This is a genomic window from Kitasatospora sp. NPDC087861, from assembly GCF_044742585.1.
Lineage (GTDB): Bacteria > Actinomycetota > Actinomycetes > Streptomycetales > Streptomycetaceae > Kitasatospora.
In genome coordinates this window covers 110,231-167,901 of sequence record NZ_JBIUUS010000021.1, presented here as the reverse complement: position 1 = coordinate 167,901, position 57,671 = coordinate 110,231, and the positions used below count along the sequence as shown (strand labels likewise).

Below are 57,671 nucleotides of genomic sequence, written 5' to 3'. Positions count from 1 at the left end.
GTGGGGGTCGGCGGTGCTGCTCGGGGCCGGGGAGGGCGTAGGCGGGCAGGCCGTAGGTGATGGTGTGGTCGACGTGGGCCAGGGCGCGGGTGAGGGCGGGCGTGGGGGTGCGGTGGCATATGACGGTCAGGTGGGCACCGGTGTGCTGTTGGAAGGTGAGCAGGTGGTGCCAGCGGGCTGGGGTGAGGAGGTGGCCGCGCAGGAGGATCAGGTGGTTCAGGCCCGTGGTGTGGGCCCAGGCCGCGGCGGCTGCCCAGGTGAGTGCGGGCTGGGTATTCCAGCGTCCGGGTGGTGTGTAGGGCTTGCCTAGGGCGGCGAGGACATCGTGGGCGAGGCCGGCCGGGTGATCGGTGCCGGGGGTGGGATGGACCGTGACCTGTCCGGCGGCCGGATCGTGGGCGGCCAGGGCGGCGTGGCTGCAGGCAGGGGTGTCGCCCGGGTCGAGCGCGAGGGTGAGGGTAGGCAGCGGGCGGGCGCTCACGCGCTGGTGCCCAGACGCTGGTAGACCTGGCGCAGCAGCTGTTCGTCGATGTGGGTACGGCCCTGGGCCGTGAGGCCGTCGGCGGCGTGTTTAGTGATACGGGCCCAGGCGCGGAAGTTGCCGTGGGCGGCCTGCTTGTCGACCAGGGCGATCAGGTCGCCGTCAACGCCGTCCCACATCGGGTGGAAGGCGGGGATGGTGGCCAGGACCTCCGGAAGGGTGAGCGGCAGAGCCTGCTGCCAGATGAAGACGCGGGAAGCGAGCATCGGTCACCTGGCAGCGCGCCTACGCGACCGCCCGGCTGTGGTGGCTGGACACCGACGGCCTGGTCGACTGGACCCGGCTGCCTGCGGACACGGTGTTCGAGGGCGAGCAGCTCGGCCGCTGGGTGCAGGCGCAGCGGGCCGGCTGGCCCGGCCTGGAGGAGGACCAGCGGGACCTGCTGACGGCGATCGGCATCGAGGCCGACCCCGAGCTGGTGGCCGCGAAGGCCGCCGCCGAGGCGAAGCCCAAGGTGTCCCGCGGCGACCGGTTCACCCAGGGCCTCGTCGCGCTCGCCCAGTTCGTCGAGCGGGAGCGTCATCCCCGGGTCCCCCGCCCGCACAAGGAACCGGTGGAGACCGTGGAAGCCGGCCCGGGTGGCGAGGAGCAGGTGGTCGTGTCGCACTTCGCGCTGGGCACCTGGCTCAACAACCAGAAAGCCCGCCGGGCCAAACTCACCACGGAGCAGCTCGCGCAGCTCGCCGAACACGGAGTCGAGTGGGCGTAGGGGCAGTACGAGAATCGAACGAGAGCGCTTCAATTGAAGCGTTCTCGTTCGATTTTCAGCCGGTCGAGCCAAGGCGGCTGAAGGCCCATCGGAGCACCTCCTGGTCGACGCGGGTGCGGCCGGTGCGTTGGAGGGCTGTGCGGGTGTGGGCGGTCAGGCGGGCCCAGTTGCGGAAGTTGCCGTGGGCCGCGTGGTGGTCGGCGAAGGCGATGTCGTCGGGGTCGGCTTCGGCCCAGATGGGGTGGTAGAGCGGGATGACGTCCAGGACCTCGTCGGGGGTGAGGCGGGTGAGGCGCTGCCAGATGAAGATCCTGGAGGAGAGCATCGGCTCTTTGCGCAGGGTCTGGTAACAGCCTTCGCCGCCCACGAAGACGACGGCGAGCTGGGTGTAGGGGTCGTCCCAGAGGTAGCGGATGTATTCCAGCTGGTCGCTGGAGAGCCATTGGGCCTCGTCCAGGACGAGGGTGCGGGGGTGGGCGGCGAGTGCGGTCTTGAGGAGGTGGTCGAACTCGCTGGCGTAGCGCGGGGGCTGGCCCGGAAGTCCGAGGCTGGTGAACAGCTCGTGGCGCACGGCGCGGGTGGTGGGGCGGGCGTGGAAGGTGATGCGGTGGATCTCTTCTCCGGGTTCGAGTTCGCGCAGGCAGCTGGTCACCGCGACGGTCTTGCCGAAGCCGGCGCCGCCGTGGATGCACATCATGGCGCGGGCGGCGATGGTGTCGGCGAGGTTCTCGCGCACGGTGAGCAGCGCGCGGGTGGCCACGAGGCGGGCCTGGGGCAGGGTGACGTACTGGTCGGTGGGTGCGGGCGGCAGGCGGCGGTTCACGGGGTGTCCTGGCGGTCGGTCGGCGGGGTGGGGCGGGGGGCGGTTCTCACGGTGGCGGGGGTGGGCCAGTCGGCGGGTGGCGGGGCGGGCGGGATGAGGTCCGGCAGGGCCAGCGCGGCGAGGTCGTTCTCGTGGTGGCGGGACAGTTCCCGGGTTGCCTCGGTGGCGGTGGCGGCCTCCAGGCGGCGTGGTGGGGTCGGGGTGGTGGCGGGGGCGAAGCGCTGGTGGCGCAGGTGCTCGGCGGCCTTGGCTTCGGCCCGCAGGCGTTGCGCGCGCCGGGTGCGGGCCCGGCGCAGTGCGGTGAGTTGCTCGGGGGTGGCTTGGTCGGCCAGGTGGGCGGTGCCCAGGCGGCGGCCGGTGGGGTCGCAGATTTCGATCTCGTGGGTGTGGTGGGGCATGGACCGGATCCTGACTTCGCGGCCGGCTTGTCCGGTCATCCAGTCCGCGAGGTAGTCGCGGTTCTTGAAGCGGATGCCGTGGCTGGTGATGACGTGGGTGCGGCCGTCGTCTTCGAGGGTGAACGACCACAGGTCGTCGGGCGGGATGTCGGTGAGCGGGGTGGGGTCTTGTTGCCATGCCTCGAGTGGGGTGCGGCCCTGCAGGCCGTCCGGGTGGTGTTCGGTGTTCCACCAGGTGACGAAGGCCAGGACTTCGGCGGTGAAGTCCTCGAAGGACAGGGCAGGGGCGGTGGGGAGGCGGTCCGGGCGGCGGCGGGGCTGCTTGGTGCGGTGGCCGGGCAGGGCGGCGAACAGCATCCGCGTGGCGTTGCGGTTCAGGTTCTCGATGCTGCCCTTGAGGTGTGGGCTGTAGGCGGGGAGGTCGTCGACGGTGGTGCCGAACGCGTCGAATGCCGCGGTGACGGTACGGGAGAGGAAGTCGTTGCCGCGGTCGATCCGCACGGTCTCCGGCCGGCCCCCGACGGGTCCGTACAGGCCGCTGCGCAGCACCGCCGAGCGCAGCGCTGCCAGGATCGAGGCCCGCGAGGGGACGCCCGGTGTCACGGCCAGGCCGGTGATCGTCTTCGTGGCGCAGTCGATGAACCAGGTGATGTAGGGGCGTACCAGCTGGCCGTCGGCGAGGACGCGTAGCGGGGCCTGGACGTGGTCGCCCTCCCAGGTGTGGTTGCGCCAGGTGCGGGGGCGTTTGCCGAACACGTCCAGCGCCCGGGCCGCCTCTGGGCCCTTGCGGTACCCGGCCCGCTCCCCCGCCGTCAGATCCCGGCGCACCGCCCGCAGGAACGTCGCCAGGGATGGCACCCGCTCCAGCACGGGAACGGCCGCGGGTGGCGCGCCGCCCGGAACCGCCGGGCCGGCCGGCTCTGGCAGGGGTGTCGGTGAGGGATCACCGAGGGTGGTGTCGGGTCTTGCGGCTGCGTGGGCGCGGGCGAGGAGTTCGCGGTGGACCGCCGAGGCGTTGCCGCGCCAGTACGCGAGCAGCACCCGGATCTGCGGGGTGATCTCGAAGCGGTCGGTACGGCGCGCTCCCGGCTGTTCGGCGGTGTCGGGTGTGGTGGTGGCCTCGGCCAGCCACCGCCACACCGTCCGGTCCGAGACCGCCAGGCACTGCGCCGTGGTGTGGACGTGCGCACGGGTGAGCCGGCCCTCGGCACGCAGGGCAAGCAGACGGCGCACCGCGGGAGCACGCAAGACCTTCAACGAGACCGCGTCCAGGACGGGTCCGGCCTCAACCTGCGTGGGGATGGCGGCGGTGCCGCCGGAGATGGTCGTACCGCCAGGGGCGGAGATGCCGTCGAGGGCGGGGACGTTCACCGGTGTCCTTTCACAAGCGGTAGCGGCCGGCACGGCAGCGCGGTAGCGGTAGGCGCAGCCGCCGGGTGGCGGGGTCAGGGATTGGGGCCGAGACGGGAACACGCCCTGTCCAGCAACGCGCGATCGACACTGGTGCCAGGACGCTGGTCCAGGGCCGCGTAGGCGTGGGAGGTGATCTTTGCCCAGGTCCGGAAGTTCCCCCGCGCCAAGGTCTCGTCCGCGTGCAGCAGGTCCGCGTCGGCCGCGGTGTGCCACAGCGGGTGGAAGAGACGCAGCACCGCGGAAACTCGGGAGGCCTCCAGACGGGGGACGTGCTGCCAGGTCAGCACCCGCGAAGCCAGCGCCGGGGCCCGGGCCAGCGTGCGCTCGGCGCCGGCCCCGCAGAGCACCAGCGAGGTCTGCGTGGTGGGGGCGTCGGCCAGCAGGCGCAGGTAGTCGAGCTCGGGGGCGGCGATGCGCTGGACGTCGTCGATCAGCAGCACGCCGGGGGGTTTGAAGGCGTCGATGAGCGCGCGGTCGGCCGCGTCCGTGCGGTTCGTCAGCGCGCCGGTCGGCAGGCCGAACGCGGTCAGCAGCGCGGCGCGCAGTTGCGGCAGGGCCGGCCTCACCGCCACCTGCGCTTGGCGGACGGGCAGGCGGCGCGGCAGCAGGCCCAGGGCCTGGTGGACTGCGACCGTCTTGCCCTGCCCCGCGTCCCCGTACACGCAGGCGATCCCTCGCGCGGCAACCGTGTGCGCGAGGGCCTGCGTCACCTCGCCCAGCTGGCTTGTCGCGACCACGTGAGCACCGGGCACGTACAACCGCACCCCCAACGGCACGACCCCCGCGGGGCCGTCGGGCACGGCCACCACAACGGGCTCGACGACCAGGGCGAGGTCGGCGGTGGGCGGGGCCTGGCTGGCCTCATCGACCGTGCCCGGCAGCGCCAGCTCCGCCAGCGCCCTGTCGTACACGGCAGGATCCACCCGGCCCTGCCCAGGCCGCACTCCCTGCAGAACACGACCGGCCTGCCGTTCGCGCTGGACCGCCCGGTGGAGGGTCCCGAGCGACGGCACCGGCCCGGCAGGCTCCCGGCCCGGGCCGTGTCCGGCCTGGCCGGACAGCTCCCGGTGCAGCGCCGCCACGTTCCCACCCAACGCGGACAACCGGTCCCACAACTCGTCCGTGACCGAGAACCCACGGCGTCTCGGAGCCGCCTCCACGCGGCCCGACTCGCGGGCTTCGGCGAGCCAGCGCCACACCGTGCGTACCGACACTCCCGCCGTCTGCGCGGCGATCCGCGCGTGCACTGACGACAAGGCGCCGGTTTCGTCCACCGCGAGCAATCGCCGCACCACCACCTGCCGTACGAGCGCCCGCTCCCCCGACCGGGACACCAGCGGTTCCCCATCGGCCACGGAATCCGGAGAAGTCTCTTGCGGACGACGGGACGGCATGGACACAGGATCGGCGGTCATGCCCACCAGGCCACACCCTCACCAGGGCGATGCGCACAGGAATGAGCGATCCCATGTCAGCTGGCTACCAGCCGTGATAGACGCGATCCGCAGGCCATGACAGCAGCCTGATCACCGTGTGACAGCCCTGGACCGTGACACCATCACACAGAAGACCCGACCAGCGGCCCCCTGTCTCCTGTCAGCCTGCTGCCACCCAGCCCGCTGGCACCACCCCACCCACTCACAGCCACCGCCTGCCTGATCGGCTGGGTGTGCCTGATCATGAGCGAGACTTACGGCGGGTTCCCGGACGAGCTGCTGGAGTACAACGGCCCCGACTCCGCCGCGTTCAACCGCATGGCGACGGTCTACCAGCAGGTGTTCGGCCACCCGACCGACGTCGTCTACGGAACCTGCGAGCAACTGACCGTGGAAGAGCGCGGCACGGCATGCATCTGGGCACTCGGCCTGCTGCTCGCCCCCGCCCCGTACGAGGCCGGCCTGCCCGCGCCGGAGGACTGCTGCCCAGACTGCGCCGGCGACGAAGACGACGAGATCCTTGTCATCACCGACGACGGGATCACTCGATTCTCGAAGACCAGCGTCTGATCACGCGGGGCTCTCTGCTCTTCGTCCGTGGTGCGGGCTACATTCGGCGGATGGCCTCCACAGACGACATCCTCGCCCTTGTCCGCAAGGCGCTCGACGAGTTCGACGACCGTCCCCTTCAGGTCTCCGTCCGCCGCGCGCTCCGAATAGCCGGGCTCGTCGGGGACTCCCGGGCTGCTGCCCGCCTCGGGCACGAGCTGCGGCCGACCGGGGGAGATCCTGCGGCCAACGGCGCCACCCTGCGCCGGCTGATGCCCGATCCGTCATCGTGGGGGGTGGCCGAGGGTGAGTCGGAGGCCGCGTTCGACGAGTACATCCGCGACCGGCTTCAGTCGGGCGACCCAAAGGGTCCGCTCGACCCCAACAAGTCGCTGTTCCTCGCCCACTCACTGGACGCGATCGAGTTCTGGAGGGAACGGTCGCCTCTCCTCGCGAACGAACTGGACCCGAAGGAGTTCGCAACCTCCCTGAAGATGCGGGAGGTCGAAGATCGGACCCGCCACCGCACCTTCGCCTATCTATGCGAGTGGGAACGGCGCTTCGGCTACTCCTCGATCAACGAGTCCATCTTCGGCGACTACAAGGCGAAGGTCGACAAGCTGCTGTCCGAGGGCGTGCCCGCGCTGGTCGAGCAGTTCACCGCGGTCTACCGGCGCCTGAACGAGGCCGCCGCCGGTGACCCGAAGAGGCCAGGTGGCGAGGAACTGGCACAGGCGGTCACCACCTGCCGGCGCATCCTGGAGGCTGTGGTCGACCACGTGCTGCCCGCGCAGAAGGAGCCCAGCGCCGGCGGACACAAACTCGACCAACCCGCCTACCGCAACAGGCTCTTCGAATTCATCAAGCGGACGAACCAGAGCGGGAGCGTGGCGGAGATGACAGTCGCTCTCGCGGCTGGCCTGCACGACCGCTACACCGCCGTCAGCACGCTGACGAACAAGGGCGTTCACGCCTCCATGGCCCTGCGCGCCGCGAACCTGTGCGCGCTGAACACCTACATCGTGTGCGGCGAGATCCTCCTTCTGAAAGAGCAAGGCACGGAAAACCGGGACGCCTGACGCGGGACCGGTGCTCCTCCTCGGCCCGGCACTCGTCCTGACGCCGCTCGTGGTGGGAACAGTCCTCGAGGGTGTCAAGGGCATCGAACGGTGGGTGGAGGGCGTCGCGGCCGTAACGCCACCAGATGGAGCCCGTCGGGCCGTCCTTCGCCAGCCGCTCCAGCTCAAGGTGCGACCGGGATCAGCAGCGAGGCCAGGACGCGCCGAAACTGCACGGTCTGGCGGTCGGCCGAGCCGGGGTCCAGGTCGGTCAGGGTCCCGGCGAGCAGGGCGCTGACGCGCTCTGCTGCGTCATGGGAGTCGCACAGGCGGTCGGCCCCGACGGCGTCGGCGTGTTCAGCGGGGACGGGGCGGATGTCCTGCGGGACGACGAAGGAGCTGTGTACGCCTTCGCCGGCGTGGGTGCGGACCTTCCAGCCGAGCTCGCCGGCTGCGCTGCGCAGGCGGTCCGGATGTACGGGGTTCCGCTCAGCGCCTGGCCTTCCCGGCTGGTGAGGTGGACCTGGACGGAGCCCAGGACGCCGTAGCCTCCGGCGTCCTGGGGGCAGCTGGCCTGCAGGACGGGAAGGAGCGCCTCGGTCACCGCGGCGGGCGGGATAGCCGGGGGCGGTCCGTCGGGGTCGGGAAGCCGGTACCGCAACGTCGGGCCTTCCGAGATGGTGGTGCAGGGTGCGGAGGGCCTCCCAGGCAGTCCTGCAGCGCCATGCGCCGTACCGCACACCAGCCATCCGGCACTGCTGACAGCCTCTGACAACCGGCCCTGACCTGCGCAGACGCAGACGCAATCCATAAGGACTCTTGCGATAGCCCCGAGATTCCCACTCAATCCATGGGAGCGCAGGTGGGAGGCCACAGCGATCGCCGACACGCTTCGATCAAGGCGAATGCGCGCAACTCAAGTGGGGCGGCAGATGAGCGCCCTGATTCTCACTCAATCAGCGGGGCAGCACGCCATAGCCTGCCGCACATACAAGGTCAGATCGAGAACTCACACCGCAGGCGTACCAGCGGTGGCACCCGGACGGCCAACGGGCTGACGGATGGATCAAGACCTTGGTAGCGTCGCGCTGCATTTCGGGGGAGACCACGCCGGCCAACTATCCGGAGACCCAGTGAGACTGTTCCGTCGCCGCAAGGAACCTCAGCAGCCGCGCGACATCGCAGAGGATGCCGTCGCACCCTTTGACCGTCGCTTCGAGAACGTGGTGGCAGCCGCTGGCAAGGAGAGGAACCTGCTGATAGCCGAATCCGCTCTCTGGCAGCTTGCGGAGCACGTGCTGGACGAAGGGGAGACTCGCTGGGTGACCTGCGGGGGCGTATGGGTTCCGCCGGACACCCCGCCGCTGCCAGTGCGGTATTTCCTGACCGACCGCCGGATGTTCGTGATCCTCGACGGCCCCAACGCCCCTACCGGGCATGTGGATTTCCCATTCGATGACATCGCCGTCTTCGAGCCGGGGGACTTCGTCGATGGCCGCCCCCAGCGCATCCAGTACCTCGTGATCACCTCCGAGAGCGGCCGGCCCGAAGATGGCATCCGTAGCGTCATCGAGTTCAACCTCGATGAACCGGGGCTGTCTTTCATAGGAACGGCAACAGTGGCACTACGTGATCACGGAGGCTTACACGCTCGGCTGAGACGTCGCAACGCAGGTGACAATCCGCCGGCTTAAGGCCCTCCGCCCCTGACGACTGCCGCCGCCCGCGCCCGCTACGGCCACATCCGCCTGATCTGGCCCCCACCCCCGGAAGGGGACTGACACCACGCCACCCGAAACACGACAGCCCTACCGCCACACAGCGCCACCTTGATGGCCATCCGGGGCCGCCATCAAGGTCTCCCGCAGAGACCTTGATAGTCCCGACAACCGGATCGCCCATCCCAGGCCCGGACAGGTCGCGCAACGACCGGCAACCCACCCTGACCTGCGCCATCAAGGCACGCGCACACCTTGATGCCCCCGAGGTTGCCGGGGGCATCAAGGTACGCGGACCCGCCGCAACCCCCAACCCGACGACCCGGGAGAATCGGGGCCGGCGGTGCGCGCCGCATCCCATTGCCCGCGGCACGCACCGCCCTCTTCCCACGAGCATGGAAGAGGTGTCGGCGGCCCCGCACGGCTTGCCCACGCGCTCCGGCCTGCGAGAACCGGGACCCGGTACCCGGGGCGCCACCTCCTCCCGGTGCGCCCGCCGGTGCAACCCCGGGCCCAACGCCGCAGCCCACTCTCCATCCGCCTGTACGGGCAACTGGCTGGGCCCGGGGCGGGCGCCTACCGGCCGCCGAGGTCCGCCAGGCGTCGGCGGCCGGGCGCGGCGGGCGGCCCCTGGTCTCACCGGGCGGGGCCGGGGGCGGACACGCGGTGGGGTCGGCGAGTTCGACGACCAGGAGGCGCAGCCCCACCGGGGCCGGGACGGAAGGCTGGGCGTGGTCGGAGCCCGAACACCGGTACAGCGGGCGTCGGGCGGGAGGGACCGCGGGCGCCCCCAGCGGTCGACTGGCTGTCCCCTACCGATCCGAACCCGGCCGCGCCCCGGACGCCCCGGCGGCGAGGGGACACCATCTGGTAGTTCGTAGGTCGTCCGGGCCGAGCCGCGCGTCATCAACGCACCAGTCGGAGCCATGCATAGACCACGGTCAGAGCACCCGGCGCAGCCGGGTCGGCGAGCAGCGGCTGGCGCAGCTGCGCGTGGGCGAAACCGTCCGGCACCTCCGCCCAAACGGCTGCCCGGCCCCGCTCAGCTCTTCCGCTCACCCAGGACACAGAATTCGTTGCCCTCCGGGTCGAGAAGGGTCACCCAGTGCTGCTCGTCCTGCACGGTATCGGCGCGCCGGGCACCGAGGGAGAGCAGCCGGGCGACCTCGGCCTCCTGGTCGTCGGGTCGGAAGTCGGGGTGGAGCCGGTTCTTCGACGCCTTGCCTTCGGGGACAGGCACGAAGAGCAGCCCCGGCATCCGGTCCGGCTCAGGGCGGATCTCGATGATCTCCTCGGATTCGTCGACCACAACCCAGCCGAGAGCCTCGGCCCACCAGCGCCCGAGGGAGATGGGGTCGGAGGAGTCGACGATGATCTGTTCCCATTCCAGTGCCATGGGCGTGAGCATAAACAGGTCGGCTGGCTGCCAGGGCTGGGGGTGACTGCCGTCGACCGCCGGTCCAGTGTGCGGATCGTCTCCCCCAGAGCGGTGTAGCAGCGCGATGTGGTAGCAGCAAGTCGCGAGAAGTGATCGCTGCTACACCACTCCAGGGGACACCATCGCTCCTCACACCGCATCAAGCCCGCACCTGCCGCAGCCCCACCGGCGGGGGCGGCGAGCATCGGTCGGACCGGAAGCGGCTTCGCCCGACTCGCGTACGCGCCGCTGCTACTCGGCCGGCGAAGGAGCCGGGATGTAGGTCGTGAGCAGCACAGCCTCACCCAGAGCCCGACAAGCCACCTGGTTTCCCCAACCCCAGCAGCCCCCCGCCGGCATTTGACATGAACAAGATGGGAACGAGGTCGCCCCCTCGCCTAAGGATTCTCAATCAATCTGCTAAACGTCTCAATCAACTTGCAACATCACCAACGCACTTCAATGACCTGCATCGATACACACCCACTCGGCAGCCACACCGTGATCGACCCCCGAATCTGCGTCTCAGTCAATCTGCAAAACCACAGCTCACAGCTGTGAGCGGACACGCCGAAATGGCAGCGGCATCCGGGCTTCTACGTGGATCAGGCGCTCGGTGCCGTGTGCGACCTGCTGCTGCCCCCGCCGCCGTTCGGGCCGGTCCGGGCCCAGGCCGTGCTGCGGCACATGCGCGACGTGCCCAGGGTGCTGGGCTGGGCCGAGGAGAACACCCGGGAGTGCGCCGAGGCGGAGTTCACCGCCCTCACCGTCCGGGGGCTGGAGGACATCGAAACGCGCCTCGCCCGGGCCGTCCGCGAGCTGGCCCCGCACGTCCCGGAGGTGTCCCGGGAGCTGGCGGAGGCAGCCGGCTCGGCCGCGCGGGCGCTCGGCGCCTTCCGGGAGCGCTGGCGGGCGCGGGTGCCCGGCCTGCCGCCGTACCGGCCGGTGGGCGAGGGCTCGTTCCAGCGGTACCTGGCCGAGGTCGCCCTGCTGCCGTGGACCGTGGCCGAGTTGCGCGCGCTGGGCCGGCGCGAGGACGACCGTGCGGCCATGGCGGATCTGGTCGGCACGCGGCACGGCTGCCCGGCCGGTGAGCCCGCGCTGCCCGTGGACGCCGCGGCGCAGTGCGCCCGGCACGCCGCCGCAGAGGAGAGCGTACGGGCCTTCTACCGTGACCGGGCGCTGCTCGACCTGCCCGCCGACCTGCCCCGCTACCGCACCGCTTTGTTGCCGGGCTATCTGGCGGAGCTGAGCTGGCTCGGCATCACCGACGACTTGACCGGACCGGACCGGCTCGCCGAGGACGCGGTCAGCTATGTGCCCCCGCCCCGTCCCGACCTGCCCTACTTCGACCGGGCGAACGCGCACGACCCCCGGTTGGGCATCATCCACGAGGGCGTGCACCACCAGCAGCTCGCGATGTCCTGGCGGCATCCCGATCCGGTCCGCCGCCACTTCTACGACTCGGCCGTCAACGAGGGCATCGCCTTCTACCACGAGGAGCTGGTTCTGCTGGCCGGGCTCTCCGACGACGACCCCGCCTCCCGCCGTACCGTGCGCAACTTCATGCGCCTGCGCGGCGCGCGGGTGGGCGTCGACATCGCCCTGGCGGTGGGCGGCGTGACCGTGCCCGAGGCGGCGGAACTGCTGGTCCGCGAGGTCCCGCTGGACGCCGCGACCGCGCACCACGAGGCCGCGTTCTTCGCCCTGCCCCCGGTCAGGGCCTGTCCTACCAGGCCGGCAAGACGCAGGTGCTGGCGCTGCTGGCGGATGCGCGCCGCCTGTTCGGGGAACGCTTCGAGCTGCGGCGCTTTCACAACCACCTGTGGCGCAACGGCAATGTCCCGCTGTCGCTGCTGCGCTGGGAGTACCTCGGTGACCGGGAGGAGGTGGACCGCGCGGACGCCCTTGTCACGGCGTCGGCCTGAGTACCCGCACCAGCAGCGCCGTGCAGAGCAGGGAGGCCGCCGCCGCCACGGCGATGCCCGCCGACGGCCGGGCCAGCTCGGCGACGGCGCCGGTCAGGCCGGCGGCGATGCCCTGGCAGGACATCAGGCCGGAGGCCGCCAGCCCGAAAGCCTGACCGCGTGACTCGACGGGGACGACGTCGACGAACGATTCCTGGAGGCACAGGCTGTAGCCGAAGCCGATACTGGCCAGCGCCGCCAGCCCGGCGGCCGCGGCGATGCCCGGCTGGGCGGCGAAGAGCAGGTACGGGGCGCCCAGCAGCACGGACAGCGGCAGTGCCCAGCGGCTGCGCCGGCGTCGGGTGGCGAAACGGCCGACGAGGGTGTCGCCGATCAGCATGCCCAGCGCCGCGGCGGTGAGCAGCGCGCCGACGGCCCGGGGGCTGCCGATCTCGTCCGCGTACGAGATCATGGTCGCTTCCGCGCCGACGATCCAGCACGCGGGCAGGCACAGCGCCAGCAGCAGGCGGCGCACCCGGACGTCCGCCCACAGCGCCCGGTTGACCGCCCAGGTCGTGGAGAGGGCCCGTGCCGGGGTGACGGCGGATCCGCCCGCCCCTCGCGGCGGGCGGATCCGCGGGCCCAGGCGGAGCACCGCGGCGGACAGCAGGGCGCCGCCGCAGACCACCCAGAGTGTGCCGACCGGCCCGAGCAGTGCGAGCAGGGCGCCGCCCACCGCGAAGCCGCAGATCTGCGCGGCGCCGACCGTGACGTTCATCAGGGACTGGGCCAGCACGAACCGGCGCTCGCCCATGAGTTCTGGGAGCAGGGCTGTCTTCATGGCGGCGGGCACGGGGTCGAACAGGCCGTACAGCATGCTCAGGGCCAGGACTCCGGGTACCGGCAGCACGTCGAGGGCCAGCACGGCCGCTCCGGCTGCTCGGGCCGCGTCCCAGGCGGCCATGGTCAGCCGGGGCGGGAGCCGGTCTGCCAGGGAGAGCAGGGCGGCGCTGCCGAACACCTGCGGCAGCAGTCCCGCCACGTAGGCGATGCCGGACAGCAGGGGGGAGCCGCTGCGGCTGTAGACGAGCGCGGACAGGGCGAGGGCCTTCATGACCTCGCCCAGGTTGAGCAGCGCGTGGGCCACCCACAGCACGCGGAAGTCCCGTTCCCGGAACACCTCCCGGTATCCCGGGGGCCGAGTGTCGTCGCTGACGAGCATGGTGTTTCTCCTGGGGCGGGGGGACGGTTCGGCGGCGGTTCTCCGCTGGCCGGGAGACAGCAGGATGGCCACGCGCGGACGGCGCCCACTAGGGTTTCGTCCACAGGCGAAAGGTCATGTCGTGACGCTGCGCATCGAGATGGGGGCCGGAGACCTCGGGGCCAGTCGTTTCGCGATATCCCCGATCACCCAGGTCGTGGCGGCCCTGCTGGTCCTGTCCGGCCGGATCTCCTCGTGGACGGCGCGGCCGTGGGTGGAGCGCAATCGGGGGCGTCTGCGGGCGATGTGCGATGCCGAGCCGGACCTGGGGACCTTGGTGTCCGTCCTGCGTGTCCGCGGCTACAACCCGGACTTCATCGCACCGCCTCCCCGGGGCAGCTCTTCGACGTTCATTCAGGACCTGGCCGCGGTCCGGGAGACGCCGGCGGCGCGGGCCCATCAGGAGGTGATGCGGGTCCTCGAAGGGCGCGAGCTGCCCGACGGGGTGGCCCGCATCTTCGACTCGCCCGATCCCGTGGGCCGCTTCACGCGTGTCCTGGGCCTGGCCTGGGAGGAGTTCGTGGCCCCGGACTGGGACCGGATGCGCGCCATCTTGCAGCGTGATCTCGCCCACCGCGCCGACCGGCTGATCGCCGAGGGCTGGAACGGCGTGCTCGGCGACCTGGCCCCCACGGTCCGGTGGCGCACCCATGCCCGCGGTGCCGTCATCGAGGTCTCCGGCATGCCGGACGAGGAACGGGTCCTGCGCCGGGGCGGCGTCCTGTACCTGCCCAACCTGTTCGACGCCCTGTGGGTCTGCCTGGACGAACCGTGGCGCAACGCCGTGGTCTACCCGGCCGGTGGCGCCGCCGCCCTGTGGCCGGCCGCCGCCCCGTGCCGTCCGGCCGCGGATCACCTGGTCCCGCTGATCGGCCGGTCCAGGGCTCTGATCCTCGCCACCCTGGACGGACCGGTCACCACCACGCAGCTCACCCGCGCCCTGCGCATGAGCCTCGGCGCGGTCGGCGGCCATCTGGCCGTCCTGCGCAGGTCCGGTCTGGTCGAGGGCACCCGGACGGGCCGCGCCGTGGTCTACCGGCGCACCGGGCTGGGCGACGCGTTGGTCGCGAGGCCCTCCACGGGCTGAGATAGCCAGGGGATTGGCCGCCGATACGCCGAAGATATGCGTGCGTCGACCATGGGCCCGAGCACGTCCTTCACCTGCGAGGAGGCCCGCCCGTGACGTCCGCTGTCCCCACCGGTCCCGCTCCCGGCAGCACCGGGACAGCGCAGGTGTGTGCCACGGGCCCGTGATGCCCAGTTCGCCCTCGTCCTCGGCCGGCTGTCCGGTGGTCGCGTCGGCCGAGGGAAATCACCACCCCGCTGGAGACGGCGCATGGTTGACCGGCCGGACTGCTTGGAGGACTCCCCGATGAGCAGTAACCCCATGACGTACACAGGCGCCGCCGCGGCGCCGCCGGCCACCGGCACGCTCGATGTGTCGGTGGCCGTCCCCCTGCCCCCCGCCACGGCCCGCGGCCTGCAGCTGCTGGCGGAGCACGCCGGCCACGCCCCGGCCGCGGTGCCGCTGGCGGGCTTCTGGGCCCTGCTGCTGCGGTGGAGCGGCCACGAGGAGGTGCAGGTCGACACGTCGTCCGGACCGCTGCGCTGCCGCACGGACGAGGAGACCACGTTCCGGCAGCTCATCGAGCAGGCCGCCCGGGCGACGCGTGCCGCGGGGGCTTCCTCGGCCTCCTACCGGGCCGTCGTCCCCCATCCGCTGGTGGCCGCAGGCAGCGCGCACGAGCTCCGGCTCAGCTGCTCCTGGGGCGCGCAGGGGATCCACTGCGCGCTGGAGTGTGCACCGGGAACGTTCAGCGCGGCCGAACTCGGCCGCTTTGCCGGGCAGTTGTCGGTGCTGCTGACCAACGGCACGATTCGCCCGGATCAGTACGTCCAGGAGCTGGGCCTGATCACCGCCGAGGAGCGGCGCGCCTCCGTCGGCCCGTTCAACGACACAGCGCGTTTCTTCGACGATTCCCTGCTGCTGCATCAGCTGGTGGAGGCCCAGGTCGCGCGTACCCCCGACGCCGTCGCCGTGCGCTGCGGCGCCGAGAGGAGGGCTTCGTCATCTCTGCGGGCGTCCCGGGCACGGTGCTGATGCACCCTGAGGACGCCCCCGACCTTCAACCGCTGCCCAACTGGGAGAACAGCACCGGCTGCTGCGGGCCGGCGGGTGACGAAGGACTCAACCGAGCCTGTCCCTGCGGCGCCCCGGTCGCGACGCTAGCGGCAGACTGCTTCGGGCCCTACGAACTGCACCTCGACCCTGTCCGAACCTACGCGTTCTCCCAGTAGACACGCTGACGGCCGCCCCGGAGCGCGACACGCCCGGGACGGCCTCTTGTCCGGCGACTTCACGACTACTTTCCGTTGCGAAGGCACTTCGATGACGAGCTGAACGTCGAGCTGGACTGGTTCGGATAAGCCTGCATCCGCTGCCCCGTCCTCCAACTCGACCCCCACCAGAAGGTCCGCCTCATCGAGATCATCCAGAACCTGCGCGAGCGCATCCGCGAAGCCCGCGCCAACGGCTGGCTCGGCGAAGTCGAAGGTCTCCAGGTCAGCTTCGACGCTGCCACCGCCAAGCTCGCCAGCCTCAACCGGACCCGCGCCGACGGTCGGCCCCAACTGGTCAACCTCGGCATGCCCCTCTTCACCGACACCCCGCCCACGACAGGAGAGCCCGGCCGTGCACCCGATACGCCTGATCTCGTTCGGCTACCTGCACCTCAAGGGAGGCCCGCCGCCGACCGCTGACCGTGTCGAGGACGTCCGCGACCGGCTCCGTGACCCGGCCGCCGCCCGCGACATCCTCGACCTCGACGGCCTCAACCCCCGAGTCCAGCAGGTCGTCCTCAACACCCCCGGCGCCCGCGAACTGATCGCCAACCTGGCCGACTACGCGGAACTCCCCGCGGGCCCCCGGCGCATCGCCATCGGATGCGCCGGGGGCCGGCACAGGGCATCCGGTCTCACCGAAATCCTCGCCCGCGAACTCCGCGACCGTGGGCACCAGGTCGAGGTCGAGCACCTCCACGTCCACCTGCCCCGCGTGCTGAAGAGCAACGGGCGGTGACTCGCTCAGTCCGCCCAGCCTTCCGTGTTGGAGTACGACTCATAGCTGTAGCGGGTGCCGCGGTCCCATTCACGGCCAGTCAGGCTCTGGTAGGCGGTGTCCGGGACGTACAGCAGCGGCTCGGCCCAGATGAAGTCGTCTGCGTACGGCAAGAACAGGGCCGGGTCGTTCAGCACCGCTTCGTACTCGTCTCGACCGGCGGCCACGACGGCGGCGCGAGTGTAGAGAAACGCGTCACCCGACACCCTGGTGCCGTACTCCTTGCGATCGAGTCGGTACAGGGCCCAGGAGAGCTGCTCGGCGAATCCCACGACTGCTGGCAGCGGACCGTTCATCAGCCTGGCCTCCAGAGCAGCGGCGAGCTGTTCCGAGTCCGGATCGGCCCCGGTGGGCCTGCACTCGTCGATGAGCTGCCAAAAGGAGTCCTCGTTCATGGCGGACAGCATGGACGTCGGCTGTGACAGTCCAGCTACCGGCACGACCTCTCCGTCCCCCCGACACCTGGACGCCACCGCACCAGAGGCAAGTCAAATCACGCCGGGATCATGCTTTACCCGGCCGACACCCGTAGTCCGGAAAAGCAGCGCGGTGGCGGTCGGCGTAGCCGCCGGGGTGGCGGGGTCAGGGGTTGGGGCCGAGGCGGGAGCACGCCCTGTCCAGCAGCGCGCGATCGGCGCCGGTGCCGGGGCGCTGGTCCAGGGCCGCGTAGGCGTGGGAAGTGATCTTCGCCCAGGTCCGGAAGTTCCCCCGCGCCAAGGTCTCGTCCGCGTGCAGCAGGTCCGCGTCGGCCGCGGTATGCCACAGCGGATGGAACAGGCGCAGCACAGCAGGGACCTGGGAGGCCTCCAGGCGGGGGACGTGCTGCCAGGTCAGCACCCGCGAGGCGAGGGCCGGGGCTCGGGCCAGGGTGCGCTCGGCGCCGGCGCCGCACAGCACCAGCGAGGTCTGCGTGGTCGGGGCGTCGGCCAGCAGGCGCAGGTAGTCGAGTTCGGGGGCGGCGATGCGCTGGACATCGTCGATCAGCAGTACACCTGGGGCCTTGAAGGCGTCGATGAGCGCGCGGTCGGCCGCATCCGTGCGGTTCGTCAGCGCGGTGGCCGGCAGGCCGAACGCGGTCAGCAGCGCGGCGCGCAGCTGCGGCAGGGCCGGCTTCACCGCCACCTGCGCCAGGCGGACGGGCACGCGGCTCGGCAGCAGGCCAAGGGCCCGGTGGACCGCGACCGTCTTGCCCTGCCCCGCATCCCCGTAGACGCACGCGATCCCCCGCGCGGCGACCGTGTGCCCGATGGCCTCCGCTACCTCGCCCAGCTGGCGTGTCGCAACCACTCGAGCGCCCGGCACGTACAACCGCACCCCCAACGGCACCGCCGGGGCAGAGCCATCGGACACGGCCACCGGAACGGGCACCGCCGACGCGACAGGGTCGGTGTGAGGAGCGGGCGGGGCCTGGCCGGCCTCATCAACCGTGCCCGGCAGCGCCAGCTCCGCCAGCGCCCGGTCATACACCGCCGACTCCACCCGGCCACGCCCAGGCCGAACTCCCTGCAGAACACGGCCGGCCCGCCGCTCGCGCTGGACCGCCCGGTGCAGCGTCCCGAGCGACGGCACCAGCCCCGCCGACCCCCGCCCCGAGTCGCTCCCTGCCCGTGCGGTCAGCTCCCGGTGCAGTGCCGCCACGTTCCCACCCAACCCGGAAAGCCGGACCCACAACTCCTCCGTGACCACGAACCCACCGCGCCGCGGGACCGTTTCCAGACGGCCGGACTCCCGGGCCTCTGCCAGCCAACGCCACACCGTGCGCACCGACACCCCGGCCGACTCGGCAGCGATCCGCGCGTGCACCGACGACAACTGCCCCGTCGCGTCCACGTCGAGCAGCCGGCGGACCACCACCCGCCGCATCAACGCCCGCTCCCCCGACCGGGACACCAGCGCTCCCTTGCCGGTCCCGGGCGCTGGAGCAGTCCTCAGGACGGGATCGGACGGCATAGGCAGGGGATCGGCGGTCATGCAGGTCAGCCCACACCCCTACCGGGGCGATGTGCACAGGAATGAGCGTCCTCGTGTCAGCCACGGTCCTGGTGTGATAGGCGCAATCCGCAGACTGTGACAGCGGCTTGGTCACCCCGTGACAGCCAAGACCCACGACACCGTCAGGCAGAAACCGAGGTCACCGATCCCCAACCCCCAGCCAGCTCACTGCCGCCCACCCCGCTGACACCACCCCACCCACTCACAGAGGCCCTCGCGGTCCCGCAGAAGTCCGGCAAGCGCACCAAGGGGCGCAGCGCCGAGGCGGTGTCAGGCCCTGGTGAGAGCTGGTCTGGCGAGGCCGGGGCGGGCGGGGCGGGGGCGTTCACGCTGCCGGTGCGGTTCCAGACGCCGGTGGACGAGAACGTGCTCGCCCTGTTCATCGCCTCGCGGGTGCTGACCGGTGAGAACCAGTTCTGGCGGGAGGGCATCAACCACGCCCGACGCTGGCACGAGGAAACCGGCGGACTCGATGTCCCGTATTCCGCAATGGTCGGCGAAGAGGGAAATTTCCCGCTCGGTAAATGGCTCTCCGACCGGCGCAGCGAGCACGCGACTGGTGAATTGGCGCGCCACCGGGTCGACATGCTCGATGCGCTCGGGATGATCTGGTCCGTGTCGGACGCGCGTTTCGAGGCCGGCCTCGACTGGGCGCGAGTCTGGGCCAAGAGCCACGGCGGCTCACTGGCCGCGCCGGCCCGGGCCTCGATCGGCGGCTACGCCATCGGCACCTGGCTCTCCGAACTGCGCGCCGCCGCGCAGGTGCCGACCGGCCAGCCGGGGGCGCTCGCGCCGGAACGGCGAGCCGCGCTGGAGGAGATCGACCCCTGGTGGTGCCCAACCTGGCCCATCACCTGGCAGCGCACCTACGCCACCGCCCGGCAGTGGTGGCTGGACTCCGACGGCCAGGTCGACTGGACCGTGCTGCCCGAGGACACCGTGTACGAGGGCGAGCAGCTCGGGCGCTGGGTGAAGGCGCAGCGGGCCGGGTGGGCCGGGCTCGACCCGGAGCAGCAGGACCTGCTGACGGCGGTCGGCATCGCCGAGGACCAGGAGCTGGCCGCCGCGAAGGCCGCCGCGGGGGCGAAGCCGAAGGTGTCACGCACGGACCGGTTCCAGCAGGGTCTGGCGGCCTTGGCGCAGTTCGTGGAGCGGGAGCGCCACGCCAACGTCAAGCGCCCGCACAAGGAGCCGCTGAAGGCCGTGGAGACCGGGCCCGGGGGTGAGGAGCAGGTGATCGTGTCGCACTTCGCCCTGGGCACATGGCTCAACAATCAGAAGGCCCGCCGGGCGAAGCTGACGCCGGGCCAGCTCGCGCAGCTCGCCGAGTTCGGGGTCGAGTGGGCCTGAGCGCTGGCTGCGCTGAGCGTTGTACTGCCGGTGGCCGTCACCCTGACTGGGGTGACGGCCGTTGGCGCTTCGGTAGCGTGGTCAGCTGGTCTCGTCGAGGTAGAATGGCCCGTACCTGGTGGTCAGCTTGCCGGCGCTCCAGATCTGGTCAGCCTGCTGGGTGATGAGGGAGTCCACCATCTTCTGGGCTGTGGTGACCCGGTCGAGGTCCCCGCCGAGGAAGCTGGCGCGCAGCAGCGGGTGCTGGTTGCCCTGGGCGAGTTCGCGGTCGAGCCAGTTCGAGGCCAGTGGGCGGTAGTTGCCGCGCATCCCGGAGACCAGCAGGTGCGGCATCTCGCCGTACTGGTCGCTGTCCTGCTGGACGAGCAGACGCAGGTATTCGAACCGCTCCCACGCCTCGGTGAAGGCGCTCTCGTTGGCCACCACGTGCCCGGCGAAGAGGGGCTTGAGGTACTGGTGCAGCCGCGCCGCCGACGTGGGGAAACCCAGTACGGTCTGGGGACCGAGGAGGGCAGCGGCCGGCCTGTCGGCCTGGCGCGGGATGTCCCGGGCTTGGGGTCCGGTGAGCAGGCGTGCGACCAGCGGCCAGCGCTCGGCAGCGACGGCGGCGACCCCGGCGCTGTGCAGGAGCAGAGTGGCCGGCGCGCGGCGCAGCTGGTTGAGCATGTCCTTGCCGGTGACCCACGTGGTGGTGGCGAGGCGCTCGACGTCGGCGAACCAGTACCGGTCGGTGGTGTCGCTGCCCCAGTAGGCGGTGACCGCGGCGAGGGCGGCCAGGAGCTCAGTCTCGGATTCCCACTCTGTGAGCCGCCGCCCGTGCTCGGCCAGCAGATCGGGCTCGGGGACGTTGGAGTTGGCCGTGCGCAGCGGGTGGTCGGCGAGGCGGGCGGTTTCGCGGCGCAGCGTGTCGTGGAGGTTGATGGCGGGGCCGTCGCCGCGGAGCTCGCGCTTGGCGGTGGCGATGGCGGCGGCGATGTTCTGGGGGTTGGCGCGGCTGCTCTCGGAGAGGGCGATGACGGCGTCGGCGGTCCGGCAGAGGAACCGGTCGGCGTCGGCCGGCACGTAGGTGCCCTGGCGGTACTCCAGCAGCTCGGTGGTGGCAGCGGAGAGCGGGAAGGGGTCGGCCCAGTAGGTGTCGAAACGGCGGGTGGGGCAACGCTTGAGGGCAGTCACCAGGGCCGGGTCGTACTTGGCGGACCACCCTGCGATGATCAGGCCGTATTCGTCGAAGACCTGGTCGAGGAGCTTTCCGACTTCCTCCTCGTACCCGGCCAGCTCCTCGGGGGTGTTGCGCATGCTGCCCGGGTCGAGGTAGTCGCCGTGGAGGTGGATTACCACGCCCTGACGCTGGGCATGCAGGGGGATCATCCCGGCCAGGTCGGACGGGCGCCTGATGACGGTCGGACGGAGCCCGGCCTCGCGCAGGGCATCCTCGATGAGGTGGTCGAAGTTCAAGGTAATGATCACCCTGATGTACCCGGCGGCGACCAGCCGGGCCAGGGCGCGGTGTGCGTCCGCAGGCTGCTTGAGGCCCTGCTCGCGCTCGGTCTCGTCGGGCTCGAAGTAGGAGCGGAGCAAAGCCTGACGCTCAGCAGCGGTCTTGGCCAGTTCGGCCAGGAGGGTGTCGTAGGCGGGCTCGCGGCCGAAGCGCTCCACATACCAGTCGTAGGGCCCGTCGTCAGTGTCGGGGATCTCGTCGCGCTCGATGGTGGCGATCTTGCGTATCAGGTCACCTTGGACGCCCCAGGCCGAGAGCATTCCGGCCGAGACGGAGGCACCGGCGCCGAGCAGCACCGCATACCCTCCGGGTACGGATCGCAGACCGAGCGCGAGTTTCACATGGGGTTCCGTCGACTGGTCGACCACGGCACGCCTCCTTGGGCACGCGAGAACAGAGTGGCTAGAGTTGACCACCCATCACCAGTTTACGTCATACTGACGAAAAGGGAGGTGTTCTCTCCCACCGTCGGGGGCGTGGGTGTCTCCGGGGCGGCGGCGGGCGCTGGAGGAGATCGACCCCTGGTGGTGCCCCGCGTGGCCGATCACCTGGCAGCGCGCCTACGCGGTAGCCCGGCAGTGGTGGCTGGAGTCCGACGGCCCGGTCGACTGGACCACAGGATCTGGCCGCGCTCGCCCAGTTCGTGGAGCGCGAGCGGCATCCCCGGGTGCCCCGCCCGCACAAGGAGCCGCTGGAGACCGTGGAGGCCGGCCCCGGCGGCGAGGAGCAGGTGGTCGTCTCGCACTTCGCTCTGGGCACCTGGCTCAACAACCAGAAGGCCCGCCGGGCGAAACTCACCCCCGGGCAGCTCGCGCAGCTCGCCGAGCACCGGGTGGAGTGGGCGTAGCGGGGCGTCCCGGCCGGGCTGGCGTCATTGGCCGACGGTAGGCTGCCGGGGCCCTGAGAAAGCACTGGGAGGCCGTCACCTGCGGGTGGCGGCCTTCGGGCTTCCCCTACCCTGCCGCGCGCGCCGTGGCGGTGAATTCCGCAGCTTTGGACACGCGGTGCGGTGCCGTCCTAGAGACTCCCCGGTATGGACAAGGCCGTGGGCCAGGACCCGAAGACCGTAGAGAAGAGCCTGGAGGGCATGTTGCCGTGGCTGGTCCCGGCTGGCCTGGCCACTGGGGATCTGCAGGCGTTGCCGGGTGTAGCTCAGATACGGCGGCAGGGGCGCTTCAGGGGTCACCAGGGCAGCAGCGCGCGCAAGGCGTGGCCAAGCCGGGTGAGGTGGTTGAGGAGGGTGGTCATGGTGGTTCGGGCGGCGGAGCGCCGGTAGGCGTGGCGGGACCAGATAGACGGAAGGATGACGCCGACGTACAGGAGAACGAAGACGAAGAGAGTGAGGGTGCCGACCGGGCCGAGGGTCTGGACGGTCCGGGCAACAGCCTGGTGAAGGATGTGGGTGAGCGTCATGTCGTGGCCCTTCGAGGAGGTGCCCCGGCCAGCTGTCGGGGCGAGCGATCTCGACGGTTCCTGTCCAAGGGGGTGTCCAGCAGCCTTCTGCTGGAGATTGGTTGATTCCAGACCATCTGCCCCGCTCAAGGCCTAGGTTTCTGTGGGTGTCCAAGGTCGGTTCCCAGGGTGAGCTTGGATGGTTGAGTGCCAGGAGGCGATATGGCGGGTAAGCACGGGCTGGAACCGGAGTTTCAGGCGGATCTAGCCCGCTTGGGCTCGCTCTACCAAGAGTTCCTGCACGATGCCGGGCCGTCCAAGAACTCAATTGGTAAGACGATCGGTGTTTCACCAACCACGCTCGCCAACTGGTTCAACCGGAAGACCGTCCCCCAGCAGGCCGACGAACTGGTCAGGTTGGTCACCTTGTTGAAAGGCGCTTTCGACCACGCTGGGATCGTCCTGGCGGAGTCCGACCAGGTCCTGCTGGACCCTGCTCGCTGGCTCCCCCGGCACAAGGCCGTCATGCACCACCGGTCCGAACGGAGTGGGGCGGGCGTGCGGGCAGCGTCGGCAAGAGAGATCCTGCGTGAGGCCGACTTACGGGAACGACTTGCCTCTCTGCCCGACAAGCCGAAGCCTGTCGCCTCCTGGGAAGCAAAGTACCTGGAGGTGCACCCGGCAATCCGTGGAGGCTCTGCCGCGGCGTCGGGTGAGGACTTCGTGCTGCCCGCCTACGTCAAGCGTGGTCACGACCGCGAGCTGCGCCTGCGGCTGAATGCGGCTACGGACGGCGAGTTGGCGGCGATGATCGTGGTGCGAGGGTTGTCCTGCACGGGCAAGACCCGAACAGCGTTCGAAGGTGTCCGCACGTGCCTGGGCGACTGGCAGTTGGTCTTCCCCAAGGACACTGCCAGCCTGCTCGCGCTGCTGGCGGCGGACGCTTTGACGGAGCGGACCGTGTTGTGGTTGAACGAGGCTCAGAACTACCTCACAGGCCCGTCCGGTGAGGCTGCGGCCGCAGCCTTGCGGCGCAGGCTGGAGGAGCCCGGCCCGGTGGTGATCCTTGCGACCCTCTGGCCCGACCACCACGCCAGGCTGACCTCTGCTGGCGGCGGCCCGCAGGCGCGGGCTCTTCTCGACCCGCTCATCCCGATCGACGTTCCCGCGGCGTTTGACGGACAAGACCTGAAGCGGCTGCGGCGAATCGGCCACCCGTCGCTAGACGCGGCCGACCGGGGCAGTTCGAACGGCGCGATCACCCAGACGCTCGCCGCTGGGCCTCAGTTGGTCGACCATTATGAGCAAGCTAGTGGACCTGAAGGCCCCTTGGGAAAGGCGGTCATCACGGCGGCCATGGACGCCTGCCGTCTCGGGCATGGCTCCCCTCTGCCTGCGGAACTGTTGAAGGCAGCGGCACCGGGCTACCTGGACCCGGAGCAGCGTGCCGCCGCGGATCCGGATCTCTGGTTCGACCTGGCCCTCGCCTTCGCCCAGAAGAAGATCAAGGGAGTGGTGGCGGCACTTGGGCGGGTCGCCCACCCCACCGGGATGGGGCCTGTGCCGGATGTCTTCCGCCTGGCTGACTACCTCGACCATCATTCCTACGGCAGCCGCCGCGACGACTTCCCGCCGGCGCTTTTCTGGTCCGCGGTCGAACAGCATGCCGCCTCACCAGCCGACCTTCGGGCCCTGGCCGGGGCCGCCTGGGAGCGCGGCCGGTACCGGATCGCCCACGACCTCCTGCGGCGGGCCGTGGCCCAAGGCGACACCGACGCATTCGGCGACCTCGTGACGCTGCGGATGAAGGCCGGTGACGGTGTGGGCGTAGAAGCCGTGGCTCGCGAAGCCGCCGACCTGACAGGGGTGGATGGCCTCTTGCAACTGGCCATGCAGCGGGACGAGATCTGCGACGACGAGGCGGCAGAGGCTCTGTACCGTGCGGCTGCCCAGAAGGGAGACACCCGCGCGCTCATGATCCTGGCGGGGATCCAGGAGGAGGCGTGCGACTGGGCGGGGGCGGAGGAAAGCTACCGCGAGGCAGCCCGCCGAGGCCACAAGGGTGCGGCGCTCGGCCTGGGGGGGCTCTGCGAGCGGGTCGGGGACTGGATGGCCGCAGAGGCTCTCTATCGGGAAACTGTCGAACAGGGCGACCCCTACTACTCGCTCCACGCACTGCGGCTTCTGGGACGGCTCCGGGAGCAAGCCGACGACTGGACTGGTGCGGAAGCCGCGTACCGCGAAGCTGCCGACAAGGGAAACGCCAGCGGCTTTATCGATCTTGCCGGACTCCGGGAGCGGGCCGGGGACCGGATAGGTGCAGAGGCCCTATACCGTGAAGCCGCCGCCCGGGGAGAGACCAGTGCCTTCAGTGACCTGGCAGCGCTCCGAGAGCGGGCCGGGGACCGACTTGGGGCGGACGACGTGTGCCGTGAGGCCGCCGTCCAGGGGCATGTCGACGTGTTCAGTGATCTGGCAGAGCTCCGGGAGCAAAACGGCGACCATGCTGGTGCAGAGGCCCTCTACCGCGAGGCCGCACAAAGGGACACCAGCGCGCTGATCGGTCTCGCGAGGCTTCGGGAGCGGGCGGGCGATCGGCCGGGTGCAGAGGCTGTATACCGCGAGGCTGCCGACCGGGGCGACCTCGGCGCACTGATCCGTCTGGCAATGCGTGAGGAGTTGGACCGCACCTGGGTCGGCACCCAGGAGCTCGTGCGTCGGGGAAGGATCACCGATGACTGGACAGCTGCGGAAGCCGAATGTCTGAAGCTCGTCAACAGCGGGGGCGGCTTGGGCCCCTTGGTCCTGCTCCGTAGAAACGCTGGCGCCTCGGAGGAGGCGTTGCGGCTCAGCCGGTACGGGTTGGAAGCGGACGGCTCGGCCGCGGAGCCGTGGTAGCCGAAGCGGGCGTCAGCGTTTCGGCTCAGACCTGGTGAGTGCCTGCGCCGTGAAGCGGGCTGAACTCAGGGGGCGGCCCAGGTGCTGGCCGGTGGGGTGTGTTTCTCATCGGAGGGCAGCGGATTGCAGCTCCGGGGGAAGGTTGGGCAGCGGGATGCAGGCCGTCCAGTGGGGGCCGTCGGGGAGGGCTTCGGGGAAGTGCGGACGGGGGAAACGGCCACGGCTGCGCCCGGACGGGTCTTGCGGGGGCCGTAGGCGGCAGTGTTCGGCGGCTTGGAGCAGCGATGTCAGCGCGGGTTCGGTGTCGGTGAGCAGATGGAGGCCTGGGCGTTTGCGGTGCTGGTGGTAGCGGGTGGCGGCGTCCAGGAGTGGGCGGGCCCAGGCGGGTAGGCGATATGTCGCGCAGCGGGCGGGGGTGTGGTCGCGGGCGGGTGCGTGGAGGGTGAGGGTGGCTCGTGCGGAGTGGTAGTCGGTGGGGGTGACGGCGGCGATCTGGTTGAAAGGGACTCCGGTAGTCAGGGCTGCGGCTAGGGCGGCGGCATGGGTGGGGTGGGCCAGGCGGTGCAGGCGTGTGGCGACTTCCTCGGTGCGCCCTGGCGGGGGTTCCATGGGGAGGCGGTCGGCGGTGGCCCGTGGCGGGGTGCAGTCGCACGGTGGTTCGGGTCTGTCGGTGAGTGCGAGGTAGGTGAGGGCGGGAAGGGTGAGCCACGGCAGGGACGTTGCCGTGGGGATGTGCGCGGGCTGAGGTTGGTGGTATCCGGGGCTGGGGCGAGCGTACGCAGGCAGGCCATGGGTGATGGTGTGGTCAACGCTGGCCAGGGCCCGTGTGAGGGTCGGCGTGGGGGTGCGGTGGCATACGACGGTCAGATGGGAGCCAGTGTGCTGCTGAAAGGCGAGGAGGTAGCGCCAGCGAGCGGGCGTGAGGAGGTGGCCGCGTAGCAGGATCAGATGGTTGAGGCCCGCGGTGCGGGCCCAGGCTGCGGCGGCGGTCCAGGTGAGCGCGGGTTGGGTGTTCCAGCGTCCGGACGGTGTGTAGGGCTTGCCGAGGGTCGCGAGGACGTCGTGGGCGAGGTCGGCTGGGTGATCGGTGCCGGGAGTGGGGTGGACCGTGACCTGTCCGGCGGCGGGATTGTGGGCGGCCAAGGCGGCATGGGCGCAAGCGGGGGTGTCGTCGGGATCGAATGCCAGGGTGAGGGCGGGCAACGGGCGGGCGCTCACCCGCTGGTGCCCAGGCGACCGTAGACCTGGCGCAGCAGGTGTTCGTCGACGTGGGTACGGCCTTGGGCGGCCAGTCCGTCGGCGGCGTGTTTGGTGATGCGGGCCCAGGCGCGGAAGTTGCCGTGGGCGGCCTGCTTGTCGACCAGGGCGATCAGGTCCGCGTCGACGCCGTCCCACATCGGGTGGAAGGCGGGGATGGTGGCCAGGACCTCCGGAAGGGTGAGCGGCAGAGCCTGCTGCCAGATGAAGACGCGGGAGGCGAGCATCGGTTCGCGGCGCAGGACCTTGGCGCAGCCGTCGCCGCCGGCGAAGACGACGGCGATGTCGGTGGCCGGGTCGTCCCACAGGTAACGCCAGTACTCGAAGCACTCCCGCGACAGCCACTGGGCCTCGTCGCAGACCAGGACGTGGAACGAGCGGGCGAGGGCGTCTTTGAGGATGGTGTCGAACTCGATCGGGCGCAGGGGTGGTTCGCCGGGCAGGGCGAGGGCGCGGAAGAGTTCGTGGCGGATGTCGCGTGGGGTGGGGCGGGCGCGGAAGGCGACGCGGTAGGTGTGGCGGGGTGCGAGGTGGCGCAGCGCGGCGTTGACGGAGAAGGACTTGCCGTTGCCGGCGGCTCCGGACAGGACCATCATCGCGCGGGCTTCGAGGGTGGCGTGGATGTTGTCCTGGGTGGTGCGCAGCGCTTCGGTGCCGACGACGCGGGCCCCGGCGAGGTTGAGGTAGTGGTCGGCGCGCTGTGGGGGCAGCATGCCGGGGCGTACGGCGGGCGCGGTGGTCATGGTTCTCCTACCTGGGCGCAGTGGAACTGTCGTGTGTGGAGGTGGTCTTGGTGGTGGGGCCTGGGTGCTCGCCGGGGCTGGGCCGGGGCAGCTCGGGCCCGGTCACTGTGGCGGGTCGGTTTCGGCAGGCTGTGAGGGTCGCTGGCCGGACGGCTTGCGGCGGGTCGCGGCAGCGGGTTGAGGCAGGACCCATCCGTCCGGGAGCGGGGTGTGCGGGATCAGTCCGGGCAGGGCCAGTGCCCGCAGGTCCCGGCTGTCCGTAGCTTCCAGCTCGGTGGCGGCCTCTGCCGCGGTGAGGGTGTCGAGGGGCTCGGGCGGGGCCGCGGTCGTGGCGGCGGCGAACCGCTGGCGGCGCAGCTTCTCGGCGGCTTTCAGGTCCGCGCGCAGGCGGCGGGCTGCGGCGGTGCGGGCTGCTTTCAGGGCGCGGACCTGTTCGCGGCTGGCCTGGTCGGCGAGGTGTGCGGTGCCGAGATGGCGGCCGGTGGAGGCGTCGAACACCTCGATCTCGCGGTCGTGGTGCGGAAGGTGGCGTAGGCGGATCTTCGTGCCGGTGTGGCCGACCATCCAGGGGGCGATGTAGGGGCGGCTGCGCCAGCTGATGCCGTTCGTGGTGATCGTGCGGATGCGGCCGTCGTCCTCCAGGGCAAAGAACGCGAGGTGTTCGGCCGGGACGTCGTGCAGCGGTGTCGGGTCGGCGTTCCACGCCTCGGTGGGGGTGAGGCCGTCCAGGCCGGCCGGGTGGTGCTCGGTGTTCCACCAGCGGACCCAGTCCAGGAGCAGAGCGACGAAGGCGGCGAACGTCAGCGGCGGCGCGTCCGCATCGGCGAGCCGGCCGCCGGTGAGCTTTTGCCGGTGGGTGTAGCGCGGGAGGGAGACGAGGAACATCTCCTCGACCGCGTCGTTCAGCGCCTCGATGGTGCCCTTCAGGTGGGGGCTGTAGGCGGGCAGGTCGTGGACGGGGACGGCGAAGGCGCCGAGCGCGGCGGTCACCGTAGTGCACAGGAATTCCTTGCCCCGGTCGACGCGCACCAGGGCGGGCAGGCCCCCGGCGGGGCCGAACGGTTCGGTGCGGGTGATCGAGGTGCGCAGCGCGGCGAGCACCGCGTCGCGGGAAGGGGCGTGCGGGGTCACCGCGAGGCCGGGGACGTACTTGGTCTTGCAGTCGATGAACCAGGTGATCCACGGGCAGGCCAACTCGCCTTCGACATCGACCTGCACCGGCGCGTGCTTGTGGTCGCCTTCCCAGCACGCGTTCCTCCACGTCGCTGGCCGTTTCCCGAACACGTCGTGCGCCCGGCGGGCCGCCTCCCCGCCACGCAGACCCGCCCGCTCCCCCACCGACAGATCCCGCACCACGGCACGGTGCAGAGCCGACAGCGACAGCACCGGCCCGGCGTCGGGATCATCCGCTGCGCGGGCCAGCAGCTCACGGTGGACAGCCGAGACATTCCCTCCCCAGAACGCCAGCAGATGCCGGATCTCCGGGGTGACGGTCAGCCGTGCGCGGAGGCGCGGCGAGAACCGGCCCTCCTTACGCGCCGCGGCAATCCAGTACCACACTGCCCGCACGGTCACCCCGAGAGATGAGGCAACAAGACGCACATGAGTGGTCGTCAACTCGCCCCGGCTGTCCAGGTCCATCAACCGGGCCACCACGGCTTCCCGTTCTCCCCGGGCCACTGCGGCAGGCCGATCCGGTACCAACCCGGGCGGATCCAGAGCCACCACCACTCCCCCACCTGTCGACGGCACGAGACCCACGAACCCTCGGAGCTGGCGGTCCCCTTTTCAGCGGCAGGTTGTCCTCCCTCTCCCGGTCTCATCCCGACACGCCGAGAGACAGCACCCGATCGAAGGGAAGCTCCGGAGGCGATGTTTCACCAGAGCCGAAAACACCGAACGTTGGGCCCGTGGGCCTGACCCCCGGGCCGGCCACGACGGCGGTCGGCGTCCGCTCTTCACCACGGCCTCGGCGCGACGCTTCACCGCGTCCCAGGCACGCTGTGCTCGGTCCGACCTATGGGTGGCTCGTGGCTGGCCGTAACAGGCCAGTCGTCGGCCGGTGTGAACGCGCCCACGCCGAACCCGGTGAGAACCGCACGCCGAACACGAGCGTCCCGCGCGGTGGCCATCTGCCCAGCGCGTCAGGCGTGGTGGTGTTCCTCCGGGCCTGGCCTGCGGGCCTGCGTGTGCGACAGCGTGATCCGGCGCCGGGTCGGATCCACGTCGGTGATCATCACGGTGAGCCTGTCCCCTACCCGGACAGTGTCCTCAGGCCGGTCTGCGGGTGGTTGCGCGAGTTCGGTGCCGTGCACCAGCCCCTCGAAGCCGTCCGCCCGATCCTCGATGCGGACGAAAGCGCCGAACGGCACGAGCTTGGTGACCTCTCCGGTGACGATCCGGCCCACCTGCTGGACGATCTGCAGCATCGGGTCTTCCTGCAGTCCTTTGAGGGACAGCGGTGCCCGTTCCCGCACCAGGTCGACATCGAGGACCTCCGCCTTGATCTGCTGGCCGACCGCGACGACATCGGAGGGGTGACCGATGGGGCGCCAGGACAGTTCGGGAATGTTGATCATCGCGGTGAAGCCGCCGATGTCGACGAACGTGACGCCGAAGCTCGCGATCTCGGTGACGGTGCCGGTCACGACCTGGCCACGGCGGAGGGTCTTCAGGAAGGCCCAGTCCCGGTCACTCGGAGTCGGCTCGGTGCGCCAGCGGGCGCGCAGGACGCCGTCCCCGTCGGGCAGCACGGCCGTGAACAGAGGGCTGCGCTCGTCGACGTCCATCGGCAGGACGGCAGCGGCACGTGCGCTGCGGACCTGGGCGGCCAGTGCCGTGAACTGGCTCTCGTCGGCGACCGTGCTGGTGATCCGGCCGTCCTGGTCCTCCCACACGCATTCGACCAGGCCCTCGTCCGGGAGGCCGGCCACAACCGCGGCGACATCGGTGGAGAGGTCCGGCCAGACGGCGAGGCGGGCCCGCGGGGTCAGCCGGGCGCGCACCGCATCGAGCGTGCCGTCGCCGAGCCGGTGCCAGCGGGAAGCGTTGTCGACGTGCATCTCCTCCAGGAGCGCCGCCTCGCGCATCGCCACGCACCAGCGCACACGCGCCCAGAAGACATCGTCGGCGGGGCGCTGCTCACCCGGCTCGTCGAACACCGCCTCGTACGGGGAAGCGTCCAGCGGTTCGGGGAAGAGCCCCAGTTCGCGGGTGCGCGCCAGCGCCGCTTCGCAGGGGACGTTGCTGCCCACGTACACGTACTGGTCCCAGCCGACGTGCACGGCGAAGGTGTCCTCGACCTCCAGGCGGCACCAGGCGCCGCTGTCGCGCAGCATCGCCCGTACCAATTCCAGGCCGAGCGGGACCGGCACCTGCGCCCCGTCGTGGAAGCCGGTCAGGTCGGACGGGAAGAGTCCTGCGAGACCACCGTCCTCGACCGCCGGCTCCGAGCCGAAGTGCACGAAGCCGAGCGCGGCCTGAGGCTCGCGGACAGCCAGGTGCCGCACACCGGTGTCCTCGGCGAAGGCGGCAACCGCCTCAAGGTAGGCGGCCTCGACGGGCCCGTGGTCGCTGACCGCTTCCTCCGCCCCCGTGTAGTAACCCCGCTCGTCGCGGTCCGCGGGGTCGTACTTGGTGATCCGGTATATGTACGGCAGCACGTCACTGCCCCACAGCAGCCGAGCACGATGCCGCAGCCCGACGTTCCAAGGCCCTCGCGCCGCTGTCGGGGCGCGAGAGGAACTGCTGACGCCGATGGTAAAAGCTCATCGGGCCATCCTGCCGGAGCCGACGGCTCGGACGCTCCCCCATATCCAACGCCCCCGGGGGGGAACCACCACGTCCACAGGCCCCGACCGTCCCCAGCAGACCCCAGCCAGACAACCGTGACCACGATCCGCAGCCGCCGTTCACCGCACTTCAGCGCGATCTTTCACCGTCACCTCGGCCCTCCCGTTCACCACGCCCCCTCACAACACGACGCCTGAACAGGAAAGACACACCACTCAGACCCCGGTGAACAACAACGCCAAACCAACTGAAAACCACACGCCGATCATCACTCGACCAGCTGGGGATGATCTGGTCCGTCTCCGACGCCCGCTTCGAGGCCGGCCTGGACTGGGCGCGGGTCTGGGCGAAAGGCCACGGCGGCTCCTTGGCAGCGCCGGCCCGGGCCTCCATCGGCGGCCACGCAATCGGCACGTGGCTCTCGGAGCTGCGCGCCGCCGCGGCGGTGCCGGTTGGGGAGCTGGGGGCGCTCGTGCCGGAGCGGCGGGCGGCGTTGGAGGAGATCGATCCCTGGTGGTGCCCCGTCTGGCCGATCACCTGGCAGCGCACCTACGCGACGGCGCGGCAGTGGTGGCTGGAGTCCGACGGCCGCGTCGACTGGGCGCAGCTGCCGGTGGAGACCGTGTTCGAAGGTGAGCAGCTCGGCCGTTGGGTCAAAGCGCAGCGGGCCAGCTGGCCGGATCTGGTCGAGGACCAGCGGGACCTGCTGGCGGCGCTCGGCATCGAGGAGGACCAAGCCGGCACGCGGGCGGCGGCCGAGGTCAAGCCGAAGGTCTCGCGTGCGGACCGCTTCGCGCAGGGCCTGGCGGCCCTGGCGCAGTTTGTGGAGCGGGAGGGCCACGCGGTCGTCAAGCGAGCCCACAAGGAGGAGCTGGAGATGGTGGCGGTCGGCGCCGGCGGCGAGGAAACGGTGGAGACGGTCTCCGTCTCGCTCGGGACCTTCCTCAACAACACGAAAGCCAGACGGGCGAAGCTCACACCGGGTCAGCTCGCGCAACTCGCCGAGCACGGCGTCGAGTGGGCATAGCAGCTCCGTAGTCCCGGTGGCTGGGTAAGGCGATGGGGTAGGCAGGCCCCGGCCCCGTGGCGGGACGCAGTACGGCCGGGGTCGTCCCAGTGTTCTGAGAGATCCAGTTCGGCACGTCGACTACTTGAGTTCCTTCTCTGTCAGAAGCAGGAAGTCGACAGCGCAGCCGATACGCTTGTGAAGGTCATTGAGGGTGTACCAGGAGCTTGGGTTCAGAGCGGAGAGGTCAGGCTGGTCAATCAGGTCGTACTGGAGGCGGCGGTGGTGGGCGCCGAGTCCCTGAAATATCAAAGGCACCAGCTTGACCATACGAACGTCCGTCGCCCCCGCGGTGACGAACCATCCCCCCGGGATGGGGAAGAAGTGGTCGAAGGCTTCGAGTGTCGTCGGGATCTCGTCGACCGGAATGCCGGAGTACTTCGACATCCACTTGAACTCCTGTTCCTTCCGATCCTCAAGGTAAAACCCTCCCCATCCCCACAAGAATTGCTGCCAGAAAGTTGCGTACCGTCGGAAGTTCGGCTGTGCCCTCAGCCACTCCATGCCCCGATGGAAGGTTGAAGGGAGGGTGTGATACGTCAGCCCTTGGAAGATGAAAACCTCTCGGTCCTCCGACATACAGAACTCTGGCGCGCCGTCGGGGTGCGTGAGCGCGTAGTCGACGGCGGCCTTGAGAATCGCCAGGCGGGCACGATGCTCGAGGTACGTACATGCTTGGAGTTCCGGATACTTTCCGTTGAGCATCGCCTCGTAGCTCGGGCTACTGGCGGGCGCCGACTGTGGATCGAACGTACCTCCATCGAGTTCGTGCGCATAGCCGCGCGTCAGCTGTGGATGTTCCTGGTACGCCTCGTACAGCATCGCCGCAGACTCTTCGGGAGCCCGTGCAAGGAAGGTGCCGTTGTTGATCTGGCGATGGTACGTCTTCGCCGACCTGGCGCCCTGCTCGCCCTTCTTCGCCCGCTCATGGATGAGATGTACGAACCTACGTTCCACACCGTACGAGAACCGCCACAGGGCGATGAGTTTCGGCTCCATAAAGGTGCCAAAGCCCTTTTCCGAGAAGTGTTCCGGAGCGGCTTGGAAGTCGTCAAAGCAAACAACCTCTAGCCCCAGAGGGGTCATCCTGGTGGGGGCAGTCCCGCGGTCGTCCCAGCGAGTGTGGAAGAAGGCTCCGTGCTGGATCTTCAGGTACCGCATCCAGCCGACGACCTTGAAAAGATCGGTGTACCCCCATTTGCCACCCTTGACCTCGATGAGCCGCCGCATGGCTTGTTCATGCGCGTAGTCAGTGGTGACGATGTCAAGTTCAAGGAGGTCCGCAGGATCAGACTCGATGATCTGCTTCTCTACGAAGTGGCCCGAGGCTTGGAACAGAGCGGCGATGTAGTCCTCAAGCTCCTCGCCGGCTCCGGGTATGTCCGGCAGCTTCACAACCTTCTTGCTCATCAGCAGCCCTTTCTGTGCTGAACGACCCTACCGGCGCGATCCTAGGGCAGCCACGCGTTTCTAGAATGTCGGAAAGGACGCCTGCGGGGTCTCCACTTCAGGGGCACGGAGAGGCGATCGTGGTGGATAGCCAGAGGTGCGAGGTGAAGGCCGACGCCTTCCTGTCAACTCGAGAGTCGCGGCACGCGAAGTTCCCCTCCGGCAAGCCCCTCTTCGTGGCGCACACCAGTTCCCACAGCGCGGCACTCGCTGCGGAGCAGCACAGGGTGTTGGGAGAGATCGACCCCTCGTGGCGCCCGAGCGCCGCCGCGCGATGGAGGAGATCGGCCCGTGGTGGTGCCCGGCCTGGCCGATCACCTGGCAGCGCGCGTACGCCGCGAGCCGGCTGTGGCAGCTGGACTTCCGACGGTCTGGTCAACTGGGCCCCTGCCCGAGGACACAGTGTACGAGGGCGAACAGCTCGGCCTCTGAGTCAAGGCGCAACGAGTCGGCTTCGCCGAGCTCGACCAGGAGCAGCAGGACCTGCTTACCGCGATCGGCATCGAAGAGAACCAAGAGTTTGCCTCCGCACGGGCGGCAGCCGAGACGAAGCCAAAAGGTGTCCCACACCGACCGCCGCGCCAAGGGCATGACGGCCCTCGCCGCGGCCGCCAGGTGGGGAAGGGCAAGTGAGGATCCCGCGCCCGCACAGGGAGGTGCTGAGGTCACCGTGGCCGAGCGCGGCGGGGAGGAGACCTCGAGATCGTTCACGAAGGTCCCGACTGCGGCTGGGCGAAGGTTTCCGGGATGCCGCAGGCACTGGTCACCGCTGGACCGGCTGGGCTCGACCGCTCAGAGTTGGACGCCGTGAGCGCGGGCCACCGCACCGACCTGCTCCGAGAACCGGGGGGCAGGGTCGTCACGGACAGCCTGTGGTCAGCGCTGGTCAACGTGATCGGTCTTCGTATTCGTCCTCTGTTCGGCTGGTGTGTCCGGGGCCGGGGTGGACCACTCCGGGGACCATCGGATGGGCGTAGTCGAGTTCGATCTTCCCGAAGGTGTCGCTGGGGATCGGTGCGGAGTCGTTGTCGGCAATGATCAGCTGGATCCGGGGGCCGTAGGTCTCGGTGAGCGCTTGGAGGCGGTGGTAGATGCGGCGACCGCGTTCTTGGTCGTCGGTGTTGGTGCCCGATGCCTTGCGCGGGGAGTCGATGATCAGTAGGGAGGGCACGAGAACGTCGGGGTGGGTGATGCCGAACTCCAGCAGGGTGAGGCTGTAGGCGACGTTGATGCACGTCACGATGCCGCCGCCGTCGGCCTGGAGGGTTTCGAACGAGCCGCCGTTAATCAGTGGCAGGTAGGTCGCGGGGTCGATGGTTGCCGACTCGATCCACGGGGCGGGGCGGAGGTCGGCGACCATGCTGTTGAAGTTCCGGCTGAGGTCGGTGACCAGACCTTCTCGTGCAGCGAGTTCGGCGGTTCGGGCCTTTTTGTCGGCGGTGGCGCGGGCTCGGCGTTCCTTGATGTCGCGAACGGCCTGATCAATCGCGCGGGCGCGGGCCCAGTAGTCGCGCAGCTGGCTCACCGCATCGATGCTCGCCCTGAGGGTGGCCGCGCGGGCGCTGGCATCGGCGATGGCCTCGAAGCGCGGGGCCACCATGTCCCGGGTCTGTGCGTCGAGCTGCCGGCGCAGGGTGTGTGCCAGGAAGTCGGCCTGCTGGACGCGCTCCTGCGCGGTCTGGAGGACTTCGGTGTCGGCAGCCAGGACGGCCCGGGCGTCTTGGAGCTGTTGCTCCAAGACGCTGCGGGTCTGCTGGATGGCAGCGGGGTCCACGTCGTCGTCCGCAGGATCGGGCTGCAGGCACACCAGGCAGTGGTCGTCCGGGACCGGTCGTGCGTTGAGCCGCTGCATGCAGCGGGGACAGACGACGAAGTCGAACGGGGAGAGCTTCTCGATCGCGGTGGCGGAGCGCTCCAGGCGGGAGAGGTCGACCTCGATCTGGGCAACGACCGCTTCCCGGGCTTCGAGGAGTTCCTGAGCGGCCAGGACGTCCTGGGCGGCCTCCCTCGCACTCTCGACCTCCTCGCGCAGTTCCTGGCGGAGGACCGCGTCGGCTGCGCTGTTCTCCGCCAGTTCGTGGCGCAGTGCCGCGAGGGCGGTGTCGGCACGCTGCAGCATGTCGCGCAGGTTCGCGAGCTCGGCGCGAAGTTCCTCATCGGTGCGGGGGTCGGCCGCGGCCAGGAAGCGCTGAACGTTCTCGTATTCGGCCGTCTTGGCCCTGAGCTGCTCCTTCAGCAGGCCCAACAGTCGTGCAAGTTCCAGGACGGTGCTGTCGGTGAGCCCGAACATGAGCTTAAACAGGTGAGCACGCGCGGGCTTGAACCAGGTGTCGAGGTGTCCCACGACCTCGCGGTCAATGCCGCGGGCTTCCCGGTAGACGTAGGTGAAAAGGTCGACGAAGGTGAGGTCGCGTGTGGTGGACTTTCCCTCGCGGCTGGTGGGGATGCTCTCGCGGGGGAAGTTCAGCGCTTCCAGGAGCAGGTCGGACAGCGACTCTCTGGGGGCGCCGGCGCGCAGGGGGAGAGTACGGCGCAGCATCAGGGTTTCGGGGTCGAGGACGTCGACGTGGTCGGTCTGGTTGTCGTTGATGGTCCGTTTGAGGACCATGTGCTGTTCGCCGACGACTATCTCGGCGCGGACCGAGTGGACGTGGTTGCGGACGGCGGGGGTCAGCATTGCTTTGCCACCGACGGCGTGTTTGAGCAGCATGAGGAGGCTGGACTTGCCGGTGCCGCTGGCGCCGCTGACGACGGTGGCCGGTCCGTCGAAGCGGTAGGTCTTCTCGGTGTCGGCTGTGGTGACGGTGAGGGCGATGAAGCGGAGGTGGACTGCCATCAGATCTCCGTGCGCCAGGGCCTGTCGACCGCATCCGGCAGACGATCATAGATGAGGGTTTTCAACGCTGTTCCCGACTTGTTGAAGTGCCTTCTCAGGAGGTCGATCCGCTGGGCCACTACGGCCCACTCGTCCGTTGTGGCCAGTGCGGTGGCGGCGATCGCCCCTTGGGCAGTGACGCGGAACTCGGCGCGGTCCGCGCCGGTGTAGGTGATCAGGCCGCGGGCGGCGAGCGATCCGAGGATGCTGTAGTAGCGCTGGTCCCAGGGGCCGTACTTGTAGCGGGTCATGCGGCTCTCGACGGCGAGGCGCTCGGAGGAGGTGGGCTGTGTCCCGTGCGGCCAGTTGATGCCGTCCTCGGCCAGGAGACGGTCGAGCATGGCAGGGTAGCGCAGTAGGAAGTCGAGCTTGGCGAGCTTCGTGAGGCCGTTCAGGCCCTTCTTGGTCGCGGTGAACCTGTCGATCAGCAGGAGGATGCGGGCCTCGTGGTAGTGGGCTTCACGCATTTCCTGGCGCCGGGCGCGGTCTCTGATCCGCGCGACGGCAGCCGCATGGTCGCTGTGGCTCGTCACGACGCTTCCTCCTCGGAGGTGTCGAACGGCTCGGAGAAGTAGAAGTCACAGCGGTCGCAGAGCTCGTAGGCCAAGCCGCGCAGGTGCTGCCCATTGGCCCTGAACGGCAGGGCCGTCGAGAGGTTGGCGGGCACCAGGTACTGAGTGAGCAGCTGATTCATGCGCCGGCCGTACGGGGCACCGTCAGCGGCCTCGCTTTCCGCCTGGTCTCGGCTGGCGAAGGCAGCGTCCACCACTTCCAGGCTCGCGTTCGCCAGCTCGGTGGTGTCGCCGGCCAGACCCGATCGGTGCTGTTCCCAGAGCACGTACCAGGCGGAGCGGAGCCGCTCGGCGTGAGCGGCTTGGTCAGAGGGGATGCCGCCGCGGGCCATCTTCTTGCGCAGGTTTCCCCCGCCCGGAGCGACTACGGGGAGCTGTCCTCGAGCGAAGGTCGGCACGGCAGCGAGGCTGGAGACGAACTGTTCCAGGACCGTGCTGCGGTACAGGGTGCGGCGAGCGATGCGCTGCTGGACCTGGACGTTGTAGCGAACCCTGCTCGGGTCGGCGATGTAGACGGCGAGCTGTCCGCGGTCGCCCTCGTCGCGGTTGGCCTTGTCGATGCGTTCGACCAAGGCCCGGTAGGTGGCCTCGGTGTCGACGTTCTCGCGCTGCAGCGTCGCGATCGCCGGCCGAAGAAGCCTCTGCAGGTTCACATCCGTGATGTCTCCGCGGGACGGCAGTTCGTCGTCGATGTGCAGCACGGCGAAGAAGTCCTTGACCGTGTCGATGAAGCCGACCGGGACGGTGATGTCGACGAGTTTGGAGACCTCGGGGACCTCAGGGATGGTGGCGTACGGCTGCTTCCAGCGGATCCTGAGGAAGTACCGGGCAACGGACTCGGCCATGGCGTCCACCCCGGCAGTGATCTCCGGATCGGGTCCACACATGGCGGAGAGCGTGGCGGCTCCGGTCTTCCCCGTTGTGAGGCCGGCGTTCGTGGCGAGGCGCAGCCGGACGTTGCGGGCACCGTCGCAGGCTCGCCAACGGTCGAAGAGGTGGGCCAGGCCGCCGTCCTTGCAGATGTCCGCCACGTTCCACGGGTTCCTGCGCTTGGTGCGGTGCTTGACTGAGACGAGTTCGACCGAGCCGTCCACGTACGCGATGACGAAGTCCTCGTGCCACTCGCAGACGATGTAGTCGATGTTGTCCTCGGTGAGCATGACGAGGCAGGTCCGGGCGGCTACCTCCGCCTGGTAGCGGTAGTTGCGCAGAGTGTCGGACCCGCTGTCCTCCTTGGGGGCCATCCGGAAGATCGGGTGAACGAACGCATCATCGTCGTCCTCGTCAGGCTCCTCGGCAGCCTCGGCCACGGCAAGATCAACCACTGCCACCCCCTGTCCCACCTGCCGCACGCTCCCGGCCGCAGAGGGCCGAAAGACGGAAGATCCCCAGAAGTACCACAGGGCCCACTCAGTCCGTAACCGGTTGATCGCATGCGTTACCGGAACGATCTGTAGACGAGGGAACTGCAAGAGGCGGCCAACTGAGACTGCTACTGCTCCACCCGCGGCTGCTGCGATTGAGTGCAGCGTCTGGTGATGGACGGGCGCCCGTGTCGAGACACCGCTGGCCCACAACCACCTCGGTCTTGCCCCGCGCGCCTGGGGCAGGCCGGGCGGGCAGGGGCCGGTTACCTGCGCAGGGCGGGTGGGGGCGGGCAGCGGGCTGGCTGGACGGAGCTGGAGGAGGACCAGCGGGACCTGCTGTCGGCGATCGGCATCGAGGGGGACCAAGAGCTGGTGGCCGCGAAGGCTACGGCCGAGGCGAAGCCGAAGGTGTCGAGGGTGGACCACTTCCAGTAGGGCCTGGCTGCCTCGTGACTTCGTCGAGCACGAGGGCCATGCCCTGGTTCCGCGCACCCACAAGGAGGACGGGGTGTCCCTCAGGTCCTGGCTGAACAACCAAAAAGCCCGCCGCGGCAAGCTCTCGACCGAGCAGCTCGGGCGGCTGAAGGCCCTCGAGGTCGGCTGGTAGGACCCGCCCGGCCGGACCAGAGGTCCGCGCCGGGCCCTGAGAGGGGGCTGACCGTGCCACATCCCGCCGATGGCCCGCGGCCTCCAGGCGTTCAGTGGCAACCGGCAGCATCCGGCGCCCTGCCCGGGCTGGTGCCCTGAGGTTCCCCCGAGGTGCGGAAGGTTGCCGGAGATAGCCTGATGGGTCGTGAGAAGGGAGTCTTTGTGATGGCTGCTCAGATGAAGGACCCGCCCGAGTTGCAACGACGTACGGTGCTGCGGCTCAGGTAAGGCCAGCCGGGGCGGCGGTCAGGGCAGGGTCTCCCCGTACTGAGCCAGGAGCGCCCGCAGTTGGAGAGCCTTGCCATCTCCGCGGCCCTGTAGGCGGCTCTTGTTGTTGCGCTTCCACCTGGCGAGCGCCTTCTCCTGCTCGTCGCCGAGGGTCAGGCTCGGCTGTATGTGCCCTCGTGCCGCCCCGAAGTTCGCAAGTTGCTGGAGCATCGAGGTCCACTGGTCTCCGCGCTGGTCCCAGGTCCATCCCGGCAGCGCCTCGAGCTCGGCCTCCTGCGAGGTCGACAGTACATCGCGGCGGGTGCGCCAGGAGTTCAGCCATATGCCGACGGGCTGCCCGTTCCACTCCTCGCGCTGCTTGATCGACGAAACGGGCCGGCCGGTGGCGGCACAGAACTGCTGCATCACCGCGACCTTCGCGTCGTGGGCCTCCTGGTACGGGTCCCAGGACCAGCCTGTTACCTTCCCCATGGCCTCGAGCTGATCACCCGGCAGATCGTCACCACGGGAGATCAGCTCCGCCCGCCGTCGGCGGAGGCTGTTCGCCCACACGGTCGCGTCGCGGCTCGACAGCAGCTGCTCCCGCTCGCGCGGATCCGTCAGTTCGGCCCGCCGCAGGTACCGGTCGTAGCTGGCCCAGAAACCGGCTTCGTGCGCGGTCTGGGACGACCAGGTGGTGATCGTGGCCAGGCGCTCGGCCCGGTCGGCCCGAAGGCGACCGGTGCGCTGCAGCCCTCGCTGCTTGCGGCACCAACGTCCCAGATTTCGCCCGTCGGCGCAGACCCCGTCCGTGGGGTAGCAGTCGCCAGCGTCGGCCTCATAGTCCACCAGGACCTCGAACATGGAGTCCCACGCGTCGTTCTGCGCCGAGTACTCCAGTCTCCGTGCCGCCTGCTCGCCGATTCGCTCGCGGATCCACCTCCGCGCCGTCTCCTCCGCCTGCGGAGCGTCCAGGGCCCGGTAGCGCTCTGCCGCTGCCGACTCCAGCAGACGGAGGACCACCAAGTGGTCGAGGATGTCAGCCGCGGCGGCCTCCGGCTCGGCGAGGAAGCCGACCTGCACGTCGTAGGTCGGGTCGAGGAGATCGAGCGGGGCCTCCCTGATACGCACCACGGTCCAACCGGCCTCGCGAAGCCGTCGAGACTTCGCACTATCCGTCCTGCACGACTGCTCCGTCCCGTGGAAATAGGAACCGTCGAACTCAAGGACCAGGCGCAGACCGTCGGCCTCGACTACCATGTCGACCCGCTCGACCCGGATGGAGTGAACGGCATCGCGGTCGATGTCGATCGGTAGGACCGTACTGAGCTCGGCCTTCAGCCGCAGTTCCTGCACCGATGTCCGGCGCAAGCGGCAGGTCGGACAGCCGGTGCCATAGCGCTTACGGAACCCTCCCGTGCGGTTGTTCACCACGGCTTCCCACGGTTCGTGCATGGGGGAGTCCGGTTCGTCCTCGGGAAAGTCCGGGCAGTTCCACCAGACCTTCCGGTTCGACGCGACCGTCAGCTCGTCCGCAGTGATCTTGGACTTCTCCACGTTCAGTGTCGCGGCCAGCTCCGGTTTCACCATCGACAACCGGTTCGCATCCGTGACCCGTACTGTCCCCACAGCCACCGTTCCTTCCACCCGGGTCGCGCCGAGGCCACCGTACGTGCCACCCCCGACACTTGGAGCTGGCTTCCCCCGCGCTGGGAGTTCCCTCGAAGAGGTCAAGCTATCGCTGCCACGGCGCTCAGAAGATCGACAACATCGACGCATCGGTCGGATCGACACGGCAGATCGAGGATGTACATTCATGCGTTTACGCAACGCCGTAGCCAACTCAACCGCTGACTGGCCAACTGAAACGCTCAGTCACAGCTTGACGGCAACGGCGCAGCGTCGGGCAGGATCTACAGCTCGATGTCCATCCAGGCGATGCCGTTGAGCTCGACGTCGAGGCCGCGGGCGCGGCGGCCGCCGTCCTTGAAGTACTCCTCGCGCAGGGCGTCGGCGAGGATCCGCTCCTGCTGGGCCTGGGTGGCTCCGGCGTCGCGGGCCTCGTAGAGCCGCTGGGCGACCGAGCCGGGCATCTTCTGCGTGATCATGCGCTCGCGCGGGTCGTCGGTGGAACCTGCGGCCGCGCTGTAGCCGAAGGTCGCCTGGATGTGGAGCATGAAGCCGCGCTGCTCGGCGTCGCGGCGCACCCGCTGCTTCACCCGCGGCTGCCAGGCCGCCCGCACCGCTTGCTCGATCTTCGCGGCGTTGGCCCTCGTCATGGGGATGTCGCCGGTCAGCTCGCCGGCGGCGAGGGCGGTCAGGGCGTGGGCCCAGCGCTGGGCGGTGCGCACCGAGACGCCGGCGGCCTGGGCCAAGCGCTTGGTGTCGTTCTTGGCGACCTTCTCCCACAGGAAGCGCACCCGGGTGTTGAGGTGCGCGGGGATGGGGCGGGTGCGCTCAGCGCGCTCCAGTCCCTCGTCGATCTCCCCCACGGGGCATCAGGTCCTTCCTGCCGTCCCGGCCGGAACGGCGTCGTGATCGTGCGGCGGTGGTGGGACGACCTGCCGGGCGGGTGGCGGCGGGTCGCAGGGAACTACTCGTCGGCGGAGACGACGCCGCCGGTCTTGATGTGCCGGGCCGGGTTCGCGTCGTCGGCCAGCAGCTCGGCGATCTCGGCCATCGGCCGGGAGCCCTCGAACTTCACCATCCCAGGCGAGACCCCGAGGCGCAGCGCGGTGGTGAGGGTTCCGTCGGGTCGGGTGAGGATGTCGAGGGCGCCGGGTCCGGGGGCGGCGAAGACGGCGCAGTCGGAGAGCACCGCGAAGGCGTGCAGGCCAGTGTCGGCAGCCATCTTGCGGAGTTTGCGGTGGAGGTTGACGGTGGCGGTGTCGATGACGAGGGCGCGCATCAGCGGGTCCCAGGTCGGGCGTTCCAGGGCCGCCCAGCGCTCGCCCATCTTGTAGCCGTGTCCGCGGGGGCGTTCGCGCATCTTGCCGATGGTGCCCTTGGCGGTCTGCTTGATCGCGTGCAGCACCGCGAGTTCGGCCGGGTCGCCGGTCGCCTTGAGGTTGGCCATGGCGTCGAGGAACGCGACCGGGTCGGTGTCGGCGAGGGTGAGCGGGACACCGAGCGCGGCCATCGTCTCCAGGTATGCAGCGCGCAGGTGCTTGTGCCAGGGGTCGAGGTAGGGGCCGTGCTCGTACCGCAGCCAGCCTTCCAGCGGCTGCGGGCGGGCGCCGAGCTCCGACGCGTAGGCGACCTTCACTGTGGAATACCAGGCGGGGCAGGTCGGCCGGGAGCCGTCCGCAGTGAACGGCGACGGGAGCAGCGGGTCGGTCTCTACGTGGGAGAGGTCCACCAGCCAGGACCCGGGGGTCTTCGGGTCGAAGACGGGGTTCAGCTCGTGGACCGGGCCGGACAGCGGCAGAGTCAGGCGGCCGGCGGCGGCGAGGAACGCCATGTTGATGTCCAGGCCGACCGCGTACGGCGCCGCCTGCTCCTGGTCGGTGAGCGGTCGGTGCCAGTCCCACGCCTCGGTGACCAGCTCACCGCCCGCCTCCCGGTCATGGGCAAGCGGGTGGATGTCCGGGACCTCTGGCGGCGCCGGGTCGAATGCATCCCTCGGCCGGGAGCCCTCGACCGGCCCGGACGTCCAGCCGGCCTCCGTGCGCACCGCCTTCGTCGGCGGGCGCAGCGCGGTGACCAGTTCCAGGCCGGAGACGGCGGTGGAGCCGCGCGGGGTGAGCACACGGGTGGCGTAGGTGCCGAGAAGGCGGGCCAGGCCGGAAGCGTCCAGGTCGTCGGGGATCTGCCAGCCGCCGGACGCGAGGGCGCCCCAGGCGGGGATGCACAGCTGCACGCACTGGCGCTTGCCGTCCTCCGGGGTGCGGTAGATCCGGGCCCACGGGCCCAGCCCGCGCTGGGTGAGCTGCCAGCCGGCCTTCTCGATCTGCTTGACGGCCTTGTGGGCCTTCGGGAGCTGGCCCAGGCGCTGGACGAACTCCTTCTTCTCGTCCCGGCCCATCGGTGGCAGGCCGAGCTCCGCGAGCGCGACGTCGGTCAGGACGACCAGGGCGTCGCCGTCCTTGCCGTGCCGGTGCAGGCGCGGCGAGCCCAGCTTCACCTCCAGCGCCCACTCCACGACGTCCGTGAGCGTGCGCCTGGCCGGCGCGGTCGCAGCCGGGGTGCCGTCGGCGAGATAGGCCACCAACGCCTTCCCGGACGGGGCGACATCCAGCACGGCGAGCGGGCCGGCCGGGAACCGCGCCGCGGCGGCGGCCTCCCAGTCCGCAGGACCCGCGCTCGCGGCCGACGCCTTCTTCACCGACGCCTTCCGGGCCCGCGACGAGGCAACCGGACGCGGCGACCCGGCGCGGTGCGGCACAGCGACCGGACCGGTGGCGGGGGCGGCTCGGCGGGGCGCAGCGACCGGGGCGACCGAAGCAGCCGGTCCGGCCGCCGGGTCGGCGGGGGCAAGCTGCTGCGGGGCGGCCCGGACGGCGGCGGGACGGCAAAACCCGCCCAAGTGCATGGGCATCCCCTGGGCCCGGTAGACGGAGGGCTGGCCGCACTGCACGCACGGTCGCGGTGGTGCCATCGCCAGGGAACCGTCCGGGTTCTGATCCAGCATCGGGACGGCCGGGGCGGTGGGCTGCTCGGGGGCTGTGAACGGCTCCGAAGCGGCGGGTTCCTCCAGGGCGTGCTCGGGGGTGAGTTGGGCGGCGATGCCTTCCAGCAGCCGCGCGTAGGCTGTGCGGGCTTCGCCTTGGGGTTCGCGCTGCCCCGACTCGTAGGCCGAGAACGTGCTGGGGCTGACCCCCAGGGCTTTGGCGGTCTCGGTCTTGGTGAGCCCGTACTCGGTGCGCAGCCGGCGACGCTGCGCGGGGTCGGGCAGCGGCACGGCGCGGCGCGGTCCGGCGCCCAGCAGGGCGCCGATCGCGTCGGGGGTGTCGGTCATCGCGCTCTCCTTCGCTGTGGAGGTCGAACGGGCTGTCAGCGCATGCCCTGGCGGATCTCTTCGAGGCGGGTCATCAGCCGTTGATAGCGCTGGGCGGCGGCCTGCGGGGTCTTGAGGCTCTGCTGGTCCTTGATCTGGTTCCAGTCCATGCCGTGGCGCCGGGCTTCCATGATCACCTGGCATTCCAGGTGGTCGAGCTGCTGGCGGAGGTCTTCGAACAGGGCGAGGGCGGCCGCGAGGTCGTCGGTGGCGATGGCGGGCTCGTCGCCGCCTGGGGAGCGCGTGCTGGCGTCCATGACCTTGCTCAGCACCTCGGCTCCGTCCCACAGGCGCCTGGCGGGCGCCCATGCGGGCGGGTCCTCCTGCAGGTCGGGGCGCGCCCTTAGGACTGCCAGCTTCTCCAGTGCGGCCTCGTGCCGGCGGGCGGCAGGGGTCGAATCAAGCGTCATGGGGGACAGCATGACGTCAAAACAATGAACAAACAAGTTGTTTGTTCATTGAACTCCTTCGTAAGGGTCGCCCGAAAGCCCGCCCGTCCCACGGCTCCCGGTTCCGGTGCGCTCCCACGTCCTGCCGTCCGAACAGCAACCACCCCCTCACCCCCAAGCGGTCTCGGTGACGCACCGCCGGACAGGGAGCCGACCAGGACCTGACCGTGCTGGGGCGGCAGCAGTTCCCCCTCAGCGGGCCGGCGTCTTCTGCCGCGGAATCCAACGCATGTGCAGGGCTTGCAGGGCGTCGAGTTGCCCGCGGGTGAGCTGGGCGGCGTCGCGGCGCTGCCGTGAGATCCACTCCCCCAGGCGGAACCTGCGCCCTGCCTGTTCGGCAACGTAGTCGTAGGGGACGTCCAGGTGCTGATGCTTGCGGCGGAAGGTCCGCGCTGCCCTGAGGCCCTCGGCGAATGCGCGTTCTGCGGGACTGCGGGGACGTCGCAGCAGCAGGGCCAGCGGGTGGTCCAAGGTCAGGGCTCCCAGGAGATTCCTCTGGTCGGGGTGGAGATCCGCCATGAGGTCGATCTGCTCGTCGAGCCAGTCGGCCAACAGGTCCGCGCTGTTGGCGTGCAGGCCGGGAAAGTCGAGCGCGCCGGTGCGGGCGGCGGCGAGCGCCCGGACGTAGGTGTGCTGCCACTGCTTGGGCCAGGGCGCGTTCCACCAGGGGTCGATCTCACTGAGGGCGCGCTCGTAGGGGTAGGGCAGGGTGCCGGCGCGGACCTCCTGCCTGCAGCCGGCCAGCCAGCGGCCGATCCGGGTGCCCTGGAAGGTTTCGTCGGCGAGGGGCACCAGGTGCCCGTGCTCGCGGGCGTAGTCACGGGCGACGCCCAGGCGGAACTCGATACTGTGACGGGGGTGTTCCCAGCGCATGCCGAGCTCGTCGAGGGCGTCGATGCGGTCCTGGCCGAGCAGTCCGTTGCCGCGCAGGCAACGTTGGTGGCCGAGCCACCAGCCGAGGTAGAAACGGTCGATGCCGCAGTAGCGGCTGGGAACATCCAGGTGCCCGTGCTGGGCGTGGTAGCGCTCGGCGCTGGCCAGTGCGATCGGCCAGACGCTGTGGTGGGGGTCGAGGGCGCTGAGGGTCAGCAGGGGGATCACCTCCCCCACCCGCTCGGGGCGCGCCGCGGGCGGACGGAAGCGGATTTCCCGGTCGAGGCCGTCGAGTTCGAGGTAGTCGATGCGGTGCACGACGTGCTCGTCGTAGACCTTCAGGGCGATCATGACCTGGTACAGGAGGTAGTAGGGGCTCCCTTTCATTCCCTGGCTGGGGTTTTCTCCCGGGGCCAGGTAGACGGGGACGATGATCGTCGCGATCTTGCCCGTGCCGGGGACCTGGCGCAGGGCCCGTCCGACGGCCTGGACGATGTCGATGGTGCTGGACTTGGGGTCGGCGAACAGGATGCTGTCGATGGCGGGGACGTCGATGCCTTCGAGGCACAGCCGCGAGTTGGTGAGCACCGCCCGCCTCAGCGCGGCAAGAGCGCCGGCTGTGCCGCAGGAGGCGTGTTCGGCGAACTGCGCGAACGTGGCCCGCCTATCGAAGCGGTCCTGGAGGGAGGAGACCGTGCCGGTCCACAACTGGCTGCGGGTGTCCTTCGGCATCAGCGCCGCGGTCTCGGGCAGGGACTCGGCGAAGATCTCCGCTGACCTGATGCGCGTGTGGAAGGACAGGGTGCGTCTGAGGTCGTGCCGGTGCATCGCGTAGAGCAGGGCGACCTGGGCCGCTGCCACGCGCAGCCCCTCGGCGTCGGGGGTGATGTCGCTGTTGCGGGCCAGGATGCGGCGCAGGTCCTCGTCGTGGATCTCCATGACGACCAGGCGGTAGTCCGCGAGCAGGCCCTGCTCGATCGATTCCGCGAGGGAGATCCGGTAGACGACGGGGCCGTAGAGGCTCATGTCGTCCATGGAGGCCACTTCGCAGGTCAGTTCGCCGTTGTCCTCGGGGTCCGCGACGTTCTTGGGGGTGGCGGTCATGTAGAGGCGGCGGCGCGCGGGGATGGCGTGGTTGTCGTGGATGACGGCCCACGCCTTGCTCAGCTTGCCGGCGGCCCGGTGGGCCTCGTCCCCGATGATCAGGTCCCAGGCCGGGAGACGATGCTCCGCGTGCCCTCGGGCGATCTTGTGCAGCGACTGGTAGGTGGTGAAGACGTTGACGGGCCCGTCTGCGGCGTCGATCTGCTCAGCGAGGACGCCGAGATTGCCGGTCCGCGCCATGACATCGGCCAGGGCGGGGTCCTGCGGGTCTTCCGAGCACAGCGCCAGGTACCTTCCGGGGCGTCCCTCCGCGTGCCAGGCGGCCAGGGTCTGCTCCAGCAGCTGCAGCCGCGGCAGGACGGTGAGTACCCGCCCGGCCGGGGCGACCTCGTGGGCGACGTGCAGAGCCATCAGGGTCTTCCCGGTACCGCACGCGGCCTGAAGCGTGAGGCGGGGCGCGCCGGTGGCGAACGCGTTGACGCACATGTCCACCGCTGTGCGCTGGTGGGCGCGCAAGTCTGTGAGCAGGTCATGGTCGAGCGACGTCGCGGCCACAGCTCTCCCGAAAGCAGGTGCGGGCATGGCAACCCCGAGCCTGCGGGCGGGTGGTGTTGCTGCTTTACGGGACCGTGGACGGTTCACCCGATCGTGTGGCGGCCCGGGCGGACCCGGCCCAGACACGGTACCGGGGCGGGGATGATGGGCGGCTGCGTCATCCGTGTGGAAGGACCTGGGTGCGATGCTCACGGACATGCCGGCGCTGTGGGGGCCCAGCCATCGGCTTCCCCTGCAGGTGCGACACGTGGCCGACGAGTCGACGGGGTCGTTCGTGAACCGCCTCGCGCGCCGAAACGGCCTGGAGCTGAAGGAGTTCCTGGACCGGGTGGGCCACGGCCGCCAGGCGGTCGACCCGCGTCTCACCGAGATGTACGTGAACCGGCCGGGGCTGCAGCACCTGGCCATCCTGACGGGACGTCAACCGCAGGAGTTGCAGCGCGCCCTGTCCGGGCTCGCGGACTGCTACCTGCTGCCCGAAGGCGACGGCACCGCACGATGGGAATGGTCGTGGGAGCCTCCCCAAGGAGAGGCGTACGTGGTCCGCGGCTGCGATCTGTGCGCCGCGCAACGGCTGGTCGACGAGCCGGTGTGGCTGCTGTGGCCGGAGCGGTGGCGGGTCTGCGTGCGCCATCGACGGTGGACGGATTCATCCCGTAGCGACGAGCCGGCTCAGCTGCGGCTGGACGGCCTTCCCTCCGTGCTGCGCGCGCACGAGAAGCGGCTGCGGTTGCAGCGGCGCTTCCCCGAGGCGGGTCCGGGGCTGTTCGCGGACGCGTTCCATGTCGCGGTGTACTGGTGGACGTGTATGCCGCAGGTCGCGCGCTGGGAGCTGCGGGCTCGGCGGACCGGGCTGGCGCCGCGCGACCTGCGGGTGGCTCCGGTGGTGATCTATCCCGAGGCCGTCGCCGTGGCTAAGGCCATGGTGCGCTACGAGCAGCAGGTCCCGCCCGGGGGCGCGGCGCGTTCCGTACTGCTGTCCGAGGTGGAGTCGACGGGGGCGGCCCTGGGCCTGGACGAGCGGTTCGTGATGGCGCCGCTCCTGGAGTGGCTGTCCCGGCATCACCGGCCCTCCACGCCGGACGCGCCCGGGATGCTGCGTCACCGGCGCTTCCTGCTTCCGCCCGGGCATACCCGCGTCGCGGAATCGACTGGATCCCTCGATCAGCGTTCCTGCCTGCCCTGGCAGTTGGGCGCCGCACCGGGCGAGCTGTAAGCAGCGGGCTGCCGGGCACGCCTCGGCGCGGAAGGCCGGACGGGACGGGGCGAGGGCCGTGGGCGAGCCCAGGCCGGGCGCGTTCACTCCTTCGAGGGAACACGCGAGCGACCGGCCACCTCGGCTCTTGGCGGTGTCCAGGCTGATTGGGGGCGAGGGAGGGCCGATGACGCATGTGATGGGCTGGCACCGTGATGACGTCGGCGAATTGACCTGTTCGACGTCCGCCGAGTTGGGGCGCAAGCCGCTGGAGGAGCGTCGCCCCCCGACCGATCCGGTGGCCTACCACGGCCGCCAGGGCATCATCACGCACTGGTGGTCGTCCACCAACCGCTCATCAGTGGTCTGCGGGTCGCTGCGGCGCACCCGGGTCGCCATGGCATTGGACTTCGACCGCACCGTGGTGCGGTTCAGCGGGGAGCCACTCGAACTGCACTGGCAGACCGGCAAGACCAAGCACCGGTGGCGTCCGGACTTCGTGGCGCGCACCGCAGAGGGGCACCGCGCCGTCGTGGTGGTGCCGCCGCACAAGCCGGGCCCGCAGTGGCGGATGCGCCTGTCCGTGCTGCACGAGGTGGCGCAGCAGGCTGACTGGCAGGTGCAGGAACGGCCGGTGCCCCGTGGGGTGCGGCTGGCGAACCTGGAGTGGGCAGCCGAGTTCCGCCAGCCGTACCCCGTCTCCCGCGAGGAGGAAGGGGCGCTCCTGGCCGCCTTCACCCGACGCCGGCCGGTGCTGGAGGGCGTCGCCGCCAGTGGCCTTCCCCATCTGTCGGGGCTGGACCTGGCCTGGCGGCTGGTGTGGCAGCAGCGACTCCTCGTCGACTGGGACGTGCCGCTGCTGCCGACCGCGCTGGCCCGGGCGGCAGGGGCCCGGCGGTGACGCGGGAGCTGACGGGCTGGTTCGAGACCGATCGCGTCCGGCTCGGAGACTGTGTCCGCTGGCAGGGCGCCTCTTACGAAGTCGCAGCGTTCACAGGCCCGCAGGTGACCTTGAAGCCGCTCGCGGACACCGGCCCGCCGGTTGCCTGCCTGTACCGGGTCCTGGTCGCGGCCGAGGACTTCGCGATCCTGGACGAGGAAGGCGAGGCTCGCCAGCCCGCGGCGCTGCCGCCCCTGAACGTGCTGCTGCAGGCGGCGTCCAAGGTGGACCGCAAGCAAGCCTTGTGGTGGCACCGGCACATGAAGGAGATCGACACCGGGCTGCGTCCGGGGCACATGGTCCCGCGCCCCGGCTACGACCCCGACGCGACCACTCTGGCCCAGCGCTACAAAGCCAAGTCCGAAGAGCTCGCTGCGGCCGGGTTCGACGTCAAGCCCCGGGCCCTGGAAGACAAACGGCTGGCCTGGAAGCGGGCGAATGAGAACCCGCTGGTGCTGCTGCTGGACGGCCGCAAAGGCAGGGCCCCGAAGCCGGGGGGCCGCACCGACCCGCGCGTGATTGCGCTGTTGCACGAGGCCGTGGCCATGCGGGCGAGGGAGTCCGGCGGCACGATCGACAGCTACTACGAGACCGTGCAAGGCCTGATCGACGCCCGCTACAAGAAGGAGCTCGAAGACCCCGAAGAACGCCGGCGTCTGACGCTGCCGAAGTCGATCTTCTACAAGCGCATGGACGAGCTGGGCCTGTCAGACAAGGTGCGCGGCACCACCAGGCAGCGCGCCAGCCAGGCGAGCAAGCCGCCCGCCCCGTACACGCCGTCCTTCGCCCTGCTGCCGGGCCAACTGATGCAGATGGACACCACTCCCCTGCACGTGCGGGCTCTCGGGGACGACGGCGAGGTGATCTCCGCGGAGGCGACCGGGCTGATCGACGTCGCCACCAGGACCCTGTCATCCATCATGATCGTTCCCGCGATCCCGGGCGAAGCCGGCCCGGGCGGCCCCCGGGTCGGGGGCCGGGCCACCAAAGCCTTCGATCTGGTCTTGACCTTGGCACAGTGCTTCTCCCCGATGGTGACCCGCCCGGGCTGGTCGCCGCTGACCGCCGCTGCCGTGTCGGCGCTGCCCTTCGCCGACCTGCGCGCGGCAGACCCCCGCCTCACCGAGGCCACCGCCGCCAGGCCGGTCATCCACCCTCGCGCCATCGTCGTGGACCAGGGCAGCCCGTATGTGAGCGAGCACTTCCGGAGCGTCTGCGACTTCCTCGGCATCACGTTGCGCTTCGCCCGCAAGGACACCCCGACCGACAAGCCGCTGGGCGAGCGCTTCTTCCCCACCCTCGCCGACCGCTTCAGCCAGCACATCCCCGGTTGGACCGGACGCAGCCACCAGGTACGCGGCCGAGGCATCGACCGGCAACCGCTGCGCACCATCAACGAGTTGCAGGAGTTGGCCGAGGAGTGGGTGGCGCTGGAGTACCAGCAGACGCCGCACGGGGGGCTGCGCAGCCCGTTCCTGCCCGGCCGGGTGCTGTCACCGAACGAGATGTACGACCACATGGTGGCGCTGACCGGTTACCGTCCCAGGCCGCTGTCGCCTTCGGACTGCCGTCATCTGCTGGTCCCGGTGTGGGTCAAGGTCACCGACAAGGGCATCAAGATCGAGAACCGCACCTACCAGGACCCGAGAGGCCGGCTGCGGGCGCTGGCCGGGCTGCTGTCCGGGTTCGCCGAGCGAGGGGACAAGTGGCAGGCCACCTACAACCCCTACCGGCCCGAGGTCGCCTGGCTGTACGACCACCGCGGTCAAGGGGACTGGATCCGCTGCCAGTTCATCCACGCGCACCTGCTGACCAACCCCTGGACGCAGTACATGTGGCAGGAGCGCCACCTCATGGAGTCGGAGGCGGGCCGCCCGGTCGACGAGGCCGCGCTCGCCGTCGCGATGCGCGAGCGCCGCACCCGCAGCCGCAAGGGCCCCGGCCGGCGGGCCGGCCCGATCATCCCGTTCCAGGGCCTTCCCCTGAATGCTGAGGACGCCACGCCCGCAGACCCGTACGCGAATCTCCCCGAGGTCGACTTGGACACGATCCAGGCGTTCCCGTCGCTGCCCATTCGCGGACGAGACGTGCCGCCCGCACCGGCACCCGCTGCTCGACTTCCCGCCGACACCCCGGCCCCAGCGGAGGGGCCCGACCCGTACGCGGGGCTGGCCGACATCGACCTGGACACGATCACCGCGTTCCCCGAGCCCACTTTCGGCCACAATCCGCGGACCGACTCCGCCGAACCCACCCCGCAGGGGGCGCCTGGCCCTGCAGCCGCCCCCCGCACCGCGCCGGGAGCCGACGACCCGGCCTCTACACCTCCCGAGTAGGCCACGCCTCCCCCATCGCGCTCATATCCCAAGGAACCCGCGTGAAAGCAGCCACCCTTACCCCGCACGAGGCGCAGCTCCTGGCCCACGCGCACAGCGCCCCCCTGCAGATGGCGAACCTGTTCACCCTCGACGACTGGAACTCCTTCGCGCGCGAGGAGGTGCCCAAGCCGACGCTCGCCACGTTCACCACCCATGAGGCTCGCCTGATCTACAACAGCCACCTGCGGATCGTCTCCCACCCCGCACTCGACAACGCCCTGCTGAGGGCGTCCCTGGCCTTCCGTGCCAACGAGCTGCGCAAAGAGGGCTTCCTCGACATGGTGATCGACGGCCCACCCGGAACCGGCAAGTCCTTCACCCTGCGGGCGATCGGGCGCGCCTACCAAGTCGAGGTGGAGAAGAAGGAGCGGGGCCGGATCCCGGTCGTCCACATCACCGTTCCCCCGGACACCGACGGGACGATCAACTGGATCTGGGAGATCGCCTGCTTCCTCGGTCTCAACCCACCACCCAAGGACCCCCAGGCGCTGTTCGACCAACGGCGGGTGCCGGACCTGACCTACGCGGTCACCCACGTCCTGGCCCGCTCCGGAACCCGCGTGATCCTGATCGACGACATCCAGCGCGCCGCCCCCGACCAACTCGTGCCGGTGCTGCACTACCTTGACTTCCTGCGGAGCCGCTACGGGATCGCAGTCATCTTCTGCGGCACAGGAGCGGCGGGCATCGTCCAGGCTGCCCGTGTCAGAGCGGACCACCTCATGGGCTCCGACGCCGGTCTCCGAGAGCGCGTCAAGAAGCAACGCGTCAAGGCCAACGCGCCCGATCCCAAAGGGTCGACGGAGCCGGCCCTGAGTCTGCTACCCGTGAGCTGGCTCGATCCGATCCACTGCCACGAAGGGGACCAGGAGACCTGGCTCAGCGTCCTCAAGGGCTTCGAGGGAAACCTGTGCTTGCGCAACTTCAGCACGCACGCCCTGTCCAAGCACGCGGCATACCTTCACAAACGAACCGGCGGATACCTCAAGCAGCTGTCCCACCTCGTCTGCCACGCCGCCGTCGACGCGATGCGGGAGAACGGCGAGGAGGACATCACGCTCGAACGCCTCGAACTCCTCCGCGTCGGCCGCGACAACGACTGACGCACGCACGGAGGAGGGTCCGTGGCACCCCGCCCAAGCAGGCCGCAGCATACGCAGCCGAGTTCTGCTGTGCGTCAGCCGCTTCGGAGGACCTTCCCTCAGGCTCAGCGGGCAGCCACTCTGCACTGATCAGCGCCGTTCGGGACGCCCGGGATCCTGTGCCTGCTTGTCGGCGAGGCGTTCCTTCCATCCTTTGGGGGGCGGCCAGGGAACGCCCCAGGCGGCGAGCTGCGCGCGCTTCCATCCACCTGCTGGGGTGCGTGCTGCCTCGATCTCCTCAGGGGTCGGGATGAGCGGCGCGGTAGGGGTGGGATCCGGCAGCAGCGTGTCCTGGACGGCCGCGGGCGCCGTGACTGTCCCAGGGGTGTCCTGCCGGGGACCGGGGGCGCGCAGCCGGTAGGGCCGGTGACGCCAGTCCCATCCGTGGGCCAGGACCAGGGCAGCCAGGTCCAGACCGTCGAAGGGCACCGGGTGTGCGGCGGCCTGGATCTGGGGCCAGGTCAGTTCCTGATGGGTGGCCAGTGCGGCACCGAGCAGTGGTGCCAGGCGTGGGTCCACGGTCCGGGTTCCCAGCAGGCTCCGGGTGCGGTGGCCGTCGGTGGTCAGTAGGCCCCAGCCCTGGCGGCGGCACCAGGCGTACAAGGCTTGGTGTTTGGCCTGGTTGATGGAGGTGGCCATCTCGTAGAGGGGTTTGACCTCGATAAGGATGCAGCGGCCGTCGGTGGTGACCGCGAGCAGGTCAGGGTAATAGGTGCGGTTGCGGTGGTCGTGGGTGTAGGGGATAGCCAGGGGTTGTTCCTGGTAGTAGGCGATCTGCGGGGCGAAACTGAGCAGTTGGACGGTACTCAGTTCGGCCTGCGATTCGTAGGCCACCTCCCGGCCCAGTTTCGCGCACGGCCATGACCCTGCGTGCTCTTGGTCGTTGACGTCACGCGCGGCATGGAGGTCCTCTCGGGCGGGGGCCGCGCCGGGTGGCGAGGGCCAGCGGATGTCGGCGGCGACCAGGTCCCAGCGCTGGGCGGCGCGGTTGATGCGTCCTTGCCGGGCGGCCGCGCGGCGGCTCTGGGCCTGGCGTTCGGCGCGCAGGATCATGGCCTCGGCCGCCAGGTCTTGGGCGTGTGCCTTGGGGGAGCCCGCCAGGCGGGCCAGGAGCGTGGCGGCCGTGCGCGGGGCAAGGGAGGGCAGGAGGAGCTCGGCGAGGCCGAGCAGGCGGCTCGCCGGCGGCGTGGCCGTGGGTGTGGTCAGGGCTGTCAGGTCGGCGAGGACCGTACGCAGGCGCCGGGCTGTGGCAGTGGCGGCGCGGCCCAGCTTGGCCAGGGCCCGGGTCTGCAACTGCCGGATTCGCTCCGGAGAGACCTCGAATGCCTCCGCGACCTGCTCCAGGCTCTGCGCGGGCCAGTCGTGCAGGCCTAGACGCCGCCGGACAATCTCGCGATCGCGTTCGGCCGGGATGTCCTGGACCGCCGCCGTGAGCAGCTCTCGCAAGACGAGCACGCTGGTGGGGTCGAAGCCGTCGGGGCCGGCGATCTGTCCCCAGTCTCCGGTCAGTGCTGCTGCCCCAGGGCAGTGACACTCCACCAGCCAGTCGTCCAGCAGCAGTTGCCCGTTACCGTGCCACAGCCGCTCTGCCATGGTCTGGCGGATGGACGGGTCGATGGTGGCCAGCTGCGCGACGGCCTTGCGGGCCATGAACTGGAGGCGGCGCTCGGGGCGCAGCAGGTGGCCGGTCGTGTGCTGCCACTGCTCCAGGACATGGGCGCGCTGTTCGTCGCTGGGGGCGGGATCTTGGCCGGTGGTGCGCCGCCGTCGTCCTCGGGGGCTCTGCGCAGTCGGTGCGGGCGCCTTGCTGCCGGTCTGCTGCGGGGTGGCCGTGTGCGGTGCTGGTCCCGGTGTCTGATCGTGCATCGGTTTTCGGTGTCCTGTGGTGGGTGGGTCAGCTAAGCCAGACGACGTCGATCACGACGATCCGTTCGACGGCGGAGTTGACCAGGTAGACCATGGTGAACTGACCGATGGCGGCGCTGCGCACGTGCGCGCCGTCGGGGTCAGCGGCATCCCATTGCGGCCAGCCCCACGGGGCGCGGGAGGCGATGTCCAGAATGTCGCGGACCATCTCCTGCACGTGGGTGGGCAGCGTGGCCAGGACCTTGGCGGCCGGAGAGGACAGGCGGGCCGGCCAGGGGCGGGCACTCACGAGCGCGAGCCGATGACGTCTTGCAGGTCGATGCCGTCCTCGTCGGCCATGCCTTCGGCGAAGAAACGGTCGACGGCCGGGGTCGTGTCCAGACGGCCCTGCCATGTGCGGACGACATCGTGAAAGGGCGTCAGGTCGTATGTCGCGCTGGAGTCCTCCAGGGCCTTGGCCCAGTCCCGGCGGAAGGCATTCTCCCATCGCTCGGCGCGACCGGGGTTACCGTCGGCCCGGATTCGGGCGAGCAGTCGCGCTGCGGCAGCCGGGGGCGGCACCGGGGCGACGATGCGGTCGGGCTGAGCGCTCATCGGACTCCTCTTCTCGTCGTCGGTCACGCTACGGCAACCAGCGGATCGGTGGCAGAGCGCGCCTGATTTCGTCCAGGCACACTGGTCGGTTCACTGCCCCCGCGGGTGGCGAAGAAGCCGGTGCGGCCGACCCGGATACCGTGACCGGAGACCAGGCCACGCTGCCGCAGTTCGCGAGCCCCGCGTTCGCAGCCGCGACCGGTCTGGGCGGCGCCGCGGTGAATGAGATCCTGCGCCCGGCGCCGACGCCGAAGTGGGCGGACCACCCGTTGGACGCTCTGGCCTGACGACTGGAACGGCTCTGACCTGCAGAAACACGCGATATCCCATAGGATTCTCGCGATAGTTCCGAGATTCTCGTCTAGCTACGGGACTGCAGGTCAGAGAACTCTCGAAAACGACATGGCTCATCAGAGCAGTTGGCAGATGGTTTGCCTAGCCGCAGAAATTCTCGTTTAACAAACGGGACAGCACGCCAAAGCACAGGCATTGCACGCCCTCGAACCGAGAACTCACACACGAGCGCAGCTCCGCGTTCGCCGCGCGGGCCTCCTCCAGGCGCTCGAGCGCGGCGGCGGCCTCCTTCTCCTGCCGCTCCTGGTGCTTCCCGTGACAGGGCCAGCAGCGGCCCCCGGGGCGGCAGGCGACACCGGCCCGGCGGTCCGATGGCTCTCCGAGCCCTATCCCACGGCCGAAGTGGTGGCGGGCACCGGGCGCCACGGCACGGTCCGCTTCGTTCGTCTCCGAGCACAGGAATAGCCCAGGGCAGGTCTGAGCGCTCACCCATGTCGGTGCGAGGTTGTAGCGTGGGCACGCATTGCAAGGGACCGAGAATCCCTGCGGCCCCGGCGGGAGATCCCGCCGGGGCCGTTGCCGTCGGTGCTGCTACCGGAGCGGGTGAACCGGGGTCCGTCACCCGGATGACGGTGCCGACGCCCCGTCCGGCCCCGCGCCCGTGCCGGGGTGCGTGTGTTGCTCCTCCTCTCCCGACCCTGCCCGGCCAGACTGGGCGGATGAGCCGATCATCCGTCCCGAGCAGGCCGGTGCTGGTGGAGACCGCGGTACGCATCACACAGCAGCCCGACGCCGACGCCCTGCTGACACGCAGCCCGCTGGCCCTGCTGGTGGGGGCGCTGCTGGACCGGCAGGTGGCGGCGGAGCGGGCATTCGCCGGACCGATGGCCATCGCGCGGCGCATGGGGCGGGAGGACCTCGACGCGCACGAGATCGCGCAATACAGCCCGTCGGACTTCGCCGCGCTGCTGGCGGCCCGGCCCGCCGTGCACGAGTACCCGGCCTTCATGGCCCGCCGGATCCAGGAGCTGTGCCGCTTCCTGGTCGCCCGCTACGACGGCCGGGCCGCCGCCGTGTGGGAGGACGCCGACAGCGGCGGGCGGCTCGTGCGACGCGTGGGCGAACTGCCGGGCTTCGGCCGGCAGAAGGCCCAGATCTTCACCGCCCTGCTCGGCAAGCAGCGCGGTGTGCGCCCCGACGGCTGGCGCGAGGCCGCCGGCGCCTACGGCGAGGACGGCGTCTTCCGGTCCGTCGCTGACATCACCGGCCCCGACTCCCTGGAGAAAGTCCGCACCTCCCGCCAGGGACGACGGCGCACCACCTCCTGACCCGCCGTCCGCCCACCGGCCGCGACGCCCGCAACCCCCACCGACGGCACCCAGCCCGCGCCGTCCACGAAACGCGCGGGAACTCCCCGCCCCACACCACCTCCAGGCGCAGACCTGCTCTCCCGGGCTCGCCCCGCCCGGTGTCCGGGCCGGGGCACTTCGCCTTTCAGTGGCACTGGGGGCGCCTCGCCCGGGTGGGCAGCGAGGCTGCTGCGGAAGGGCCACGGCGCCGCCATACCGTCCAGCAGAACGTCGTCACGCCTTGGGCGGGCGGATCCGTCCCTTGGGGACCTCCCATTGCATGCCCAGGGCGTCGAGGTCGGCGATCTGCTGATCGCTGAGGCGTCCGAGGCGCCAGCGTTTGCGGGCCCTGATGAGGCTGTCGGACAGGGGGAATCCGTCCTGCACCGCCTTGGCCTGCGGGCGAAGGTGGCCATTCTGGGCGTGGAAGGCCGTTGCGGCGGCGAGGAGGCGCTGCCAGTCCTCGCCATCCGGGTCCCAGA

At 70.2% G+C, this 57,671-nt stretch carries 47 protein-coding genes and 1 pseudogene (2 of these 48 running past the window's edge); 20 read left to right on the top strand and 28 right to left on the bottom strand.

The window, feature by feature from the left end:
* Positions 1 to 481 carry the 5' end (the start) of a hypothetical protein gene (locus ACIOJE_RS27945; protein ID WP_400779740.1) on the bottom strand. Its footprint begins 635 nt before the window's first position, so the window shows 481 of its 1,116 coding nt (coding positions 1-481); its start codon is at positions 479 to 481; its stop codon lies beyond the left edge, outside the window.
* Entirely contained in the window at positions 478 to 747 is a 270-nt protein-coding gene (locus tag ACIOJE_RS27940) for a hypothetical protein (protein WP_400779738.1), read from the bottom strand. The genes ACIOJE_RS27945 and ACIOJE_RS27940 overlap by 4 nt, the downstream gene beginning before the upstream one ends.
* Before the next feature lie 92 nt (positions 748 to 839).
* Between ACIOJE_RS27940 and ACIOJE_RS27935 the strand changes: the two genes are divergently transcribed.
* On the top strand, positions 840 to 1,250 hold the full coding sequence (locus ACIOJE_RS27935; protein WP_400779736.1) for a helicase associated domain-containing protein: 411 nt from the start codon (positions 840 to 842) through the stop codon (positions 1,248 to 1,250).
* 55 nt (positions 1,251 to 1,305) lie between these two features.
* Here the strand turns inward: ACIOJE_RS27935 and ACIOJE_RS27930 are convergent, their stop codons facing one another.
* The 3 genes from ACIOJE_RS27930 to ACIOJE_RS27920 form a co-directional block, all read right to left on the bottom strand.
* Complete coding sequence (locus tag ACIOJE_RS27930; protein WP_400779734.1) at positions 1,306 to 2,073, bottom strand: AAA family ATPase; 768 nt, start codon at positions 2,071 to 2,073, stop codon at positions 1,306 to 1,308.
* Positions 2,070 to 3,704 carry a Mu transposase C-terminal domain-containing protein gene (locus ACIOJE_RS27925; RefSeq protein WP_400779756.1) on the bottom strand — a complete coding sequence of 545 codons (1,635 nt, stop codon included), beginning with the start codon at positions 3,702 to 3,704 and terminating at the stop codon, positions 2,070 to 2,072. The genes ACIOJE_RS27930 and ACIOJE_RS27925 overlap by 4 nt, the downstream gene beginning before the upstream one ends.
* A 212-nt stretch (positions 3,705 to 3,916) precedes the next feature.
* A complete protein-coding gene (locus ACIOJE_RS27920; RefSeq protein WP_400779754.1) occupies positions 3,917 to 5,299 on the bottom strand; it encodes an AAA family ATPase in 1,383 nt (460 codons plus the stop codon).
* 264 nt (positions 5,300 to 5,563) lie between these two features.
* On the opposite strand from ACIOJE_RS27920, the gene ACIOJE_RS27915 reads away from it, so the two are divergent.
* From ACIOJE_RS27915 to ACIOJE_RS27905, 3 genes are all read left to right on the top strand, one after another.
* Complete coding sequence (locus ACIOJE_RS27915) at positions 5,564 to 5,890, top strand: hypothetical protein (protein WP_400779732.1); 327 nt, start codon at positions 5,564 to 5,566, stop codon at positions 5,888 to 5,890.
* A gap of 50 nt (positions 5,891 to 5,940) precedes the next feature.
* Positions 5,941 to 6,948, top strand: coding sequence for a hypothetical protein (locus ACIOJE_RS27910; RefSeq protein ID WP_400779730.1), 1,008 nt, complete (start codon positions 5,941 to 5,943; stop codon positions 6,946 to 6,948).
* Between the two features lie 1,112 nt (positions 6,949 to 8,060).
* Positions 8,061 to 8,621 carry a hypothetical protein gene (locus ACIOJE_RS27905; RefSeq protein ID WP_400779728.1) on the top strand — a complete coding sequence of 187 codons (561 nt, stop codon included), beginning with the start codon at positions 8,061 to 8,063 and terminating at the stop codon, positions 8,619 to 8,621.
* 1,066 nt (positions 8,622 to 9,687) lie between these two features.
* On the opposite strand, the gene ACIOJE_RS27900 is transcribed toward ACIOJE_RS27905, so the two are convergent.
* The gene (locus tag ACIOJE_RS27900; protein WP_400779726.1) at positions 9,688 to 10,041 is read right to left on the bottom strand and encodes a VOC family protein; all 354 of its coding nucleotides are present in this window, start codon (positions 10,039 to 10,041) and stop codon (positions 9,688 to 9,690) included.
* Positions 10,042 to 10,749: 708 nt separating this feature from the next.
* Here ACIOJE_RS27900 and ACIOJE_RS27895 point away from each other — a divergent pair.
* Together ACIOJE_RS27895 and ACIOJE_RS27890 are read left to right on the top strand one after the other, a co-directional pair.
* Positions 10,750 to 11,745 (top strand): annotated as a pseudogene (locus tag ACIOJE_RS27895) (DUF885 family protein); the annotation flags it as partial.
* A gap of 68 nt (positions 11,746 to 11,813) precedes the next feature.
* A complete protein-coding gene (locus tag ACIOJE_RS27890) occupies positions 11,814 to 11,990 on the top strand; it encodes a hypothetical protein (RefSeq protein WP_400779752.1) in 177 nt (58 codons plus the stop codon).
* Here ACIOJE_RS27890 and ACIOJE_RS27885 read toward each other — a convergent pair.
* Entirely contained in the window at positions 11,974 to 13,191 is a 1,218-nt protein-coding gene (locus ACIOJE_RS27885) for an MFS transporter (RefSeq protein WP_400779724.1), read from the bottom strand. The two genes, ACIOJE_RS27890 and ACIOJE_RS27885, sit on opposite strands and share 17 nt — an antisense overlap.
* 121 nt (positions 13,192 to 13,312) lie before the next feature.
* Here ACIOJE_RS27885 and ACIOJE_RS27880 point away from each other — a divergent pair, with 121 nt between their 5' ends.
* The 3 genes from ACIOJE_RS27880 to ACIOJE_RS27870 all read left to right on the top strand — a co-directional run bounded on the left by ACIOJE_RS27880 (position 13,313) and on the right by ACIOJE_RS27870 (position 16,309).
* Positions 13,313 to 14,317, top strand: a complete 1,005-nt coding sequence (locus ACIOJE_RS27880; RefSeq protein ID WP_280686299.1) for a DUF5937 family protein — start codon at positions 13,313 to 13,315, stop codon at positions 14,315 to 14,317.
* A 285-nt stretch (positions 14,318 to 14,602) separates the two neighbouring features.
* Positions 14,603 to 15,331, top strand: a complete 729-nt coding sequence (locus ACIOJE_RS27875; protein ID WP_400779722.1) for a hypothetical protein — start codon at positions 14,603 to 14,605, stop codon at positions 15,329 to 15,331.
* A 591-nt stretch (positions 15,332 to 15,922) separates the two neighbouring features.
* The gene (locus ACIOJE_RS27870) at positions 15,923 to 16,309 is read left to right on the top strand and encodes an RNase adapter RapZ (protein WP_280686301.1); all 387 of its coding nucleotides are present in this window, start codon (positions 15,923 to 15,925) and stop codon (positions 16,307 to 16,309) included.
* 5 nt (positions 16,310 to 16,314) lie between these two features.
* Here ACIOJE_RS27870 and ACIOJE_RS27865 read toward each other — a convergent pair whose 3' ends face one another.
* The gene (locus tag ACIOJE_RS27865) at positions 16,315 to 16,743 is read right to left on the bottom strand and encodes a DUF4240 domain-containing protein (protein WP_280686302.1); all 429 of its coding nucleotides are present in this window, start codon (positions 16,741 to 16,743) and stop codon (positions 16,315 to 16,317) included.
* 187 nt (positions 16,744 to 16,930) lie between these two features.
* A complete protein-coding gene (locus tag ACIOJE_RS27860) occupies positions 16,931 to 18,319 on the bottom strand; it encodes an AAA family ATPase (protein ID WP_400779719.1) in 1,389 nt (462 codons plus the stop codon).
* A gap of 288 nt (positions 18,320 to 18,607) precedes the next feature.
* Here ACIOJE_RS27860 and ACIOJE_RS27855 point away from each other — a divergent pair, with 288 nt between their 5' ends.
* The gene (locus ACIOJE_RS27855; RefSeq protein WP_400779717.1) at positions 18,608 to 19,690 is read left to right on the top strand and encodes a helicase associated domain-containing protein; all 1,083 of its coding nucleotides are present in this window, start codon (positions 18,608 to 18,610) and stop codon (positions 19,688 to 19,690) included.
* Between the two features lie 81 nt (positions 19,691 to 19,771).
* Here the strand turns inward: ACIOJE_RS27855 and ACIOJE_RS27850 are convergent, their stop codons facing one another.
* Positions 19,772 to 21,556, bottom strand: a complete 1,785-nt coding sequence (locus tag ACIOJE_RS27850; protein ID WP_400779715.1) for an SIR2 family protein — start codon at positions 21,554 to 21,556, stop codon at positions 19,772 to 19,774.
* A 254-nt stretch (positions 21,557 to 21,810) separates the two neighbouring features.
* Between ACIOJE_RS27850 and ACIOJE_RS27845 the strand changes: the two genes are divergently transcribed.
* Positions 21,811 to 22,035 (top strand): helicase associated domain-containing protein, encoded by a 225-nt coding sequence (locus ACIOJE_RS27845; RefSeq protein ID WP_400779750.1) that lies wholly within the window; start codon positions 21,811 to 21,813, stop codon positions 22,033 to 22,035.
* 335 nt (positions 22,036 to 22,370) lie between these two features.
* On the opposite strand, the gene ACIOJE_RS27840 is transcribed toward ACIOJE_RS27845, so the two are convergent.
* Positions 22,371 to 22,601: a hypothetical protein gene (locus ACIOJE_RS27840; RefSeq protein WP_400779713.1), complete on the bottom strand. Its 231-nt coding sequence runs from the start codon at positions 22,599 to 22,601 to the stop codon at positions 22,371 to 22,373.
* A gap of 201 nt (positions 22,602 to 22,802) precedes the next feature.
* Here ACIOJE_RS27840 and ACIOJE_RS27835 point away from each other — a divergent pair, with 201 nt between their 5' ends.
* Entirely contained in the window at positions 22,803 to 25,478 is a 2,676-nt protein-coding gene (locus ACIOJE_RS27835) for a tetratricopeptide repeat protein (RefSeq protein ID WP_400779711.1), read from the top strand.
* A 105-nt stretch (positions 25,479 to 25,583) separates the two neighbouring features.
* Here ACIOJE_RS27835 and ACIOJE_RS27830 read toward each other — a convergent pair whose 3' ends face one another.
* From ACIOJE_RS27830 to ACIOJE_RS27815, 4 genes are all read right to left on the bottom strand, one after another.
* The gene (locus ACIOJE_RS27830) at positions 25,584 to 26,621 is read right to left on the bottom strand and encodes a hypothetical protein (protein WP_400779709.1); all 1,038 of its coding nucleotides are present in this window, start codon (positions 26,619 to 26,621) and stop codon (positions 25,584 to 25,586) included.
* 71 nt (positions 26,622 to 26,692) lie between these two features.
* A complete protein-coding gene (locus tag ACIOJE_RS27825) occupies positions 26,693 to 27,478 on the bottom strand; it encodes an ATP-binding protein (RefSeq protein ID WP_400779707.1) in 786 nt (261 codons plus the stop codon).
* A gap of 102 nt (positions 27,479 to 27,580) precedes the next feature.
* Positions 27,581 to 29,131 carry a Mu transposase C-terminal domain-containing protein gene (locus ACIOJE_RS27820; protein WP_400779748.1) on the bottom strand — a complete coding sequence of 517 codons (1,551 nt, stop codon included), beginning with the start codon at positions 29,129 to 29,131 and terminating at the stop codon, positions 27,581 to 27,583.
* A gap of 491 nt (positions 29,132 to 29,622) precedes the next feature.
* A complete protein-coding gene (locus tag ACIOJE_RS27815; RefSeq protein ID WP_400779705.1) occupies positions 29,623 to 31,140 on the bottom strand; it encodes a S1 RNA-binding domain-containing protein in 1,518 nt (505 codons plus the stop codon).
* 416 nt (positions 31,141 to 31,556) lie between these two features.
* Between ACIOJE_RS27815 and ACIOJE_RS27810 the strand changes: the two genes are divergently transcribed.
* Entirely contained in the window at positions 31,557 to 32,297 is a 741-nt protein-coding gene (locus ACIOJE_RS27810) for a helicase associated domain-containing protein (RefSeq protein ID WP_400779703.1), read from the top strand.
* 120 nt (positions 32,298 to 32,417) lie between these two features.
* Here the strand turns inward: ACIOJE_RS27810 and ACIOJE_RS27805 are convergent, their stop codons facing one another.
* The 4 genes from ACIOJE_RS27805 to ACIOJE_RS27790 form a co-directional block, all read right to left on the bottom strand.
* Positions 32,418 to 33,746 (bottom strand): hypothetical protein, encoded by a 1,329-nt coding sequence (locus tag ACIOJE_RS27805; RefSeq protein WP_400779701.1) that lies wholly within the window; start codon positions 33,744 to 33,746, stop codon positions 32,418 to 32,420.
* 925 nt (positions 33,747 to 34,671) lie between these two features.
* Positions 34,672 to 36,621, bottom strand: a complete 1,950-nt coding sequence (locus ACIOJE_RS27800; RefSeq protein ID WP_400779699.1) for a hypothetical protein — start codon at positions 36,619 to 36,621, stop codon at positions 34,672 to 34,674.
* Complete coding sequence (locus ACIOJE_RS27795) at positions 36,621 to 37,193, bottom strand: hypothetical protein (protein WP_400779697.1); 573 nt, start codon at positions 37,191 to 37,193, stop codon at positions 36,621 to 36,623. Before ACIOJE_RS27795 ends, ACIOJE_RS27800 begins: the two co-directional genes overlap by 1 nt.
* Positions 37,190 to 38,557, bottom strand: coding sequence for a dsDNA nuclease domain-containing protein (locus tag ACIOJE_RS27790; protein WP_400779695.1), 1,368 nt, complete (start codon positions 38,555 to 38,557; stop codon positions 37,190 to 37,192). The genes ACIOJE_RS27795 and ACIOJE_RS27790 overlap by 4 nt, the downstream gene beginning before the upstream one ends.
* 322 nt (positions 38,558 to 38,879) lie before the next feature.
* Here ACIOJE_RS27790 and ACIOJE_RS27785 point away from each other — a divergent pair, with 322 nt between their 5' ends.
* Positions 38,880 to 39,206, top strand: coding sequence for a helicase associated domain-containing protein (locus ACIOJE_RS27785; RefSeq protein WP_400779693.1), 327 nt, complete (start codon positions 38,880 to 38,882; stop codon positions 39,204 to 39,206).
* 287 nt (positions 39,207 to 39,493) lie between these two features.
* Here ACIOJE_RS27785 and ACIOJE_RS27780 read toward each other — a convergent pair whose 3' ends face one another.
* The 5 genes from ACIOJE_RS27780 to ACIOJE_RS27760 form a co-directional block, all read right to left on the bottom strand.
* Complete coding sequence (locus tag ACIOJE_RS27780) at positions 39,494 to 41,083, bottom strand: Helicase associated domain protein (protein WP_400779691.1); 1,590 nt, start codon at positions 41,081 to 41,083, stop codon at positions 39,494 to 39,496.
* Positions 41,084 to 41,367: 284 nt separating this feature from the next.
* Positions 41,368 to 41,946, bottom strand: coding sequence for a telomere-protecting terminal protein Tpg (gene tpg, locus ACIOJE_RS27775; RefSeq protein ID WP_400779689.1), 579 nt, complete (start codon positions 41,944 to 41,946; stop codon positions 41,368 to 41,370).
* Positions 41,947 to 42,047: 101 nt separating this feature from the next.
* A complete protein-coding gene (tap, locus tag ACIOJE_RS27770; protein WP_400779687.1) occupies positions 42,048 to 44,411 on the bottom strand; it encodes a telomere-associated protein Tap in 2,364 nt (787 codons plus the stop codon).
* Between the two features lie 35 nt (positions 44,412 to 44,446).
* Entirely contained in the window at positions 44,447 to 44,860 is a 414-nt protein-coding gene (locus tag ACIOJE_RS27765; protein ID WP_380293338.1) for a hypothetical protein, read from the bottom strand.
* A 231-nt stretch (positions 44,861 to 45,091) separates the two neighbouring features.
* Complete coding sequence (locus ACIOJE_RS27760; RefSeq protein ID WP_400779684.1) at positions 45,092 to 47,431, bottom strand: Helicase associated domain protein; 2,340 nt, start codon at positions 47,429 to 47,431, stop codon at positions 45,092 to 45,094.
* A gap of 184 nt (positions 47,432 to 47,615) precedes the next feature.
* On the opposite strand from ACIOJE_RS27760, the gene ACIOJE_RS27755 reads away from it, so the two are divergent.
* The 4 genes from ACIOJE_RS27755 (at position 47,616) to ACIOJE_RS27740 (ending at position 53,047) form a co-directional block, all read left to right on the top strand.
* On the top strand, positions 47,616 to 48,647 hold the full coding sequence (locus ACIOJE_RS27755; protein ID WP_400779682.1) for a TniQ family protein: 1,032 nt from the start codon (positions 47,616 to 47,618) through the stop codon (positions 48,645 to 48,647).
* A gap of 166 nt (positions 48,648 to 48,813) precedes the next feature.
* Entirely contained in the window at positions 48,814 to 49,527 is a 714-nt protein-coding gene (locus tag ACIOJE_RS27750; RefSeq protein WP_400779680.1) for a TnsA-like heteromeric transposase endonuclease subunit, read from the top strand.
* A 104-nt stretch (positions 49,528 to 49,631) separates the two neighbouring features.
* Complete coding sequence (locus tag ACIOJE_RS27745) at positions 49,632 to 51,902, top strand: transposase (RefSeq protein WP_400779678.1); 2,271 nt, start codon at positions 49,632 to 49,634, stop codon at positions 51,900 to 51,902.
* Positions 51,903 to 51,943: 41 nt separating this feature from the next.
* Entirely contained in the window at positions 51,944 to 53,047 is a 1,104-nt protein-coding gene (locus tag ACIOJE_RS27740) for an AAA family ATPase (RefSeq protein ID WP_400779676.1), read from the top strand.
* 129 nt (positions 53,048 to 53,176) lie between these two features.
* Here ACIOJE_RS27740 and ACIOJE_RS27735 read toward each other — a convergent pair whose 3' ends face one another.
* From ACIOJE_RS27735 to ACIOJE_RS27725, 3 genes are read right to left on the bottom strand one after another with little or no spacing between them, the layout of a single operon-like run.
* Entirely contained in the window at positions 53,177 to 54,952 is a 1,776-nt protein-coding gene (locus ACIOJE_RS27735; RefSeq protein WP_400779674.1) for a TnsA endonuclease N-terminal domain-containing protein, read from the bottom strand.
* A gap of 28 nt (positions 54,953 to 54,980) precedes the next feature.
* A complete protein-coding gene (locus tag ACIOJE_RS27730) occupies positions 54,981 to 55,241 on the bottom strand; it encodes a hypothetical protein (protein ID WP_400779672.1) in 261 nt (86 codons plus the stop codon).
* Positions 55,238 to 55,573 (bottom strand): DUF6247 family protein, encoded by a 336-nt coding sequence (locus tag ACIOJE_RS27725; protein WP_400779671.1) that lies wholly within the window; start codon positions 55,571 to 55,573, stop codon positions 55,238 to 55,240. Before ACIOJE_RS27725 ends, ACIOJE_RS27730 begins: the two co-directional genes overlap by 4 nt.
* 113 nt (positions 55,574 to 55,686) lie before the next feature.
* Here ACIOJE_RS27725 and ACIOJE_RS27720 point away from each other — a divergent pair, with 113 nt between their 5' ends.
* Together ACIOJE_RS27720 and ACIOJE_RS27715 are read left to right on the top strand one after the other, a co-directional pair.
* On the top strand, positions 55,687 to 55,833 hold the full coding sequence (locus ACIOJE_RS27720) for a hypothetical protein (protein ID WP_400779669.1): 147 nt from the start codon (positions 55,687 to 55,689) through the stop codon (positions 55,831 to 55,833).
* A 726-nt stretch (positions 55,834 to 56,559) separates the two neighbouring features.
* Positions 56,560 to 57,168 (top strand): HhH-GPD-type base excision DNA repair protein, encoded by a 609-nt coding sequence (locus tag ACIOJE_RS27715; protein ID WP_280685937.1) that lies wholly within the window; start codon positions 56,560 to 56,562, stop codon positions 57,166 to 57,168.
* A gap of 255 nt (positions 57,169 to 57,423) precedes the next feature.
* Here the strand turns inward: ACIOJE_RS27715 and ACIOJE_RS27710 are convergent, their stop codons facing one another.
* Positions 57,424 to 57,671: the final stretch of a DEAD/DEAH box helicase gene (locus ACIOJE_RS27710; protein WP_280685936.1), read on the bottom strand. Its footprint extends 2,515 nt past the window's final position; the window shows 248 of its 2,763 coding nt (coding positions 2,516-2,763); its start codon lies off the right edge, out of view — the gene reads right to left on this strand; the stop codon is at positions 57,424 to 57,426.

What these genes read in the sequence shown, in the direction of transcription:
- ACIOJE_RS27940 (WP_400779738.1), bottom strand. Translation starts at nt 747, where the DNA reads ATGCTCGCTTCCCGCGTCTTCATCTGGCAGCAGGCTCTGCCGCTCACC.
- ACIOJE_RS27920 (WP_400779754.1), bottom strand. Translation starts at nt 5,299, where the DNA reads ATGACCGCCGATCCTGTGTCCATGCCGTCCCGTCGTCCGCAAGAGACT.
- ACIOJE_RS27915 (WP_400779732.1), top strand. Translation starts at nt 5,564, where the DNA reads ATGAGCGAGACTTACGGCGGGTTCCCGGACGAGCTGCTGGAGTACAAC.
- ACIOJE_RS27910 (WP_400779730.1), top strand. Translation starts at nt 5,941, where the DNA reads ATGGCCTCCACAGACGACATCCTCGCCCTTGTCCGCAAGGCGCTCGAC.
- ACIOJE_RS27900 (WP_400779726.1), bottom strand. Translation starts at nt 10,041, where the DNA reads ATGGCACTGGAATGGGAACAGATCATCGTCGACTCCTCCGACCCCATC.
- ACIOJE_RS27885 (WP_400779724.1), bottom strand. Translation starts at nt 13,191, where the DNA reads ATGCTCGTCAGCGACGACACTCGGCCCCCGGGATACCGGGAGGTGTTC.
- ACIOJE_RS27875 (WP_400779722.1), top strand. Translation starts at nt 14,603, where the DNA reads ATGAGCAGTAACCCCATGACGTACACAGGCGCCGCCGCGGCGCCGCCG.
- ACIOJE_RS27865 (WP_280686302.1), bottom strand. Translation starts at nt 16,743, where the DNA reads ATGAACGAGGACTCCTTTTGGCAGCTCATCGACGAGTGCAGGCCCACC.
- ACIOJE_RS27860 (WP_400779719.1), bottom strand. Translation starts at nt 18,319, where the DNA reads ATGACCGCCGATCCCCTGCCTATGCCGTCCGATCCCGTCCTGAGGACT.
- ACIOJE_RS27840 (WP_400779713.1), bottom strand. Translation starts at nt 22,601, where the DNA reads ATGACGCTCACCCACATCCTTCACCAGGCTGTTGCCCGGACCGTCCAG.
- ACIOJE_RS27835 (WP_400779711.1), top strand. Translation starts at nt 22,803, where the DNA reads ATGGCGGGTAAGCACGGGCTGGAACCGGAGTTTCAGGCGGATCTAGCC.
- ACIOJE_RS27825 (WP_400779707.1), bottom strand. Translation starts at nt 27,478, where the DNA reads ATGACCACCGCGCCCGCCGTACGCCCCGGCATGCTGCCCCCACAGCGC.
- ACIOJE_RS27810 (WP_400779703.1), top strand. Translation starts at nt 31,557, where the DNA reads ATGATCTGGTCCGTCTCCGACGCCCGCTTCGAGGCCGGCCTGGACTGG.
- ACIOJE_RS27805 (WP_400779701.1), bottom strand. Translation starts at nt 33,746, where the DNA reads ATGAGCAAGAAGGTTGTGAAGCTGCCGGACATACCCGGAGCCGGCGAG.
- ACIOJE_RS27800 (WP_400779699.1), bottom strand. Translation starts at nt 36,621, where the DNA reads ATGGCAGTCCACCTCCGCTTCATCGCCCTCACCGTCACCACAGCCGAC.
- tap (WP_400779687.1), bottom strand. Translation starts at nt 44,411, where the DNA reads ATGACCGACACCCCCGACGCGATCGGCGCCCTGCTGGGCGCCGGACCG.
- ACIOJE_RS27765 (WP_380293338.1), bottom strand. Translation starts at nt 44,860, where the DNA reads ATGACGCTTGATTCGACCCCTGCCGCCCGCCGGCACGAGGCCGCACTG.
- ACIOJE_RS27755 (WP_400779682.1), top strand. Translation starts at nt 47,616, where the DNA reads ATGCTCACGGACATGCCGGCGCTGTGGGGGCCCAGCCATCGGCTTCCC.
- ACIOJE_RS27750 (WP_400779680.1), top strand. Translation starts at nt 48,814, where the DNA reads ATGACGCATGTGATGGGCTGGCACCGTGATGACGTCGGCGAATTGACC.
- ACIOJE_RS27735 (WP_400779674.1), bottom strand. Translation starts at nt 54,952, where the DNA reads ATGCACGATCAGACACCGGGACCAGCACCGCACACGGCCACCCCGCAG.
- ACIOJE_RS27715 (WP_280685937.1), top strand. Translation starts at nt 56,560, where the DNA reads ATGAGCCGATCATCCGTCCCGAGCAGGCCGGTGCTGGTGGAGACCGCG.